49 protein-coding genes, 1 tRNA gene and 1 other annotated feature (2 of these 51 only partly in view) are annotated in these 57671 nt (G+C 52.3%); of the genes, 40 read left to right on the plus strand and 10 right to left on the minus strand.

The features are described 5' to 3' along the window. The 5 genes from AC3WT9_RS20380 to AC3WT9_RS20400 form a co-directional block, all read left to right on the plus strand. A protein-coding gene (locus AC3WT9_RS20380; RefSeq protein WP_341095963.1) for a Ger(x)C family spore germination protein crosses the window boundary here: on the plus strand, nt 1-374 show its 3' end. Its footprint begins 727 nt before the window's first position; 374 of the gene's 1101 nt are visible here — the last part of the coding sequence; its start codon lies off the left edge, out of view; the stop codon is at nt 372-374. A 171-nt stretch (nt 375-545) separates the two neighbouring features. After that, nucleotides 546-1559: an ABC transporter substrate-binding protein gene (locus AC3WT9_RS20385; RefSeq protein WP_341095962.1), complete on the plus strand. Its 1014-nt coding sequence runs from the start codon at nt 546-548 to the stop codon at nt 1557-1559. Then, entirely contained in the window at nt 1540-2316 is a 777-nt protein-coding gene (locus AC3WT9_RS20390) for an ABC transporter ATP-binding protein (protein ID WP_341379694.1), read from the plus strand. Before AC3WT9_RS20385 ends, AC3WT9_RS20390 begins: the two co-directional genes overlap by 20 nt. Then, nucleotides 2310-3062: an ABC transporter permease gene (locus tag AC3WT9_RS20395; protein ID WP_492407898.1), complete on the plus strand. Its 753-nt coding sequence runs from the start codon at nt 2310-2312 to the stop codon at nt 3060-3062. The genes AC3WT9_RS20390 and AC3WT9_RS20395 overlap by 7 nt, the downstream gene beginning before the upstream one ends. 227 nt (nt 3063-3289) lie before the next feature. Further along, nucleotides 3290-5635 carry an S-layer homology domain-containing protein gene (locus tag AC3WT9_RS20400; RefSeq protein ID WP_341379693.1) on the plus strand — a complete coding sequence of 782 codons (2346 nt, stop codon included), beginning with the start codon at nt 3290-3292 and terminating at the stop codon, nt 5633-5635. A 148-nt stretch (nt 5636-5783) separates the two neighbouring features. On the opposite strand, the gene AC3WT9_RS20405 is transcribed toward AC3WT9_RS20400, so the two are convergent. Beyond that, nucleotides 5784-6611 carry a TerC family protein gene (locus tag AC3WT9_RS20405; protein WP_341379692.1) on the minus strand — a complete coding sequence of 276 codons (828 nt, stop codon included), beginning with the start codon at nt 6609-6611 and terminating at the stop codon, nt 5784-5786. Nucleotides 6612-7345: 734 nt separating this feature from the next. On the opposite strand from AC3WT9_RS20405, the gene nifB reads away from it, so the two are divergent. From nifB to AC3WT9_RS20480, 15 genes are all read left to right on the plus strand, one after another. Then, nucleotides 7346-8710, plus strand: coding sequence for a nitrogenase cofactor biosynthesis protein NifB (gene nifB / locus AC3WT9_RS20410; protein WP_341095954.1), 1365 nt, complete (start codon nt 7346-7348; stop codon nt 8708-8710). A gap of 6 nt (nt 8711-8716) precedes the next feature. Beyond that, the gene (nifH, locus tag AC3WT9_RS20415; protein ID WP_341095951.1) at nt 8717-9583 is read left to right on the plus strand and encodes a nitrogenase iron protein; all 867 of its coding nucleotides are present in this window, start codon (nt 8717-8719) and stop codon (nt 9581-9583) included. A gap of 135 nt (nt 9584-9718) precedes the next feature. Next, entirely contained in the window at nt 9719-11176 is a 1458-nt protein-coding gene (gene nifD, locus AC3WT9_RS20420) for a nitrogenase molybdenum-iron protein alpha chain (protein ID WP_492407899.1), read from the plus strand. Continuing rightward, nucleotides 11173-12732, plus strand: a complete 1560-nt coding sequence (nifK, locus tag AC3WT9_RS20425) for a nitrogenase molybdenum-iron protein subunit beta (protein WP_341379690.1) — start codon at nt 11173-11175, stop codon at nt 12730-12732. The genes nifD and nifK overlap by 4 nt, the downstream gene beginning before the upstream one ends. A 70-nt stretch (nt 12733-12802) precedes the next feature. Further along, on the plus strand, nt 12803-14167 hold the full coding sequence (gene nifE, locus AC3WT9_RS20430; protein WP_341095947.1) for a nitrogenase iron-molybdenum cofactor biosynthesis protein NifE: 1365 nt from the start codon (nt 12803-12805) through the stop codon (nt 14165-14167). Next, the gene (gene nifN / locus AC3WT9_RS20435; RefSeq protein WP_341379689.1) at nt 14157-15485 is read left to right on the plus strand and encodes a nitrogenase iron-molybdenum cofactor biosynthesis protein NifN; all 1329 of its coding nucleotides are present in this window, start codon (nt 14157-14159) and stop codon (nt 15483-15485) included. Before nifE ends, nifN begins: the two co-directional genes overlap by 11 nt. Beyond that, complete coding sequence (gene nifX, locus AC3WT9_RS20440) at nt 15460-15864, plus strand: nitrogen fixation protein NifX (RefSeq protein ID WP_341379688.1); 405 nt, start codon at nt 15460-15462, stop codon at nt 15862-15864. Before nifN ends, nifX begins: the two co-directional genes overlap by 26 nt. Further along, nucleotides 15848-16414 carry a DUF269 domain-containing protein gene (locus AC3WT9_RS20445; protein WP_341379687.1) on the plus strand — a complete coding sequence of 189 codons (567 nt, stop codon included), beginning with the start codon at nt 15848-15850 and terminating at the stop codon, nt 16412-16414. The genes nifX and AC3WT9_RS20445 overlap by 17 nt, the downstream gene beginning before the upstream one ends. A gap of 36 nt (nt 16415-16450) precedes the next feature. Continuing rightward, on the plus strand, nt 16451-17203 hold the full coding sequence (locus AC3WT9_RS20450; protein WP_341379686.1) for a HesA/MoeB/ThiF family protein: 753 nt from the start codon (nt 16451-16453) through the stop codon (nt 17201-17203). Then, entirely contained in the window at nt 17200-18342 is a 1143-nt protein-coding gene (locus AC3WT9_RS20455) for a hydroxymethylglutaryl-CoA lyase-like TIM-barrel protein (RefSeq protein WP_341379685.1), read from the plus strand. Before AC3WT9_RS20450 ends, AC3WT9_RS20455 begins: the two co-directional genes overlap by 4 nt. Before the next feature lie 209 nt (nt 18343-18551). Continuing rightward, nucleotides 18552-19325 (plus strand): Cof-type HAD-IIB family hydrolase, encoded by a 774-nt coding sequence (locus tag AC3WT9_RS20460; protein ID WP_341380417.1) that lies wholly within the window; start codon nt 18552-18554, stop codon nt 19323-19325. 504 nt (nt 19326-19829) lie between these two features. After that, nucleotides 19830-21002 carry a BclA C-terminal domain-containing protein gene (locus tag AC3WT9_RS20465; protein WP_492407900.1) on the plus strand — a complete coding sequence of 391 codons (1173 nt, stop codon included), beginning with the start codon at nt 19830-19832 and terminating at the stop codon, nt 21000-21002. A gap of 256 nt (nt 21003-21258) precedes the next feature. After that, nucleotides 21259-22950: a glycoside hydrolase family 13 protein gene (locus AC3WT9_RS20470; RefSeq protein ID WP_341380416.1), complete on the plus strand. Its 1692-nt coding sequence runs from the start codon at nt 21259-21261 to the stop codon at nt 22948-22950. A gap of 140 nt (nt 22951-23090) precedes the next feature. After that, on the plus strand, nt 23091-23825 hold the full coding sequence (locus AC3WT9_RS20475; RefSeq protein ID WP_341095931.1) for a class I SAM-dependent methyltransferase: 735 nt from the start codon (nt 23091-23093) through the stop codon (nt 23823-23825). A gap of 42 nt (nt 23826-23867) precedes the next feature. Next, complete coding sequence (locus AC3WT9_RS20480; RefSeq protein ID WP_341095928.1) at nt 23868-24872, plus strand: MBL fold metallo-hydrolase; 1005 nt, start codon at nt 23868-23870, stop codon at nt 24870-24872. 216 nt (nt 24873-25088) lie between these two features. Here the strand turns inward: AC3WT9_RS20480 and AC3WT9_RS20485 are convergent, their stop codons facing one another. Then, nucleotides 25089-25688, minus strand: coding sequence for a phosphatidylglycerophosphatase A family protein (locus AC3WT9_RS20485; protein ID WP_341095926.1), 600 nt, complete (start codon nt 25686-25688; stop codon nt 25089-25091). 270 nt (nt 25689-25958) lie between these two features. Here AC3WT9_RS20485 and AC3WT9_RS20490 point away from each other — a divergent pair, with 270 nt between their 5' ends. The 16 genes from AC3WT9_RS20490 to AC3WT9_RS20565 all read left to right on the plus strand — a co-directional run bounded on the left by AC3WT9_RS20490 (nt 25959) and on the right by AC3WT9_RS20565 (nt 43576). Then, nucleotides 25959-27083, plus strand: a complete 1125-nt coding sequence (locus tag AC3WT9_RS20490; protein WP_341095923.1) for a GerMN domain-containing protein — start codon at nt 25959-25961, stop codon at nt 27081-27083. A gap of 187 nt (nt 27084-27270) precedes the next feature. Further along, nucleotides 27271-28029 (plus strand): ribonuclease PH, encoded by a 759-nt coding sequence (gene rph / locus AC3WT9_RS20495; protein ID WP_341095921.1) that lies wholly within the window; start codon nt 27271-27273, stop codon nt 28027-28029. 1 nt (nt 28030) lies between these two features. Further along, nucleotides 28031-28663 carry an XTP/dITP diphosphatase gene (locus tag AC3WT9_RS20500; protein ID WP_341379682.1) on the plus strand — a complete coding sequence of 211 codons (633 nt, stop codon included), beginning with the start codon at nt 28031-28033 and terminating at the stop codon, nt 28661-28663. Between the two features lie 337 nt (nt 28664-29000). Beyond that, complete coding sequence (locus AC3WT9_RS20505; RefSeq protein WP_341095918.1) at nt 29001-30329, plus strand: ABC transporter substrate-binding protein; 1329 nt, start codon at nt 29001-29003, stop codon at nt 30327-30329. 73 nt (nt 30330-30402) lie between these two features. Continuing rightward, complete coding sequence (locus tag AC3WT9_RS20510) at nt 30403-31284, plus strand: carbohydrate ABC transporter permease (protein WP_341095916.1); 882 nt, start codon at nt 30403-30405, stop codon at nt 31282-31284. Beyond that, entirely contained in the window at nt 31281-32129 is an 849-nt protein-coding gene (locus AC3WT9_RS20515; RefSeq protein WP_341095915.1) for a carbohydrate ABC transporter permease, read from the plus strand. The genes AC3WT9_RS20510 and AC3WT9_RS20515 overlap by 4 nt, the downstream gene beginning before the upstream one ends. Before the next feature lie 63 nt (nt 32130-32192). Then, nucleotides 32193-33740 (plus strand): DUF4127 family protein, encoded by a 1548-nt coding sequence (locus AC3WT9_RS20520; RefSeq protein ID WP_341379681.1) that lies wholly within the window; start codon nt 32193-32195, stop codon nt 33738-33740. A 33-nt stretch (nt 33741-33773) separates the two neighbouring features. Continuing rightward, nucleotides 33774-34475 (plus strand): N-acetylmannosamine-6-phosphate 2-epimerase, encoded by a 702-nt coding sequence (locus AC3WT9_RS20525; RefSeq protein WP_341380415.1) that lies wholly within the window; start codon nt 33774-33776, stop codon nt 34473-34475. Continuing rightward, nucleotides 34453-35280: a MurR/RpiR family transcriptional regulator gene (locus AC3WT9_RS20530; RefSeq protein WP_341095911.1), complete on the plus strand. Its 828-nt coding sequence runs from the start codon at nt 34453-34455 to the stop codon at nt 35278-35280. The genes AC3WT9_RS20525 and AC3WT9_RS20530 overlap by 23 nt, the downstream gene beginning before the upstream one ends. A gap of 72 nt (nt 35281-35352) precedes the next feature. Then, complete coding sequence (locus AC3WT9_RS20535; protein WP_341095909.1) at nt 35353-36282, plus strand: ROK family protein; 930 nt, start codon at nt 35353-35355, stop codon at nt 36280-36282. After that, a complete protein-coding gene (locus AC3WT9_RS20540) occupies nt 36279-37868 on the plus strand; it encodes an FAD-dependent oxidoreductase (protein ID WP_341379679.1) in 1590 nt (529 codons plus the stop codon). Before AC3WT9_RS20535 ends, AC3WT9_RS20540 begins: the two co-directional genes overlap by 4 nt. Nucleotides 37869-38392: 524 nt before the next feature. Further along, nucleotides 38393-40306 carry a glycosyl hydrolase family 18 protein gene (locus AC3WT9_RS20545; protein ID WP_445935356.1) on the plus strand — a complete coding sequence of 638 codons (1914 nt, stop codon included), beginning with the start codon at nt 38393-38395 and terminating at the stop codon, nt 40304-40306. Nucleotides 40307-40613: 307 nt separating this feature from the next. Continuing rightward, on the plus strand, nt 40614-41048 hold the full coding sequence (locus AC3WT9_RS20550) for an NfeD family protein (protein WP_341095904.1): 435 nt from the start codon (nt 40614-40616) through the stop codon (nt 41046-41048). Beyond that, nucleotides 41048-41983, plus strand: coding sequence for an SPFH domain-containing protein (locus tag AC3WT9_RS20555; protein ID WP_341095903.1), 936 nt, complete (start codon nt 41048-41050; stop codon nt 41981-41983). Before AC3WT9_RS20550 ends, AC3WT9_RS20555 begins: the two co-directional genes overlap by 1 nt. 109 nt (nt 41984-42092) lie before the next feature. After that, the gene (locus AC3WT9_RS20560; protein WP_341095901.1) at nt 42093-42548 is read left to right on the plus strand and encodes a cupin domain-containing protein; all 456 of its coding nucleotides are present in this window, start codon (nt 42093-42095) and stop codon (nt 42546-42548) included. Between the two features lie 191 nt (nt 42549-42739). Continuing rightward, nucleotides 42740-43576, plus strand: coding sequence for an aldo/keto reductase (locus AC3WT9_RS20565; RefSeq protein WP_341095898.1), 837 nt, complete (start codon nt 42740-42742; stop codon nt 43574-43576). A 101-nt stretch (nt 43577-43677) separates the two neighbouring features. On the opposite strand, the gene asnB is transcribed toward AC3WT9_RS20565, so the two are convergent. Further along, complete coding sequence (gene asnB, locus AC3WT9_RS20570; RefSeq protein WP_341095896.1) at nt 43678-45522, minus strand: asparagine synthase (glutamine-hydrolyzing); 1845 nt, start codon at nt 45520-45522, stop codon at nt 43678-43680. Between the two features lie 144 nt (nt 45523-45666). Between asnB and AC3WT9_RS20575 the strand changes: the two genes are divergently transcribed. Together AC3WT9_RS20575 and AC3WT9_RS20580 are read left to right on the plus strand one after the other, a co-directional pair. Then, nucleotides 45667-46017, plus strand: a complete 351-nt coding sequence (locus tag AC3WT9_RS20575) for a hypothetical protein (RefSeq protein WP_341379677.1) — start codon at nt 45667-45669, stop codon at nt 46015-46017. Nucleotides 46018-46297: 280 nt separating this feature from the next. Beyond that, nucleotides 46298-46371: transfer RNA gene (locus AC3WT9_RS20580), tRNA-Arg, on the plus strand. 383 nt (nt 46372-46754) lie between these two features. On the opposite strand, the gene AC3WT9_RS20585 is transcribed toward AC3WT9_RS20580, so the two are convergent. The 3 genes from AC3WT9_RS20585 to AC3WT9_RS20595 all read right to left on the minus strand — a co-directional run bounded on the left by AC3WT9_RS20585 (nt 46755) and on the right by AC3WT9_RS20595 (nt 50475). After that, complete coding sequence (locus AC3WT9_RS20585) at nt 46755-48740, minus strand: arginine--tRNA ligase (protein ID WP_341379675.1); 1986 nt, start codon at nt 48738-48740, stop codon at nt 46755-46757. A gap of 90 nt (nt 48741-48830) precedes the next feature. After that, nucleotides 48831-49050 (minus strand) — a binding site (T-box leader). 53 nt (nt 49051-49103) lie between these two features. Then, nucleotides 49104-49940, minus strand: coding sequence for a YitT family protein (locus tag AC3WT9_RS20590; protein WP_341095876.1), 837 nt, complete (start codon nt 49938-49940; stop codon nt 49104-49106). Nucleotides 49941-50259: 319 nt separating this feature from the next. After that, nucleotides 50260-50475, minus strand: a complete 216-nt coding sequence (locus AC3WT9_RS20595; RefSeq protein ID WP_341095873.1) for a hypothetical protein — start codon at nt 50473-50475, stop codon at nt 50260-50262. Between the two features lie 310 nt (nt 50476-50785). On the opposite strand from AC3WT9_RS20595, the gene AC3WT9_RS20600 reads away from it, so the two are divergent. Then, nucleotides 50786-51151, plus strand: a complete 366-nt coding sequence (locus AC3WT9_RS20600; protein WP_341379673.1) for a hypothetical protein — start codon at nt 50786-50788, stop codon at nt 51149-51151. 86 nt (nt 51152-51237) lie between these two features. Here the strand turns inward: AC3WT9_RS20600 and AC3WT9_RS20605 are convergent, their stop codons facing one another. The 4 genes from AC3WT9_RS20605 to AC3WT9_RS20620 form a co-directional block, all read right to left on the minus strand. Further along, nucleotides 51238-54579, minus strand: a complete 3342-nt coding sequence (locus AC3WT9_RS20605; RefSeq protein ID WP_492407901.1) for a DEAD/DEAH box helicase — start codon at nt 54577-54579, stop codon at nt 51238-51240. A gap of 245 nt (nt 54580-54824) precedes the next feature. Beyond that, a complete protein-coding gene (locus AC3WT9_RS20610) occupies nt 54825-55532 on the minus strand; it encodes a TetR/AcrR family transcriptional regulator (protein ID WP_341095867.1) in 708 nt (235 codons plus the stop codon). Between the two features lie 57 nt (nt 55533-55589). Continuing rightward, nucleotides 55590-56633, minus strand: a complete 1044-nt coding sequence (locus AC3WT9_RS20615) for an ABC transporter permease (RefSeq protein WP_341379670.1) — start codon at nt 56631-56633, stop codon at nt 55590-55592. Next, the gene (locus AC3WT9_RS20620; RefSeq protein ID WP_341095863.1) at nt 56630-57361 is read right to left on the minus strand and encodes an ABC transporter ATP-binding protein; all 732 of its coding nucleotides are present in this window, start codon (nt 57359-57361) and stop codon (nt 56630-56632) included. Before AC3WT9_RS20620 ends, AC3WT9_RS20615 begins: the two co-directional genes overlap by 4 nt. A 203-nt stretch (nt 57362-57564) precedes the next feature. Between AC3WT9_RS20620 and AC3WT9_RS20625 the strand changes: the two genes are divergently transcribed. Continuing rightward, a protein-coding gene (locus AC3WT9_RS20625) for a hypothetical protein (protein WP_341095861.1) crosses the window boundary here: on the plus strand, nt 57565-57671 show its 5' portion. The gene runs 337 nt beyond the window's last position; only the first 107 of its 444 coding nucleotides appear in the window; the start codon lies at nt 57565-57567; its stop codon lies off the right edge, out of view.

Here is a 57671-nt window from a genome sequence, read left to right on the forward strand (position 1 = left end):
TTGTCATGTTCAGCTCCTTGTTAAACAAACGTAAGATCAAAGTGCATCATCTGGGGGACGGGCGTTTTAAGATAGATCTCTCTGCCTCGATCAAGGGTTCGGTGCTTGAATATACCGGCAAGCAGAAGCTAAATGAGGAAAAGGATAGAAAGGAATTGGAGAAGCAGATTTCAGAATATATTACAGCCAAAGCCCAGAAAATGGTCCAGCAAATGCAGCAGTATAACGTGGACAGTCTCGGAATCGGTGTGCACGTCAGAAACAGCTTGTCCTACAAGAAGTGGAAGGCCCTGAATTGGAGAGAGGTATATCCTGAAATTGAGGTGGAGTGCCAGACGAAAGTCACTATTAAAGACTACGGGAAATATTCATAAAAGAGCTTGTCTGCGATTTATTTCAATTTAAAAATATACAAAATAGGACAATGGGTGTAAAATTGCAATTACTTAATGCTTCCCGGGGGAGCATGACGGTTTTTGCATGCCTATATGTGAATTAATGCGCATGGCAAGAGTACTAGAAAAGAGATGGAGGCTACGAGATTCATGGGGAGAAGAAACTGGAAACAAGTAATGATGCTGTTTTTGCTGGTCGCTGCGGTCAGTATGGTTGCCGCTGGCTGCGGAACTTCAAGCAATAATACTGTGTCGAAAAATACAGGAGCCGCTGCAGGGGAAGCAAAGGCGGACACGAATGCACCGGCTGAAGCGGTTACGGTGTCGCTTGGTCTGCTGCCTTCAATTGATGCCATTCCTTTCATCATTGCCCACGAGCAAGGTTTTGACAAGAAACATAACGTCAATCTGGATATCCAGACCTTTAAGAGTGCCAAGGACCGTGACGTGGCCTTCCAAGCTGGCAAGGTGGACGGATTGAGCGCTGATCTGGTGGCGATTTCCATCTACAACGAGGCCGGTCTGGACGTGAAGATTACCAGTACAACAACAGGTGAGTTTGATCTGCTGACCGGGAATGACGAAATCCAGGAAGTGAAGGATCTGAAGGGCAAAACGGTTATTCTGTCCAAGAATACCTCTACCCAATATACCGTTGCCATGATGCTGAAACAGGCAGGTCTGACGGAAGAGGATATTACAGTAACCGAGGTTCCGCAAATTCCGACGCGGCTGGAGCTGCTCAAGAATAAAAAAGCCGACGCGGCTGTTCTGCCTGAGCCATTCGTCACCATGGGCAAAACCTCGGGACTGCGTGTACTTAGCTCGACGGTATCAGCAGGCGTGAATCCGTTCGTGCTGGCGTTCCCGCAAAGTGCGATCGACGCTAAGGGACAAGCCATCCGCGATATGTACACAGCGTATGATGAGGCAGTGGAGTATATGAAATCCCATGACCAAGCGGAATATATTGATCTTATTATCAAAGAAGTAGGCTATCCAGACACACTGAAGGATGAAATTAAAGTCCCTGAGTACCTGCCTGCCTATCAGGTGGATGTGAAGGAAGTTGAGGCGGCATTTGCCTGGGCACGGGAAAAAGGCCTGCTGACCAAAGATATATCGGCTGAAGAAGTGATCTCCGATGTCCAGTTTAAGAAGTAGCGGACTCCGCATTAAAGAGCTTCAAGTTGAATATAAAAACGGTCAACTGGCTCTGGGACAAGTCAATCTGGATTTGCCGCAGCATGGCATTTATACGATAATCGGCCCCTCGGGCAGCGGTAAATCTACACTGCTGCGGGCGATTGCCGGCTTGCTGCCGGGTTATCAGGGCGAGCTGTTGTTCAACGGGAAATCCGTGCATGACAAAGAAACACTGATTGGCCTTGTTCCGCAGAACTACGGTCTGCTGCCCTGGAAGACCGTTCATGACAATATTCAAATGGCGATGAAGATTACCCGGCCTGCGGGCGGCAGCAAGCAAGAACGGGAAACGCAGATTCATCATTGGCTGACGTCGATGGGAATTTCCGAATTGAGTGGCCGTTATCCGCTTTCGCTGAGCGGCGGCCAGCAGCAGAGGGTAGCGATTGCCCGGGCATTTGCCATTCTGCCGACGATCCTGCTGCTGGACGAGCCTTTTTCAGCGCTCGATGTCATTACACGCGAAGCACTGCAGCAGATTTTTCTGGACAATTGGCTGGCTAACCCAACTACGACACTGTTTGTGACCCATGATGTGGAAGAAGCGATTCTGCTGGGCCAGAAAATTATCATCATGCCATCGGTCAAACAGGACACCCCGGAAATTCTCGACAATAGCGCTGTGTTCGGCATGAAGCATGAGGACAAGCGGGACAGTAATGAGTTTTTCGAGCAGACCAAGCAAATCAGAAAGGTAATGCAGGAGAAATGGTGAAAAAACAGCAGCTTCATCACGTGTTGCGTTTGTTGTTAGTATTCCTGTGTATGAATATCATCTGGTATATCGCCTACCTGCTGATGAATCATTCCATTCTGCCCAGCCCCGGATCTGTGTATAACGCGATGTTTCACTTGGGGGCCAGAGAGGTTATGCTGAATGTTGGCTACAGTCTGCTGCGGATCTTTGAAGGTGTTGCACTGGCACTGGTAATCGGTCTGCTGATCGGTCTGCTGATGGGCCGCTCACCGCTTTGGAACAGACTGCTCGATCCGGTCGTTTACCTGACCTATCCCATTCCCAAGATTGCTTTGCTGCCGGTGGTGATGCTGTTCTTCGGTCTTGGTGAAACCTCCAAAGTGCTGATGATTATGCTGATTCTGCTCTTTCAGGTCATCATCTCCGTGCGCGACGGCGTCAAGGCAATTCCTGACAGCACCTACGATGTGCTGACCAGCATCGGTGCAAGTGCGGGGCAGAAGTTCTGGAATGTGACGCTGCCCGGCGCATTGTCGGTCATACTCAGCACGATCCGGATTTCGCTCGGCACTGCGATTTCCGTGCTGTTCTTCACTGAGATTTACGGGACGGAGCATGGCATGGGCTTTTTCATTATGGATGCCTGGCTGCGGTTGGATTATCCGGAGATGTACGCGGGCATTATGCTGTTCAGCCTGGTCGGATTTGTGCTCTTCCTGCTCGTGGATGTACTGGATTATAAGTTTATGAAGTGGCGGAATTAATAGAACGAGGTATGAATATAAAGCTCACCTTTCCTATTATAACGCTATTACCGGCTTTCTTCGGGAAGCCGGTTTTTTTATATCGTTTTATACGCGGGCGGTGATTTTATGCAGTTGCTGTAATTTCCTGTCGCAAATATAATATGGAAAAAATATCTATTTTTCTTTATAATTAGAGGGTGTTTATTCGAAGACGCAAAGCTACAAAACTTTGAGGAGGATGACTTTTGAACAGCAACAGCAATCAGTTTATTCATCAGACCGCAAAAGCGGCATTGATTACTACAGTAGCGCTTGCGCTGCTGCTTCCCGCCGGGTTTGCTTCGGCGGAATCGGGCTTAGTGCCGCCTGCGGCATCAGCCGAGGCAAAGAGTGGCGGAACAGCGGCGAGTTCCGCAAGGGCGGATGCGGCCCTTGCCAAAATTACACAGGATGAGGCCGTTGCCAAACTGCGCGAGCTCTTCCCTGTTCTAAAAAGTGCAAACGTCACCCGTGTTCAGTTAGGCAACAACGATTACTATTCAGCTGGCACCACGCAGATGGCATGGACCATCGAATGGGAATATCAGGTAGACAGCGGGGGCTATGGGTTCTCCAGCATCATTGATGCCGTTACCGGGGATCTGATCAATACATATATTAATGTCCCCCTTGTGGATGATACCGCTTACTATCCTCCCAAGCTCTCGCGGGCGGAGGCTCTGGAGAAAGCACGAAGTTTTATTACCGCGGCAATGCCCTCGCTGAAGAGTGAAAATATTCAGCTGGTAGAATCGAGATTTTCAGATCTGGGCAGTGAAGTGCTTTTTGGTCCCGTCCAATATTCTTTTAATTTCAATATGCTGAGGAACGGGATACTTTCGGTTGCGGATGATTTAATCATCGGTATCAATGGGAACGGGGAGGTAATCAATTTCAACAAAATGTCCGCAGTGCAGGCATTACCGTCTGCCAAGCCGGCTATCTCCAAGGAACAAGCGAAGAAGACTTTCACGGATAACTTTAATGTCGGACTGTACTATACTCCGGTATACAAGAATGGAAACGTAGCAAGCTGGATACTTGGCTGGAAGGTGGAAGAGCAGGCCTTGTATTCGATTGATGCCCATACGGGGAAAAGACTGGACAACGAAGGCAAGGAAGCTTCGTCCATTCCCGTATCCCATGAGACCGTTCCGCTTGGCAAAGAGGTTTTCCAGCCGCTTGCTCCCGGCAAAGAGCTCACTGTGGAGGAAGCGGTCAAACTGGTAGAGAAGGTGGCTGCCCTTCCGAAGGACCGCAAGCTGGTCAGACAAGCGAAGAGCACCGCTTACCAGCGGCTGGATCAGAAGGTCTGGATGCTGACGTGGGGAGCGGATACGGAGGGGATGCAATCGGGAATGCCGCGCCATTCCTACGCGGAAATTAATGCGGTTACAGGCGAGATTACCCAGTTCCAAATGGAACAGTACATGTATGGGGAAGAGGCTAAGCCGCAGCCTGTTCCCGCAGGCAGCAAGAAGCTGACCCCGGCTGAAGCTAAGCAAAAGGCACTTGCGCTGGTCAACCGCATGTACAATAAAGCAAGCAGCAATCTTAAACTGGTTGAACATGGCGGAACATGGAGCGTGAAGCCTGACGGGAAGGGGTACCGTTATGAATTTATAAATTATTATCAGGGCATACCTGTAAGCGGCAATAATATTTCTATTGAACTTGATCTTTACGGTGGACTTCAAGCCTATACTGCCGGCGGCAGTTTAGATTATTCGAAGCTCACAGAAGTGCCGGCTCCGGCAATCTCTAAGGCGGAAGCGCTGCAAAGCTATCTTGGCCAGTATGACATGCAGCTGCAGTTTGTTCGTTTAGGCGGATATTCCGGTAATGGCGGCATTGGTGATTCGACAGTGAAGCTGGTATATGCCCCGCTCACGGCTGACAACGGTGAGATGAGTAAGGTGCTGGATGCCAATTCCGGGAAATGGGTTTCGCTCTACGAGCGTAACGGACGGACAGCAACTGCTGGTGAAGCTGTAGACCTGAAAGGGCACCCGGCCGAAAAACAACTGACCGAGCTGCTGAAATACAAAGTGCTTACTCTGGATGAAGGCGGCAAAGTAAATCCAGACCAGGAAATATCAACTGGGGATTGGTGGACGCTGATTGCAGACGCATCGACAACCTATTACAAGGGCTATTCGGGTGCGGAGAGCAAAACGGTGGCAGGTGTGAGTCCCGAAAGTCCATATTACGATACCATAAACTATGCCGTAAACCGTGGATGGATCAGCAGAGATACCGTGGTCCGGCCGGAGAGCAAGCTTAGCCGCGAAGAGTTGGCTGTCCAACTGTCTTTTTTTCTGAAGTATGGTAAGCTTTCCAGCTTCCTGGCGAATGATGCCGTCGTAAGCAGCTTCAGCGACAGCGCAGCTATCAACTATAAAGGTGCTGTGGCGCTTGCTGTGAAGCTTGGACTGCTGGAGGGCGAGAATGGAAAGTTCGACCCGCAGCGGATTGTAACCAAGGCGCAGGCTGCCATTGTTATCATGAAAATGGTGGAACTGCAGGGCAAGCTTGATCAGCCTATCGTATAATAGAACAGTTAAAAAAGAACGGAAAAAAGACCGGACCGGCAGGCACAGCTTACAGCTGCGGCCTTCCGGTCCGGTCTTTTCCTTCTATTCTTGCTGAAACGGTACCGTCCTTAAAAAAGACGGCAAAACCGTTTCCGCTTGGTAAAGCTTATTTACCAAGCTGTTTATCCACTTCTTTAACCGGATTTTCTCCAACGTTCTCTTCAACTTTATGGCTGCTCATGAACCATCCCGTAACGGCAATGAGAACCAGCACTACATAGAAGGTAGCTTTCCACCAGGTGCTGTGGGCGAAGTCCTCAGACAGGACACCCAGCGTCGGGTGAGCCAAGGTAATCACTGCAAGCTTGATTCCTACCCAGCCGACGATGAAGAAGGCTGCAACTTCAAGCCCTGGACGGGAATGCAGCAACTTAACGAAGAAGGAAGCCGCGAAACGCATAATAATCAGTCCGATAAATCCGCCGGCGAAGATGACGAGGAACTGTCCGCCGTCAAGGCCGCCGATGTGACCCATGCCGCTCGGTGGAAGTGCTACCGCAAGGGCAACTGCTGCGAGGATGGAATCGACGGCAAAAGCGATGTCAGCCACTTCTACCTTCAGAACTGTAAACCAAAAGCTGGATTTCTTCTTATTGACAGCGCCCGGAGAGCCGCTCTCATTAGCTTCTTCAGTGACCGGCTTCTTGAACAGCACTTTTCGGAAAATATGATTTCCCGCTATAAATAATAAGTAGAGTGCGCCGATGGCTTGTACCTGCCAGATGTCGACGAGATAAGAGATGATAAAAAGTGAACCAAACCGGAAGACAAACGCCCCTGCCAATCCATAAAAGAGGGCTTTTTTACGTTCCTCATCGGGAAGGTGTTTTACCATAATTGCCAGGACAAGTGCGTTGTCTGCGGCGAGTAGTCCTTCCAGTGCTACAAGAACGAGCAATACCCAGCCATATTCCAAAAATAATCCCCAATCCATTGCTGTTTCCCCCTCATTTGGATGAACATATTTAAGAAAACCCTGCAACACCAATAGTCTAACCAAATTTATATAAAAAAGACCTTTACCAAACAGATTAGCCTTTGGAATAAAGGTAACCTGATTGGTAAAGGTCTCGCTAACAATAGTTCATTGCCAATAAAGCCGGAGAATATCCTCATATTCTCGTATTGACGACTTTATTTAACAGCTACTCCCCTTTACGGGATATATTAAATTTTATTAGTTTTGGTTGCAGGATTGATCTAAAAGTATCATATATGAGCCGAAGGCTATTGTCAATGCCTCCTGAAAATTAGTATCAATGAAAAATGGCAGGGATGGAAACGGAAACATGATACATAAATGTTATGTAAGTTTACATGTGGTATGACGAAACTGCAAACACAAGGAATAATAAGGCTATTTTAGCTTAAACATAATTGACGGTATGGAGGTTTGAAAATATTATGAGAGTAATCAAAGCGATTGAGTGAGTTTGAAGTTATGAAATGTAACATACTAATCCCGTTCATGCTTAAAGTCTTCTAAGTGTAAAGATTTCAGGATGTTAAGCTCCGTTAAACAAAGCATATGCTTCCGAAGCGAGTTTTACTCGAAGTCAAATCAAGGAAGTAATGCTCGTAAAACAAAGCATATGCTTCCGAAGCGAGTTTCACTCGAAGTCAAATCAAGGAAGTAATGCTCGTAAAACTTTTAGGAGGTGGGAAATAATGCAGCCGTCGTGTATATCAAATGAAGCAGAGGAGGAGATTAGCCGCCACCCTTGCTACAGCGAGGAAGCCCACCGGTTTTATGCCAGAATGCACATCCCGGTTGCTCCCGCCTGCAACATCCAGTGCAATTACTGCAACCGCAAGTTCGACTGTGTGAATGAGAGCAGGCCGGGTGTGGTCAGTGAGGTACTGTCGCCGGAGCAGGCGGAACGCAAGGTAAAAGGGGTTGCAGCGCAGCTTATGCAGCTCTCGGTGGTTGGTGTGGCCGGACCTGGAGATCCGCTGGCAAATCCGGAACAGACCTTCGATACGTTTGCCCGGGTCAAAAGACATGTGCCTGATGTGTCCTTATGCCTTAGCACGAATGGACTTACCCTTTACCGGCATGTGGATGAGATTATCGAGCTGGGCATCCGCCATGTCACGATCACCATCAACGCCATTGATCCGGATGTCGGCCGCGAAATCTATCCTTGGGTATTCGATGAGGGAGTGCGGTACGAAGGGAGAGAAGCGGCGGAGCTGCTGATCAGCCGCCAGCTTCAAGGTCTTGAAATGCTGGCGAAGCTCGGAATTCTGGTAAAGGTCAACTCCATTATGATTCCGGGGGTCAATGATCATCATCTGCCTGCAGTGTCCAAAAGAGTAAAAGAGCTTGGGGCCACACTGCATAATGTAACTCCGCTGATTATCGCGCCGGGCAGCCAGTATGAAGCGGACGGACGCAAAGCGCCCCGTCCCAAGGAATTGCACAATCTGCAGGAGCTGCTTGGGCGTGACGGCATGAAGGTTATGCGCCACTGCCGGCAATGCCGGGCCGATGCTATTGGACTGCTGGGCCAGGACCGCAACCAGGACTTTCCCCTGGAGGCGATGGAGGACGATCCGGCAATCAATGAAGCAGCCAGGACGCAGTTCCAACATGATCTGGATGCCAAAATCCGCGAACGCGTCAAAATGAGGCGGGCAAGACTCATGCAGGAGAATGCTCTCAAGATTAGAGTCGCTGTAGCTACTAGAGGCGGTGACAAGGTCAATCAGCATTTTGGGCATGCGACCGAATTCCTGGTGTACGATACCGACGGAGCGGAGGTACAGCTGCTCGGTGTCCGCAAGATCCAAGCGTACTGCCATGGCAAAGCAGATTGCAACGGCGATAAAGCCGCCACGCTGCAGGAAATCATCTCCATTCTTAGTGACTGCCGCATTCTTCTCTGCTCCGGTATCGGCGAAGGCCCACGGGCCAGCCTGAACAAAGCCGGAGTATTGCCTCTCGTCCGCAAAGGTGGAATACAGGAAGCTATTCTCGAAAGCGTCAAGTACAGCTCTTATTTTGAAAATATAAACATTTCGAAGGGATGATGGAAAATGAGACAAATCGCTTTCTATGGTAAAGGCGGTATCGGTAAATCGACAACTTCACAAAACACCCTGGCTCAGCTGGCTACAAAATTCGGACAAAAAATTATGATCGTCGGCTGCGACCCCAAAGCCGACTCCACCCGCCTTATCTTGAATACCAAAGCCCAACAAACCGTGCTTCATCTGGCGGCTGAGCTTGGCTCCGTAGAGGATCTGGAACTGGATGATGTACTGCAAACCGGCTTCGGCGACATCATTAATGTTGAGTGCGGTGGACCTGAACCGGGTGTAGGCTGCGCGGGACGCGGGATTATAACGGCAATCAACTTCCTGGAGCAGGAAGGCGCTTATTCCGATCTGGATTTCGTATCCTATGACGTACTGGGCGACGTTGTCTGCGGCGGCTTCGCAATGCCGATCCGCGAAAACAAGGCGCAGGAGATTTACATCGTCTGTTCCGGGGAGATGATGGCGATGTACGCTGCCAACAACATCGCACGCGGTATCTTGAAATATGCCACCAGCGGCGGTGTGAGATTGGGCGGCCTGATCTGCAACAGCCGCAACACGGACCGTGAAGACGAGCTCATTATGGAGCTTGCCCGCCGCCTGAATACGCAAATGATTCACTTTGTGCCGCGTGATAATGTCGTTCAGCATGCTGAGCTGCGCAGAATGACCGTTGCCCAATATAATCCGGAGCATGCTCAAGCCAAGGAATATGAAATCCTGGCGGAGAAGATTCTGAACAATAAAATGCTGACGATTCCGACCCCGATTACGATGGAAGAGCTGGAGGAACTGCTGATGGAATTCGGCATCATCGAAGACGAAGAAGCCGCCATCCAGAAGCTGCAGGCTTCCGGCCAATAAGCCGCAGGCGGTGTTTACACGAAATCCGGTGAACGGGAGTGGAGAGACGGCTGATTCACCGGAATCGCTCATTGTGGCACGAGAAGCCACGCAGGCGGCTAAGGCTTCCTGCACTACGAAAAGGAGGGTCAGCAAATGGGACTGGATATCGAGGCGAATAAAAAGCTGGTTGAAGATGTGCTGGAAGCCTACCCCAAAAAAGCGAAGAAAGACCGGGAAAAGCATTTTCAGATCAATACGGAAGAAGCGAAAACCTGCGGTACATGTGCGCTGAAGTCCAATATTAAATCCCGTCCCGGCGTCATGACGCCGCGCGGATGCTCTTATGCAGGATCTAAAGGCGTGGTATGGGGACCGATCAAGGATATGGTTCATATCAGCCATGGTCCTATCGGGTGCGGCCAATACAGCTGGGGTACCCGCCGCAACTATGCCAGCGGGACGCTTGGAATTGACAACTTTACCGCCATGCAGATTACAAGCGATTTCCAGGAGACGGATATCGTCTTCGGCGGAGATAAGAAGCTAGAAGTGATTATGCGTGAGATTACCGAGATGTTTCCGCTCGCCAAGGGGATTTCTGTTCAATCCGAGTGTCCGGTCGGTCTGATCGGCGATGATATTGAAGCAGTATCCAAAAAAATGGCCAAAGAGCTGGAGATGCCGATCGTTCCGGTGCGCTGCGAAGGGTTCCGGGGTGTGAGCCAGTCGCTGGGCCATCATATTGCCAACGATGCAATCCGTGACTTCGTGCTCGGCAAAGCTGAACTGGCTGAAACCGGCCCTTACGATGTCAATATTATCGGCGATTATAATATCGGCGGTGATGCCTGGGCTTCCCGTATCCTGCTGGAAGAAATGGGTCTTCGCGTCATTGCCCAGTGGTCCGGCGACGGTACCTTGAATGAGCTGGAAATCGCCCATAAGGCGAAGCTGAACCTGATTCACTGCCACCGCTCCATGAACTACATGGTTGAGCATATGGAGAAGGCCTACGGTATTCCTTGGATGGAATACAACTTCTTTGGACCTTCCAAAACGTATGAGAGCCTGCGCGCCATCGCCGCTTTGTTTGACGAGACGATCCAGGAGAATTGCGAGAAGATGATCGCGAAGCATAAACCGGAAATGGATGCGATTATTCATAAATTCAGACCGCGGCTGGAAAATAAAAAAGTGCTCCTGATGATCGGCGGTTTGCGTTCCCGCCATACGATCGGCGCTTATGAGGATCTCGGCATGGACATCGTGGCTTCCGGCTATGAATTTGCCCATAAAGATGATTACGAGAAGACCTTTCCGATGATGAAGGAAGGCACGATCATCATCGATGATCCAACGGCGTATGAACTCGAAGAGCTCGCACAGAAAATGAATGTTGACCTTGTGGGCTCGGGGGTTAAGGAGAAATATGTATACCACAAGATGGGGGTTCCGTTCCGCCAGATGCACTCCTGGGATTACAGCGGTCCGTATCATGGCTTCGACGGCTTCAAGATTTTTGCCAAAGACATGGATATGACCGTGAACAGCCCGGTGTGGAATCTGATTAGCAAGAAGGAAAAAGTCCAGGCAGAGGGGGCGAGCATATGAGCAAAGACAGACTGGAGATTCCGGATTATAACTCTTTGTTCTCGGAAGACCGCTTCGTGCAGCAGCGGGAGAATAAAAGGCAGTTCGAAGCGCCCTGCAGCGAGCAGGAAACGGCTGAAGCACTCGCTTACTCTCAATCTGCGGAGTATATGGAGAAGAACTTTAACCGTAAAGCGGTTGTCATCAATCCGCATAAAGCCTGCCAGCCGCTTGGCTCGATCATGGCCGCGCTCGGCTTTGAGAAGACCCTGCCCTTCATTCACGGTTCGCAGGGGTGCAATTCTTATTTCCGCAGCCATCTAAGCCGTCATTTCAAAGAGCCTACCCCTGCTGTTTCTTCTTCCATGACCGAGGATGCGGCTGTATTTGGCGGCATGAGCAATCTGATTGACGGTCTGGAGAACAGTATTGCTCTCTACAAACCGGAGATGGTTGCGCTTTGTACGACCTGTATGGCCGAGGTTATCGGCGACGACCTGTCCTCCTTCATCGGCAATGCCCGTCAAAAGGGTGTGATTTCGGAAGACTTCCCGGTTGCTTTCTGCAACACGCCAAGCTTTGTCGGATCACACATCACCGGGTATGATTCGATGCTGAAAGGAATCCTCAGCTATCTGTATGACCGCTCAGGCATTCAGGCTGCTCCGGGAAGCGGCGAAGAAACGGGGGAAAAGCTGAATGTTATGCTCGGCTTCGAGCCTTACACCGGCAACTTTGCGGAAATCCGTAAAATTCTGAATGCCTTTGATACCAAATATACGTTCCTTGGCGATCACAGCGGCAACTATGACTCTCCGGCTACGGGAGAATACGAATATTATTACGGTGGAACGAAGCTTGAAGATGTTCCTCTGGCCGCTAACGCGCTCGCTACGCTGTCGCTCCAGAAATACACGCTCAAAAAGACGCAGGATTATATCGGCGGAACCTGGAAGCAGCCGATTGCTGCGATGTCCACACCGCTAGGCATTACAGGAACCGACAAGCTGCTGGATACCATTAGTGAGCTGACGGGTCTTCCAGTTCCTGCATCGCTTACTGAAGAACGCGGCCGGGTAGTGGATGCCCTTACGGACAGCCACCCTTACATTCACGGCAAGCGGGTGGCACTGGCCGGCGATCCCGACCTGCTCATCGGACTCATCGGGTTCTGTCTGGAAACCGGTATGGAGCCTGTGCATATCGTCTGCTCGAATGGGGATGTGGACTTCAATGATGTGAAATTCAAGGAGGAAGCCGAGGCGCTGCTGGCCTCCAGTCCGTACGGCACGGAAGCCACCGTTTATATCGGCAAAGACCTGTGGCATATGCGTTCACTGCTGCTGAACGATCCGGTGGATCTGGCGGTCGGCAGCTCGCATCTGAAGTTCGCAGCCAAGGATGCGAATGTGCCGCTGATCCGGGTGGGGTTCCCAATCTTTGACCGTCATCACATGCACCGTTATCCGATTCTTGGATACCAAGGTGCACTGAATTTGCTCAGTCTGATCGTTAATACTGTTCTGGATGAGCTTGACCGCAACCATTCCGGGTTCAACTTTGATCTGGTACGTTAAGAGGAAACACACATAGATGCAGGATTGCCTGTAGTAAGCATCCACCTTTAACGAAGGAGATGAAGAGCCGATGGACCCTGTGCGAAAAGACGAATTTGATTCCGAGGCTTGCGGGAGCCTCTCCCCCAAATCGAAGCCTTGTCCGCGGCCCAAACCGGGTGAAGCGGCCGGAGGCTGCTCCTTCGACGGAGCCCAAATCACATTGCTGCCGATTATGGATGCCGCGCATCTTGTCCATGGTCCGATTGCCTGTGCCGGGAACAGCTGGGAGAGCAGAGGGGCGTTGTCCAGCGGGCCTTCTCTGTCCCAGTATGGCTTTGCTACGGATCTTAATGATTCCGATATTATTTTTGGCGGGGAAAAGAAACTGAAGGAAAGTATCGACTATATTGCCGGGCGCTTTGCGCCTCCGGCAATATTTGTATATTCAACCTGTGTGACGGCTCTGATCGGCGAAGATATGGATGCTGTATGCAAGGAGGCAGGAGAACGGCTGCATATCCCTGTTATTCCCGTGAACAGCCCGGGTTTTGTCGGCAGTAAGAATCTGGGCAACCGGCTGGCAGGTGATGCTCTGCTTCAGTATGTGATCGGAACAGGGGAACCGGAGCCGGACACTCCGCTCGGCGTCAATTTGATCGGTGAATATAATATTGCCGGTGAAATGTGGGATATCGAGAAGCTGATGAACAGTGCCGGAATCGCCGTAACCTCGCGTATTACAGGAGATGCCAGATATAAGGAGATTACCTGGGCGCACCGTGCCAAGGTGAATATGGTGGTCTGCAGCCGCGCGCTGCTCGGTCTTGCCAAAGAGATGGAGTCGAGATATGGCATCCCTTATTTTGAGGGCTCTTTCTACGGGGCCAAGGAAACGACGTATTCCCTGCGCCAAATGGCGTATCTGATGAATGACCGTGAAATGGAGCGCCGGGTTGACCGGTTGACCGAGCGTGAAGAAAGCCGGCTGGCTATGGATTTGCGTCCGTACCGCAAGCTGCTGAAAGGAAAAAAGGCGGTGCTGTACACCGGCGGCGTTAAAAGCTGGTCCGTGATTTCCGCACTTAAAGAACTGGGTGTTCAGGTGGTTGGAGTCGGCACGAACAAAAGCACAGAGGATGATGTGCGGCGTATTGCCGACCGGGTGGGCGATGACACCGAATATATTCCGGAAGGCGGTGCGGGCCGGATTCTCAAAACTGTACGGGAACGTAAAGCTGATATCATGATCGCCGGCGGGCGCAATATGTATGTGGCGATGAAAGAGCAAATTCCTTTTATTGATATCAACCAGGAGAGGCACAAGGCTTACGCCGGGTATGAGGGGCTGCTGCGGCTGGCCAAGGAGCTGACATATTCCCTGGCGAATCCAATCTGGAAGCTGGCGTCCAGTCCTGCTCCCTGGGATAAGGAGGCTCCGCCCTATGACCGTTAACCGGAGAAAAAAGCCCGCCTCGGTCAATCCGATCAAGATTGGCCAATCGCTGGGGGCTGTTCTGGCCCTTCAAGGCTGCTACCGCGCCATGCCGCTGATCCACGGCTCCCAAGGCTGTTCCGCTTTTCCCAAAGCACTGCTTACCCGGCATTTCCGCGAGCCAATCGCCGTACAGACCTCGGCGCTGCAGGAAATGGATGTTATTTTCGATGCTAACCGCAATTTGGAGGAGGCGCTCAATCTTGTGCTGAGTAAGCACCGGCCCGATATTATCGGCATTGTGGGAACGGAATTGACCGATGTGGCCGGAGTGGACTACCAAAGCCTGCTCAAGATGTATAAGCGGGAACGCAATATGCGCGGCGGGCTGGCGTTCTCCGTCGTGCTGCCCGACTTTCGGGGCTCATTGGAGTCCGGGTTCAGCACTACAGTGGAGGCGATGATCGACGAGATGATCCAGCAGGTTGGACACCGGGGTTCGAGGAATGTGAATACCCGCCAGATTACGCTGCTTCCGGGTTCCTTTCTGACACCTGCAGATGTGATGGAGCTGAAGGAAATGATCTCCTCCTTCGGATTTGACGTCATTGCTGTACCGGATATATCCACCTCGCTGTCCGGTCATCTCCTGACCGGGTTTTCCGCGCTGACCCGAGGCGGTGTGCCGCTGGATTCCATGCTGCAGAGCCTGCAGTCCGGCCTGACGATTGCCGTCGGAGCCAGCATGGAACGTCCGGCCAGAAGGCTGCACAATGCACTGGGCACACCCTACAAGGTATTTAATGGAGCCATGGGGCTCAAGGCAACAGATGATCTGCTGCATTTCCTGCATCAGATCAGCGGCGAGCCGGTGCCGCTCCGTTATTGCTGGCAGCGGGAGAACCTGCTTGACAGTATGCTGGATGCGCATTTCCAATTTGCCGGAATGTCGGTGGTGGCCGCACTTGAGCCGGATCATCTGTATTCCGTCTCAAGCTGGCTTGAGGAACTGGGTATGGAACAAAAGGCGCTGATTGCATCCTATGAAACTCCGGTTGTTGCAGGTATGGAGCGGGAGGTATGGGTAGGTGATCTGGATGATGCCGAGGTGCTCGGAAAAGACGCGGATTTATGGATCAGCAATTCGCATGGGATCGCAGGAGCAGAACGTATTGAAGCTGCATTTCTGGCGGCTGGGTTTCCGGTCTGGAGCGAGCTTGGGGCGTATATGTCCGTTTCGGCCGGCTACAGGGGCGCTATGGAATGGAGTAATAAAGCCGGGAATTTGTTGATGCGAAGGGAGGCTGAGCGCCGTGAAGGTAGCGTTCGCCACAGATGACGGAAACCGTGTAAATGCCCATTTCGGGCAAAGCCCAATGTTCGCTGTTTACAATGTGACCAAAAATGGCGGAGAGCTCTTGGAGCTGCGCAAGCTCCCCGCTTTGCTCAATGAAGATGAAGCGGGCAGGATCGACAGCCGCCTGGAGGCGATAGGTGATTGTACCCTGATCTTCATTATGCAGATCGGGGCCTCCGCAGCGGCGAGGGTCACCCGCCGCAAGATTATGCCGGTGAAGGTACCCTTTGGCAGTCCGATTGATGAGCAGGTGAAACGGCTGGTGGAAATGCTTCAGGGCAAACCGCCCATGTGGCTGGCTAAGGTGCTGCGGGCGGAAGAAGAAGGCGAAGGGGAGGGAGCAGATGGAACCCATGGCTAAGACGAACATTAGTCTGTCGGGAGAAGCGGCTCAAGAAGGCGCGGCAGTACAACGCCGCAGCCGCTCCAGCCGCAAGCCGCTGGATCCGGATACGGCGGATGCTTTTGTCCGGCGTTTATGCCATCTGCTGGATACGGAAGACTTCTTTGGCAAATACGCTTCCTTTACGCCGCAGGCAAAGATCGCCAAGCAGTTTCTGGCCTCCGCCGAGGATAAAAGCAAGTCGGAATTCAACTGTGCTGTATCTCCGGAAGTGCGGCATCAGGTGCCGCTCGTCTTTCAGGCTATCGCCGGTGTGGTGGAAGAAAAAAGCGGCGTTATCGTACAGAGCACCGCCGAGATTAATGGAGAAGGCTTCGGGCGCGGGCTGCTGTACACCGGCCGCGTGATCCTCGTTCTCAAAAGCCTGCGGGCCGGGTTCCCCTTTCCGTTCACGGCGGAAGAGAAGCTGATCCGCTACGGGGTGGAGTGTGTGGAGGAAGGGCTGGCTTATTTGCATAAATATAAGGAAATTACGGCCCTGCACGGTTTGCTTAGCCTGGAGGGCTAGCCAGTAAATGAATATCAGTCACAGGGGGAGACAGGGATGGAGCAGCTTGCCGGAGGTTTGGAGCTGGAACGGTATGCCCGGCAGCTGAAGCTGCTTGGAGAAAGCGGACAGCAGGCGCTGAAGGAAGCGACGGTTATGGTGGCTGGAATCGGCGGACTTGGAGGAACGGCCGCACTGTATTTGGCAGCGGCTGGCGTCGGCAAGCTTATTTTGGCCCATGAGGGAATCATCCTTGCACCGGATCTCAACCGGCAGATTCTTATGGACAGCGATCACCTGGGCATGGAACGGATAAGCACAGCGAAAGCGCAGCTGAAGCGGCTGAATCCACATGTGGAGATCGAAGGGCATAATTCCAAAATTGAATATGAAATTGCCAAACCCTGGGTAGAGAGCGCCGATATTGTGATTGACGCCCGCTATGATTTTCCGGAGAGATATGCGTTGAACCGCATTTGTGTGGATACCGGGACGCCTATGGTGGAAGCTGCGATGTACGGCTTTGAAATTTCGCTTACCACTGTTGTTCCCGGGGAAACGCCTTGCCTGGAATGCCTATATCCAGATCTGCAGCCGCAGTGGGAACCGTTCGGGTTTCCAGTTTTGGGAGCTACGTCCGGAATTGCGGGTTGTTTGGCAGCACTGGAAGCCGTAAAATGGATTACAAGGGTAGGGACAACTTATGCGGGCGTAATGCATCGCTTCAGCTCACTCGACTTCGCCTGTTACAGCGTTGGGCTTACCCGTAATCCGAATTGCGCTTGCTGCGGAGAAGGAGGTAAACCGTGAAAAGTCTCAAGCTATGTGACACGACACTTAGGGATGGTGAACAGGCGGCTGGAGTTTCATTCACGAGGGCGGAAAAGCTGGAAATCGCAAAGTTGCTGTCGGAGTGCGGAGTAGAGCAAGCGGAGGTAGGTATTCCTGCCATGGGCAAGCGGGAGCAGGAGGATATTGCGGCAATCGCCGAACTGGGGCTTCCCATGAAGCTTATGACCTGGAACCGCTCGGTCCTTGGCGATATCGACAAGGCGCGCAGTACCGGAGTGAACTGGAGCCATGTGTCCATTCCGGTCTCAGAGATTCAGCTTCAGGGCAAGCTTGGGCTGACGCCGGCTGAAGGGCTGAACAAGCTGCTTCGTGCGGCGGAGCATGGGCTCAGGCTGGGGATGACGGTGTCGGTAGGGATGGAGGACTCCTCCAGAGCGAATATGGAATTCCTGGTTGAATTGGTGAACAGCCTGTATAAAGAAGGAATCCGCTGGTTCCGTTATGCGGATACGGTATCTGCCCATTATCCCGGGCAGATGACGGAGCGGGTAAGCACGCTGCTGGGGGCGGTTCCCGCAGATGTGGAGCTGGAAGTGCACTGCCACAATGACTTCGGGCTGGCATGCGCCAACACACTTAGCGGCATTGCCGCAGGTGCGGTTTGGGCCAGCACCACCGTAGCCGGCATTGGCGAACGTACGGGCAACGCGGCCATGGAGGAAGTCGCCATGGCCTGGCGGCATTTGTACGGCGGGGAGAGCGGTGTACGGATGGAGCTGCTCAAGGGTTTGGCGGATAAGGTTATTGCCGCCTCCGGGCGCAGTGTCGGCGATGCGAAGCCGATTGTGGGGCAGCTGGCATTTACGCATGAGTCAGGAATCCATGTGGACGGGCTGATGAAGGAGAAAAGTACGTATCAGACCTTTGATCCTGCAGAGGTGGGGCGGACGCACCGCTTCGTGCTGGGCAAGCATTCTGGAAGCAATGGTGTAGTCCATGTGCTGGAACAGAGAGGACTTGAGGTGAACGCCGACACGGCGGGGCGTTTGCTGGAACGGGTCCGCGTATACGCGGAAGCCAGAAAAGACACTGTTCCGGAGTATTTGCTGATGCAGTGGCTGATGGAGGAACAGCAGCGGGCCCAGAATGCGGTTTGAGCACCTGGAGTAAGTGATGAAGCAAGCAGCATTCCGCTTCCTTGGTGGAGGCGGAACACTGCTTGCTTTTTTTGGCGAGTATTCTTGTTCAGAACGCTCTGTGCCGTGAAAAAAGCTGTGTTTATTGTTGAAAACTTGCATAGCTTACTGTAAGCAACTACAATCTGAGCAGGATGGATTCATAGAGAATGCAAGAAGAATGGAGAGTCATGACAACAAAGACGATTTTTTTTGATATTGACGGTACGATTTATGATGAGGAGAAGCAGGTGCCTGCTTCCACAAAGAAAGCCATCGCTGAGCTTAAGCGGCTGGGCCATCATGTGGCCATCGCGACAGGGAGGGCCTCCTACATGTTTGAGGATCTGCGGGAAGAGCTGGGGATCCATTCGTATGTTTCGCTTAACGGACAATATGTTGTTTTTGAGGGGGAAGTGATTTACCGCAATCCGCTGGATACGGCTGCCTTGAAGGAGCTTACGCTGTTCGCCGAGAAGCAGGATCACCCGGTAGCCTATATTGATGCCCTTGACATGAAGGTGAATGTTGCGGAGCATGAGTATATTCAGACAAGCTTAGGATCGTTGAATTTGGCCTTTCCGACGCATGATGCGGAGTATTTTCTGCTGAATGAAATTTATCAGGCGCTGATCTTTTGCCCGAAGGAGAGCCAGGAGATGTACGCGGAAGCCTACCCCGGCTTCAAATTTATCCGTTGGCATCCGCTCTGTATGGATGTTCTGCCGGGCAACGGCTCGAAGGCTAACGGCATTGCCCAAATGATGAAGCATCTCGGAGTGAAGAAGGAAGATATTTATGCTTTTGGCGATGGCCTCAACGATGTAGAGATGCTGCAATTTGTCGGTCATGGCATCGCGATGGGCAATGCGGAGGATGAGGTTAAGGCCGTGGCTCCTTATGTCACCAAGCATGTCAGTGAGAACGGAATTTATGAAGGATTAAAGATGGTTGGTTTGCTGTAGGTTAGGGAATTTTGCGGGTAGAAGGAATAATACAGATCTCGTTTGAAACTAAAGGACTTTCATTGCGGAATCTGCAATAGAATAGTCCTTTTTTGCTGTCGCCGAGCGTTCAATTCTATTAGCTGAAGACGGAGGTAACAAGGCTAAAAACTTATTTTCCGTCTGTATAGGTGAAATCGGTTTGTCCATCTAGTACAAATACCTAGTAAACGCAAAAATATATAATTGCCTACGAGACGGATGTCTATGCCCTTCAATAGGTGAATGGAGTAGTATACATAAAGTCTATTGGAGGTGTTGAAGATGGGTCGCTCTGAGCATAGGAGTAAGGAGCGGGGATGCAAGAAACCGGATATGGCTTGCCCCTTGCCAAGAAAAAAACATCGAAAAACAAAATGTGCAGTACACCGAAAATGCCACTGTAAGGAAATCATCGTCAAAAAGCAAATTGTTCGCGTTAATATTCCCTTGGGGGCATTAGGTGCCGCTGGAGCCGCTGGAGCATTGGGAGCGGCAGGAGCTGTAGAAGCATTAGGTGCAGCAGGTGCGGCCGGAGCTGCGGGAGCACTCGGCGCCGCCGGCGCAGCAGGGGCAGTGGGAGCCACAGGTGTAGCTGGAGCACTCGGTGCTGTAGGCGCCGCTGGAGCGCTCGCAGCCGCCGGAGCCGCCGGAGCACTCGGGGCAGCGGGAGCGACTGGAGCATTAGGCGCTGCCGGAGCCGCCGGACTTTTGGGCGCCGCCGGAGCTGCTGGCGCTTTAGGTGCAGTTGGCGCGACAGGAGCGCTCGGTGCTGCCGGAGTAGCGGGAGCGTTGGGCGCTGCGGGAGCGGCCGGAGCTTTAGGTGCAGTTGGCGCGACAGGAGCGCTTGGAGCTGCCGGAGTAGCGGGAGCCTTGGGAGCCGCTGGAGCGGCAGGAGCCTTGGGGGCCGCCGGTGCCCTTGGCCCGGCGGGAGCAGCCGGGTTGGTAGGCCTCCCGGGACCCGCCGGACCGGCAGGACCGGCAGGGCCAACGGGTCCCGTAGGTGCTGCCGGAGTAGCAGGACCACCCGGACCTGTAGGACCAGGCGGACCCGCAGGAGCGCCCGGACCCGTAGGGCCAGGCGGAGCCCCGGGACCTGTAGGTCCAACGGGAGCCGCAGGCGCAGTGGGACCCGCCGGAGTGGCCGGACCGGCAGGACCTGCTGGACCAGCGGGTGCCACCGGAGCGACAGGAGCGGCCGGCGCAGCGGGCCCAGCAGGAGCAACGGGTGCAACGGGTGCCGCAGGCGGTATAGCCCAGTTCGGGTATGTGTATAACCTCGGAGCGCAGGTTGTGCCGATCGAGGCGGATGTTTCTTTTGATACCAACGGGTTCCTTACACCTGGAATAACACATGCTCCGGGAACGACTACAATCTCGGTTGCGAATGCAGGTATTTATGAAGTTAATTTTTCAGTATCAGGTGTAGAACCAAATCAATTTGCCTTATTCGTAAACGGCGCGCTCGTTCCGGGCACTGTGTACGGCTCAGGTGCGGGCACGCAGCAGAACACGGGGCAGGCCATATTCGCCCTTTCTTCCGGCGATGTATTAACCCTGAGAAATCACAGCTCGTCCGCAGCAGTCACGCTGCAGACGTTGGCTGGAGGCACGCAAGCCAACGTGAATGCATCTATTGTGATTAAGCAATTGAGTTAGGATTTCATAAACCGTATATCCGGACGATACAGTTCGATAAAAGGGTGGGAAGACTTCCGGAAGGAGCTTTTCACCTTTTTTAATTCACATAACAGTAGAGGTTTGCGGACAGAGACCTGCGTTTTACAGTGGAAGTTGTTATCGTCTTCCTCCAGTGTGGTTAAGATATATTAATATGTCCGGACGAAGCCCCGCCGGTTTCGCCGGAGATCAGGATCTTAAACTACAGGAATTGAAGGAAGCGGAGGGAACCGGAGTGAACCCTAAATGGTGGAAAGAAAGCGTCGTGTACCAGATTTATCCGATCAGTTTCATGGACAGCAACGGTGACGGCATAGGCGATCTGCGCGGGATTATTTCCAAGCTCGATTACCTGCAGAATCTGGGTGTCGATGTCATCTGGGTGTGTCCGATCTATAAATCACCAAACCATGACAATGGCTATGATATTAGTGATTACTGCGACATTATGAAGGAATTCGGGACGATGGATGATTTTGACCGGCTGCTCAGTGAGATGCATTCGCGCGGCATGAAGCTGATGATGGATCTGGTGCTGAATCATACCTCCCATCAGCATTCGTGGTTTATTGAATCGCGAAGCTCGAAGGATAATCCCAAACGGGATTTTTATATATGGAGAAAAGGCAAAAACGGCGGTCCGCCAAACAACTGGGAATCGTATTTCAGCGGTACGGTCTGGGAGCTGGATCCGGTGACGGACGAGTATTATCTCCATCTGTATTCCAAATATCAGCCGGATCTGAACTGGGAAAATCCCGTGGTAATCGACAAGCTGCATGAAATGGTGCAGTGGTGGCTGAAAAAAGGGGTCGACGGGTTCCGGTTTGACGCGATCGCCCACATCGTGAAGGCGGAGGGTTACCCTGATGCGCATAATCCGGGCGGAACGCCGACGGTGCGCGCCTATGATATGTTCTCTAACCTGTCGGATGTGCACACGCTGCTGCAGAATCTGCACGATCGGGTGCTCTACTTCTACGATATTATGACGGTTGGTGAAACCTCGGGCCTTGGGCCGGAGCAGGCGCTGGATTATGTCGGTGACGGACGCCGGGAGCTGAACATGACCTTTCAGTTTGAACATATGAATCTGGATGCCGCCTCGCCAGGGGGAGGGAAGTGGGACGTGGTTCCCTGGCGCCTGACGGAGCTCAAAAAAATCATCAGCAACTGGCAGACCGTCCTGCATGACCGGGGCTGGAACGCCAATTATTTATGCAATCATGACCAGCCGCGTTCGGTATCGAGGTTTGGCGACGATCTCTACTATCGTGTTCCTTCGGCCAAAATGCTGGCCACCTTTATTCATATGCTGGAGGGTACGCCTTACATTTATCAGGGCGAAGAAATCGGCATGACGAATGTGGCTTTTGAATCAATCGACGAATACCGGGATGTGGAGACACTCAATTATTATGAGGAAAAGCGTTCAAACGGCGTACCTGAAGCCGACATTATGGCCGCCATACACAAAAAAAGCCGGGACAATGCCCGCACGCCGATGCAGTGGGATGATGAAGAAGAAGGGGGCTTCACCACCGGTGTGCCTTGGATCAGAGTGAACTCCAATTTCAAGGAGATAAATGCGGCTAGTGCAGTCAAAGACCCTGATTCGATTTTTAACTACTATAAAAAGCTGATTGAGCTGCGGAAAAATCATCAGGTGATCGTTTATGGTGAATATGGACTGTTGCTGGAGGAGCATCCGGAGATTTATGTCTATACCCGTACGCTGGAGGAGCAGCGGCTGCTGGTGATTTTGAATTTTTATGGCCAGGAGCCGGTGTTCGAGCTTCCGGGTGAATTCCAGCCGGAGAAGCTGGAGCTGCTGATCTCCAATTATGCCCCTTCCAAAGAGGAAGATCTAAGAAACCTGAAGCTTCGTCCTTATGAGGCAAGGGTATATCTGCAGCGTCAACGTTGAAATAGCAGAGAGTTGCCATGGCGCGGGAAGTATGGCGAAATGGCGACTCTTTTTTGAGTTTGCCGGCAAAAGGGGTTACAATGGCGGTACATTAGCATAAATAGAGAGGTTTTTGCAGGTGCTGAGGGAGGAGAGAAATCATGAGTGAGTGGTATGAAGAGAGCTTTGGAGAAGACTATTTAATTGTCTACAGACACAGGGACTTCGGAGGGGCACGCCGCGAAGTGGAAAAGATGATCGACTGGCTTGCGCTTCCCCATGGCGCCAAAGTGCTGGATCTCTGCTGCGGGATGGGGCGTCATTCGCTGGCACTCTCGGAGGCCGGGTACGAGGTTACCGGTGTAGATTTATCCGAGGCGTTGCTGAGGGAGGCGCGTTCCCAGAAGGGGGCCGGATCGGTGACCTGGATACGCTCCGATATGCGGAAGCTGCCGCTGGATGGCGGTTTTGACGCAGTGGTTAACCTGTTTACTTCCTTCGGTTATTTTGAGGAGGATGAGGAACAGGTGAAGGTGCTGCGGGAAATTCACCGGATGCTTAAGCCGGGCGGCAAGTTTATTATAGATTTCCTTAACCCTGCTTATGTGATCCGCCATCTTGTACCACATTCCGTTCGTGAGGATGGAGACAATCTCATAGATGAGTCACGCCGGATCGAAAACGGTTATGTGATGAAAGACATCATTCTTACCTCCAAAACAGATCAGACGCCCCGCGGCTACCATGAACGGGTAAAGCTCTATTCGCTGGAACAGTTCAGCAAGATGATCGCAGCCGCAGAACTGCGCCTCGAAGCTGTGCATGGCTGCTACGATGAAAGCGACTATGATGCAGAAAGCTCAACCCGGATGATCTTCCGGGGGACCCGGACTTAGATGGTTTCGGGAAGAAGACTTAGAGGAGGCGGCGAAGATTCCATGCGAAAGCCGGAAATCAAGATAAGGGACAGCGGCATTATCCAGATTTCGGTGCCGATGGCCCCGCCGCTGCGCCAGGTGAACAGCTATCTATTGCCAGACCGGGACGGCAACCTTACGGTGATCGACCCCGGCCCGCATACGCTTGAGGCGGAGCTGGCTTGGCAGGAGGTTATGCAGGAGCTGGGTTTCTCTTGGGACAAGGTGCGCAGTGTTGTCGTCACACACCATCATCCTGACCATTACGGACTGGCCGGCTGGATGCAAGCCCGCAGCGGCAGCAAGGTGTGGATATCGGAACGGGCTCATGCGGAAGCCCGGATGACCTGGGGAGCAGAGGCCACTCTGAACGAGACGCTGCCGCTCCAGTTCCTCCGGCATGGGATGCCGGAGTCTTTGATTCAGGGGATCAGGGAGCATCTGGAGGGCTTCCTTCCCGAGGTAACCCCGCAGCCGGAGGTTACTTATATAAATGCTGCCACCCCTTTTCCGATGGGGGACCGTGAGTGGCAGCCGCTGGTTACCGGCGGGCATGCGCCGGGACATGTGTCGTTTTATCACGGCGGCAGCGGGCTTATGCTCTGCGGCGATGCTGTGCTGCCGCAAATCTCGCCCAATGTCAGCCTGCAGCCCGGCAGTGATCCGCAGCCGCTGCTGACGTTCATGGAGGGGCTGCGCGCGCTGCACAGCTACCCGGTGGCGATGGCGTTCCCGGGGCACCGGGAACCGTTCGCCGGCTTTGCGGAGCGGCTTGACAGCCTGCTCCGCCATCACGAGGAGCGGCTGGATGCCACAGCCGCCCTGCTGGCGGACGGCCCGCTGAGCGGATTCGCCGTCTGCGAGGCTATGTTCCGCAGCCGTGTAACCAGCGCGCATCAGCTGCGCTTTGCCATGGGCGAGACGCTGGCGCATCTCGCCGAGCTGGTGCGCCGGGAGCGGGCGGCAGTCATAGAGCCGGCTCCCGGGACGGGCGGCAGCACGTTGTTCGCTGCTCTGAACCCGTAGAGCCGCTTCAAGCTCAAGCGGCGGCGGGATATTGCCGCGCTCGCGGAGTGAAGAGGGCGGGGCTGACGGGAATAAGCAAGCAATAGCGCAACAAAGCAAATAGAGAGCAATACTTAAAGCCATGACACAGAGTGAGCGCGATATTTCCGCTGCACTGTGGCATGGCTTATTATAGTTGCTGCTGTTCCCAAGGGATCTTGAATTAATCCCTGATCCTTACTCCGGCAAATCGCTGCCAGCCGCTGGTTTCTTGGCGGCTTCTTCAACATCCTCGGGTGCATGGGGCAGGCCAAGCTCCTGTTCGCGTTCGGCTTGTTTCCGGTGGGCGATACGGCTGCTGGCAGCAGCGGCTACAGCACCTACGATGTCATCCAAGAACGTATGGATTTCTCCGGTCGTTTTGTCATTGAGCCGTTCGAGCACGCCGGGCTTCAGTTTATCTACGTAACCATAATTGGTGAAGCCGATGCTTCCGTACACATTCACGATGGAAAAAGCGAGGATTTCATCGACGCCGTACAATCCTTCATCGTTCTCAATCATGTCCTGCAGCGGGGTAAGCAGCTTGCCTTCCTCTGCCAGTACATCCAGCTGGATGCCGGTCAGCACCGCATTCTGCACTTCACGTTTGCTCAGTACCATCTCAACGTTATGGACGCATTCCTCCATCGTCAGATTCGGATAATAGTTTTTTTGCAGGAGCATGACCAGCTCCGCAATTTCCGTAACGGTCACTCCGCGTTTTTGCATCCAGACTTTAGTTGCTTCCGCAACGGCCTTGCTGTTGAGACTGTAAGGGATTTTTGCATCAGCCATCATCTGTCACCTCATAGTAAGTAGTAGTTTTATTGCCTGTTATCATTTCTTTTTCTGTCCTTCGTAAAAATCTGAAGGTAGTGAGATTGTACAGATTCTGGCAGTCAATGTCCAGCAGGTGCACCATTTCTGTGAAGTGGAAGTATAGTGATTTCCCTGACAATTACTTTCCGGCCAATAATTTAGGATAAGCTGTTGTTATTTTTTGGACAGAGGGCTCGTATACATAGCAGTACAATCTGGTATTAACCTTGAAAGGGGTAATTATTGATGAAACATATGAAGCAAATCCGCAATCTTTCGGCGGTTTGTCTGCTGACGGTTCCACTTGCACTGTCCGGCTGCGGTCTGTTTGGCTCAGAGTCGGCAGCGGTTGATCCGCCGCCGGGAGAAGTGGAGGCGCAAATGCTGGAGGTCAGCGGAACCACCGAGCTGGATTCCGGGGTATTCGCACCGGTTGCCGCGGAAGAAAAAGAAGCTGTAGCTGATAAGGATGCCGAAGCAGCCGCACCGGCAGAGACCGGGGAGCGGACAACCGTCTTTCTCGAAGATGGCAACGGATTGCTTGCCCCTGTATCGCTTAGCCTGCCGAAAGGCGAGAGCTCTGCCATGCTGAAGGATTCGCTCACGGCACTGGTCAGCAAGGGAGCCTACGCCTCGTCTTTGCCGGAAGGTTTTCAGGGTGTGCTTCCTGCCGGTACGGAAGTAAAGAGTGTATCCGTGGATAAAGATAAGCTGGCCGTTGTAGAGTTCAACTCAACCTTTAACGACTACGATCCGCTGGAGGAGCGCAAAATTCTCGAAGCAATTACCTGGACATTAACCGGCCAGGAGGGCATTAAGGGCGTGCAGCTCTGGGTTGAAGGCAAGAAATTGACGGAAATGCCGCTGCTCGGCATCCCGCTGGACCGCGCGCTGACACGCAGCATGGGCATTAATCTGCCGAAGCATGGAACACCGCTGATGAATTCCAGCGCAGTTACGGTTTATTTTTCCGCTGCAACCCCTGATGGCGTTCATCAGTATTATGTGCCCGTGACCCGGTTTGTACCCGCCGGAGAAGAGCCGCTGAAAGCAGCCTTGAACGAACTGATTGCCGGACCGGAATCCGGAAACGGCCTGGAGATGGTAATGACCCAGGAAACCGTGCTCGACTCGGTGAAAGCGGGGCAGAATGGTGTGGTTACAGTCTCTTTGACCGACGATATGTTTGCGGACAGCAAAAATGTTCCTAATGAATTTCTGGAATCCGTAGTGCTGACAGTCGCGCAAAATGCCGAGGATGCTCCCGTCCAGATTCGCCTGAACGGCAAGGAGACCGTCACCGGAAGCAATAATGTTGATTACGGCAAGCCGGTTTCCGCTCCGGAATATGTGAACGAGCTGCCGTTATAAAATGCGTCCGGCTGGCTGAAAAGATGCTTTTGTGTCTACTCTTTGGTAGAATAAAGTTTGCCAAGCAGAAACGGATAACGTCCTTAACCGGGGTGTTATCCGTTTCTGCGGAAATCAACGATTTGAAGTGATTTCCGGCAGGAAGCACACAAACTTTAGCTACCCAAAGATGCAGGAGGCAGAAAACATGAGATCAAACGGACGTAACGACGACGGGCTCCGGCCGCTGACAATAACAACCCAAACGAATAAATATGCGGAGGGTTCCGTAATCATTGAGATGGGGGACACCAAAGTTATCTGTACGGCAACAGTGGACGAGAAGGTCCCGCCATTTCTTAAAGGACAGGGTAAGGGATGGGTGACCGCCGAATATTCCATGCTTCCACGGGCCACGCAGACACGCAACCAGCGTGAAGCGGCGCGCGGCAAGCTTACCGGGCGGACGATGGAAATTCAGCGTCTGATTGGCCGGGCGCTGCGTTCTGTTGTTAATTTGCAGGCGCTCGGCGAGCGCAGCATTACGCTGGACTGCGATGTCATTCAAGCGGACGGAGGCACACGGACGGCTTCGATTACGGGTGCTTTTGTAGCCATGGCCTTTGCGATCAACAAAATTGCGCTCCAGCACAAGCTGAGCGTATTCCCGATTACGGACTATCTGGCGGCAATCAGCGTCGGTGTGGTTGGCGACAAAACGCTGCTGGATTTGAACTATGAAGAGGATTCCAAAGCCAAGGTCGATATGAATGTGGTTATGACGGGCGGAGGCGCATTTGTGGAGGTGCAGGGCACCGGGGAAGAGCGGCCGTTCACCCGCCAGGAGCTGGACCAGCTGCTGGGCCTGGGCGAGAAGGGGATTTACGAGCTGATCGCTGTGCAAAAAGAAGTGCTTGGCCCCATCGCCCTCAAAATACCGTCCGGCCTGCCAGGCCAAGAGGTGTAGTATGAAGACCGCCAGCGGAATTCTGATTGTTGCGACGAAAAATAAAGGCAAGGTGCGCGAATTCCAGCATGCTTTTGCCCCGCTTGGGCTGGAGGTCAAAAGTATGTTCGATTATCCCGCTCTGCCTGATGTAGTGGAAGACGGGGTTACTTTTGCCGAAAATGCGCTGAAAAAGGCAAAAGCCGTAGGCGATGCCTTGGGACTGCCCGTTCTGGCGGATGATTCCGGTCTTTGTGTGGATGCCATTGACGGCAGGCCGGGGGTCTACTCGGCACGTTATGCGGGTGAAGGCGCAGAGGACGGTGAGAATAACCTTAAGCTGCTGAACGAGCTGGAAGAACTGAAGCAGGGGGAGGATACCGGCCAGCCGCTGCTCAGCACGGCCCGGTTCGTCTGCGCGTTGTCGCTGTACGATCCTGCAAATGGACAAGAGCTTACCGCTGAAGGCAGGGTAGAGGGCTGGATTACCTCTGAGCCTGCCGGGGGCGGGGGGTTCGGCTATGATCCGCTCTTTTATCTGCCGGAATTTGAGAAAACAATGGCAGAGCTGACGCTGGAAGAGAAACAGCAGATCAGCCACCGGGGGATGGCGCTGCGGCTGCTGACCGAGAAGCTTACGGCTTCCCGCCAGTAAGAGCCAGCAGGACAAATTATTGCTGATTCGAAACATTGCGGCAGGTAAATTGACATGCGGTGAAAAATGTCGCAAGAATAAATTTCTCCTATACGTTAAGTGAAACCAACCTGTCTGCGAATTTTGCAGACAGGTTGGTTTATTATTACCCTGATATATCTATATTTGAAACCGTTTACACCAAAAAGAAAGATTATTTCTTTTTTATTTATTTTTATGAAAAAATACTTCATTATTTCTCTTTTATCTGCTATACTCCTAATAAAGAGAGGGCTGAGTGAGAAAAGGTAACATGATTGAGGCTCTCGTCTTATACCACTATCAAGGGGGATTTTGTGTGAGAACAAACAGATCAGGCTTTATTCTGTCACTGCTAGTCGTGATGGCGCTGTCTATGCTGCTGGCCGGCTGTGGAGGGAATGGGAATGCTCCTGCTCCAACCACATCTGCGAATGGGGCAGAACCTTCTGCTGAACAGACCGATACTCCCAAATCGGAGCCTGTCACATTGGAATTTTGGACGATTGCCCTTCAGCCCACCTTCAATGATTATTTCAATGATCTGATTGCGAAATACGAGGAAAGTCACCCCGGTGTAACGATTGAATGGAAAGACTATCCTTACGATGCCATCTCACAACGGCTGCTGACGAGCACAGCCAGCGGCAAAAGCCCCGATGTAGTTAATCTGAACACAGAATTCGCGAGCCAGCTGGGAAGCAAAGGTGCTTTGCTGAATCTTGCGGATCATCTTACAGCGGAAGAAGCAGGTTCTTATTTTGAAGGGATCTACAACTCTACCGTGTTTGACGGCAAGGCCTATGCACTTCCGTGGTATACAGGCACTGAAGTTCTGTTCATGAATAAAAAGCTTGTGGAAAAAGCCGGTCTGGATCCGTCCAATCCGCCGCAAACCCGGGATGAGCTGATTGAATGGGCCCGTCAGGTTCATCAAAAGACCGGAGCCGCCGGATATGCGCAGCAGCTCGTATCCAAGCTGTTTCCGATCGATGGAATCTCCATTCTGAATGAAGACAAGACAGCCGCAGCCTTCAATACGCCGGAAGCTGAGGCCATGATCTCACAAATGCGCGATCTAATGAAAGAAGGCGTGGTCCTGAAGGAAGATGCGGATTTCACAAAGCAAATCCAGTATTTCTCCGGTGAACAGGTAGCCTTCCAGTTGTCGGGCCCGACCTTTATCAACTTTATCAAAACCTCGGCGCCGGAAGTCTATGCGAACACGATTGCGGTTCAACTGCCTACAGGCAAAGCCAACCTCCGGCTCTCTAATACCATGGATCTGGTTGTGCCGCAAAAGTCGAAGAATCCGCAGCAGGCTGTTGAATTTGCGGCTTTCGTGACCAATGCGGACAATCAGACCGCCTTCTCCAAGGTTGCTAATACGTTGCCATCATCCAAAGCTTCCATTACGGATCCATTCTTCACCCAATCTGACGGCACGCTTGAAGCGGAAGCCAAGGTTGTCTCATCGCAAAGTTTGGATAAGGCTACCGATTATATGGTCGGTGTTCCAAGCGCCTCCGATATCAACTCCGCGCTTGCCCGCGGACTGCAGGAAATATTGCTCAACGGGGCAGATATCAAAAAAACGCTGGATGCAGTGGAAAAAGAAGTGAACGGAATCATTAAACAGGGTTCGTAAACCGCTTAGCGATGCGGGGAGGCGCTGTCCTCCCCTTTATATGCTGCAGTACAGAGGGAGGGAGGAATATCGAATGAAGAGATGGGTACGTTCGGAATCTTTCAGCGCTTGGGCGTTTATGACGCCGGGCCTTGTGTTTCTCGCCATTTTTACATTTTGGCCGATCCTTTACGGAATTCCGCTTGCATTAACCGATTATTCGGTCATTGCCGAAACTCGTTATGTAGGCTTTGAGAATTTCACCAGAGCCTTTCAGGATCACAATTTTACCGTCTCGTTATGGAATTCGCTGGTGTATGTCCTTATTGTTCCGGTTATTCAGGTCATCTCCATTCTGATGGCTATTCTCGTAAACAGCCGTCTTCCGGGTGTGAAGATGTTCAGGGCGGCTTATTATATTCCGGTTGTGACTTCGATGGTTGCAGTTGCGCTCATCTGGAGCTGGCTGCTGGGAAACAATGGTGTGGTTAACTATCTGCTGATCCAAGCTGGAATCATCGACGGGCAGGTCTCGTGGCTGTCAAGCAGCAGCACAGCATTGTATGTCCTGATGTTCATCACCATGTGGAAGGGTCTCGGTTATTACATGATGCTGTATCTGGCAGGTCTTCAGGGTATTCCCTCAGATTTGTATGAAGCGGCCAGAGTGGATGGGGCGGGTCCCCTGAGGCTCGTTTTGAATGTGACGATTCCTTTGCTGAGACCTCATATCCTGTTCTGTACGCTGATCTCGATTATGGGGGCGGTCCGGGTATTCGATGAGGTATACATTCTGACCAAAGGCGGGCCGGGAACCTCGACGCTGACCTCCAGCGTGTATATTTTTCAAAAGGGACTGGAGCAGTTCAACTTCGGATATGCATCCGCGCTTGGTCTGATAGTCAGCGTTATTATAGGGGCGCTTAGCATTCTGGTGTTCCGCTTTAACCGGAAAGGCGGGGTGAATTCATATTGAACACAACGAGCAGATCATTCAAACAGCTGAAAAATGGAGTCCGTTATTCCGTCATTTACCTTCTGCTAATTTTGCTGGCCCTGTTCATGATGGGTCCTTTCCTCTGGCTGCTCAGTGTGTCACTGATGCCCGGCAGAAATGTGTTCTCCAGCCCGCCGGCCATTCTGCCGACGTTCATTGACTTTGATAACTACGTGCAGGTCTGGCAGTTCATGTCCTTTCCGCGCTATATTACGAATACGGTCATTATTGCTGTGCTTGGGGTGGTGTTTAATGTTCTGCTGGCCAGTACGACGGCGTATCCGCTGGCAGTCTTTCATTTCAAAGGCCGGAATTTCGTCTTCACCCTGTTGATCGCAACCATGATTATTCCCTCCTCCACGGCAATGATTGTGCATTATCTGACCATTCAGGCTTTTCACTTAGGCAATTCCTATCTGGGGGTTGTGCTTCCAGCTGCTGTGTCGGTATTCAATATTTTTCTGATGCGCCAGACCTTTCTGGGCATACCGTCGGATATTAGGGATTCAGGGAAAATGGACGGCGCTTCAGAGCTCCGCATCTTCTGGCAGCTCGTTCTGCCGCTGGTCAAACCGGGGATTGCCGTCATTGTGCTGCTGGAAGTCATGGCGTTCTGGAATAACTTCCTGTGGCCTATTGTCATCCTGGATGATCCGGAGAAATATCCGCTGGCTGCCGCGCTTACGTACCTGAACGGCCAGTTTTCGTATAACTTCGGCTGGATTGCCGCAGGGACGATGATATCGGTCATTCCTATTATTGTCGTCTTTCTATTTACCCAGAAATATTATATGGAAGGTATCGCAGGTGCGATCAAAGGCTAAGAACGGATACCGGCTGACCCTGCAAGGGAATCAATGATCAGATAGAAAGGATGGCGGGTAAGAATGGCGAATTCATACACAATCGCATTTGTGCCGCTGGATGAGCGGCCCTGCAATTACGAGTTCCCTTCTCTGTTGGCTAGGGGAACAGATTTTGAGGTGCAGCGTCCCCCGATGCAGCTGATGGGACTGAAGAAGCGCCCCGGAGATGCGGACGGATTATGGAGATGGTTTGAAGAGGCCTGCTCCCAGGCGGATGGTGCTGTGGTCGCTTTAGATACATTGCTGTACGGAGGGATTATCCCCTCCAGACTGCATAGCTTGCAGCTGGAGGAGCTTGCCGCAAGGCTTGATAAGCTGCGGGATCTCAAACGGCTGCACCCGAAGCTGGTCATTTATGCCTTTCAGCTTATTATGCGTTGCCCGCAGTATTCCCTGTCCGATGAAGAGCCGGATTATTATGCCGATTGGGGCCGGGAAATTTTCCGTAAAGGTTTTATTGGCCACCGCAAGGAGCTCGGCAACGCATCAGGAGAGGAACTGCAGGAGCTTGCGGAGATTGAGGCCCGGCTTCCGCAGAAAATACTGGATGATTACCTCGCACGGCGCAGCATTAATATTGAAGCGAATAAACTGGTGCTGGAGCTGGTGAAGGAAGGTATTATCGAGTTCCTGATTTTCCCGCAGGATGACTCGGCACCCTTCGGGCATACAGCCAAAGATCAGCAGAAGGTCCGCGCGCGGATTACGGAGCTTGATTTGGAGCTTAGAGCCTATATGTACCCCGGTGCAGACGAGGTGGGCTGCACGCTGCTGGCACGGATGATTAATAAAACTACAGGAACAGTGCCGCTCATTTATCCGAGGCTGTCTTCGGTGCAGGGAGCATTCGTCACCCCGTTGTTCGAAGACCGCTTTTTCTATGAGACGCTGAAGTACCAGATTACCGCCGCTGGAGGCCTGATTGTTTCCAGTGCCCAAGAGGCGGATCTTGTGCTGCTGCTGAATACGCCGGGAGAGACCATGATGGAAGCGGTATCGCAGCACCAGTCTTTTTTCAGCTATGATGTGTACCGGAACCTGATGGAGCTTGTGGAATACGGCAATTATATAATGAAACAGAAAGGCAAGCCCGTTGCCGTTGCCGATGTTGGCTATGCCAATGGCGGTGACCAGAAGCTGGTCAAAATGCTGCGGGAAAAGGGAATGCTGTTTGAACTCGCAGGTTATGCCGCCTGGAATACAAGCTCCAACACGCTGGGGACGGTCATTTCACAGGCTATGATCTATCTGCATTACGGGCGCACAAAAGAGCATTTGGACTTCCTTGGTCTCCGGTATGCGGAGGATGTATGCTATTGCTCAGTCGTCCGCGGGGAGCTTAGCGAGGGTCCAATCCAGGAGCTGGGCTGCGGCAAATATCTGCTCGACGGGCAGCGGGGAAAGGTCTCGGCTCTGGTTGAACAGCGGCTGGGCCAGGAGTTGGCGTCAAGAATCGATGGTCCCGGGGGAAAGGTAGAGATTACAGACTGCTACATGCCTTGGAACCGGATGTTTGAGGTAGGGCTCTCCGTTCGATTTGTGCCAGCCGGGGAATCCAAGAAACAATAGACTACTAGAGAGAGGGTGGGGACCCTGAATACGATATTGCAGAAGCTACGTCATGGACTAATTGTATCCTGTCAGGCGCTTCCGGGTGAACCGCTGCATGGTGCTGAAATCATGGCACGCATGGCAGCTGCTGCTGAGGAAGGAGGGGCTGTAGGCATCCGGGCAAACGGCTCCGCAGACATCCGGGCGATCAAAAGCGCCGTCTCGCTACCGGTTATCGGTATTATCAAGAGGGATTATCCGGGTTCGGAAGTATATATCACACCAACACTAAAAGAAATTGACGAACTGCTGGAGGCCGGGGCCGATATGATCGCCTTTGATGCAACAAGGCAGAAGCGGCCGGAAGACAGCACCTTGGAGCAAATCGTCGCTTTTCTGCACCGGAGCGGCACGGCTTCGATGGCCGACATTTCGATTCTTGAGGAGGCTCTCCATGCAGAAGCCCTGGGGGTCAGCTGCGTCTCGACCACACTCTCGGGCTACACGCCGTATTCCCTGCAGCAGGAAGGGCCTAACTTTGAACTGCTGCAAAGCGCAGTTGATTGTTTGTCCATCCCGGTTATTGCGGAAGGCAGAATGAATGAACCCGCCCAGGTGCAGCAGGCCCTGGAGCTTGGAGCTTATGCCGTAGTTGTGGGTTCAGCCATTACAAGACCCCAGCTGATCACCGGGCGATTTATGGCAGCAATTAGAAAGGTGGCTGTTAACGATGGAAATGACGGATCGGATTAATACGTATTATCCTTCCATGACCAAATCAGAACAGAAGGTAGCCCGTTGTGTGCTTGAGCATCCGGATAATCTCATCTATTTTTCGGTTACGGAGCTTGCGGATTTTGCCGGCACCGGTGAAACCACGGTCATGCGCTTCTGCCGCAAAATCGGATTTAAGGGTTACCAGGACTTCAAGCTTATGCTTGCCCAAGGGCTGCCAAAGCAGCAAGCCTTGTCTGGCCGTGAAGGCAGAGACGGGGATTATCCGACGCATCTTTATGAAGCTATGGTTGATGTCCTCCAATCCAGCCTGAGCATGCTGGACCGTGGACAGCTTGAAGAATCCGTTAATCAAATTGATGCGGCGCGCCATGTGCAGTTTTTTGGGGTAGGCTCATCGGCGATTACCGCACTGGATGCCAAAAATCGCTTTCTGCGTATCGGCAGACGGGTTGAGGCTATAGCGGACAGCCACATCCAGTCGATGATGGCAGTAACGATGGGCAAAGGGGATATCGCCTTCGGCATCAGCGTTTCCGGAAGCACTCTGGATACCAATGATATGTTAATGAAGGCGAAGCAGAACGGGGCGAAGATCATTGCCATGACCAACTACGCCAAGTCCCCCATCGCGTCTATTGCTGATATCGTTCTTCTCACTGCCGGTAAAGAGTCGCCTCTGGAAGGCGGGTCCATCGGTGCGAAGATCTCTCAGCTATTCATTATCGATCTGATCTGTGAGGGACTGGAACGCAGGCATACAGATGAGACAAAGAACATGAAGGAACGAACGGCAAGAGCTGTCATTGACCGTATTTATTGAGGGTGCAGCCGCAGCCTTAATACATCTGGCTCTGCATCGAAAGATAACGGAGCTAAAGGGAGGGACGCGAGGATGAGACGGGTCATCGGTGTGGATATCGGAGGGACAGCCGTTAAAGGGCTGGTACTCGACGAGATCGGAAACGTATGGGCGGAAGCCAGTCGCGATACGGAAGCATGGCAGGGCCGGGAGGCAATACTGTGCAAGCTGAATGCGGTGGTCTGCGAACTGCTCGAGGCCTGCACGGTTCAGGCCATCGGGCTTGCTTCGGCGGGCAGAGTAAATACCGACACGGGTGAAGTGGTGTACGCCACCGATAATTTACCCGGATGGCAGGGGCTTCAGCTTGCCGGTTGGGCGGAGGCTACCTTCAAATTGCCTGCAGCCGCCGATAATGATGCGAACGCCGCACTGCTGGGCGAGGCCTGGCAGGGAGCCGGCCGCGGACGGCACAATCTGGTCATGCTCACGCTGGGTACCGGAGTAGGCGGAGCGCTGATGATTCAGGGCTTGCTTAACCGGGGAAAGCGCTGGAGCGGCGGAGAATTCGGGCACAGTGTCCTGTTTCCCGGCGGCCGGCTCTGTAATTGCGGCCGCCGGGGCTGTGTAGAGCAATACGTCTCGGGTTCCGCGTTGCTGCGGCTCGGAAATGAGCTGACAGGCCGGGCGTATGACCATGGAGCGGAGCTTATGAGCGACGCACGGCGGGGTAATCGGGATGCGCTGCAGGTTCTTGAACATTACACCTCCGATCTGGCGGTTGTCTTGGACAATATTGGGGCTACGCTCGATCCGGAGCTAATCGTGATTGGCGGCGGGGTTATTCATGACCGGGACGTCTGGTGGCCGCTGCTAAAAAACAGGCTGCAAGGCGAGGGACTTTCCGGCATCCTTGCAGCGGCGGAGCTTGGGAACCGGGCAGGCTGCTTCGGGGCAGCCAAGCTTGCATTGGATTGCTTCCGGCAGCTGCCGGACGGATATGAGAAGGAGGATACCGCATGACATTCAGACAAGTGAAACAAAGTGATGTGATCATCATCGGCGGGGGGCTTGGAGGAACTGCCGCGGCTCTCGCCGCAGCCAAGGCAGGGTTGCGCGTCATTCTAACCGAGGAAACGGATTGGCTGGGGGGACAGCTGACCTCGCAGGCGGTTCCGCCGGATGAGCACCGCTGGATCGAGAACTCCGGCAGCACGGCTACCTACCGGGAGTTCCGCAACAGGGTGCGGGAGTATTACAGACGGAATTATCCGCTTACGGAGTCTGCCAGAAACAATCCGCTGCTCAATCCGGGGAACGGCTGGGTCAGCCGGCTTGCCCATGAGCCGAAGGTTGCACTAAGCGTCCTGCACGAAATGCTGGCTCCTTATGTACATTCGGGACGAATTGAAGTGCTTTATTATACGGTTCCGGTTCATGCCGAGACGGCAGGCGATGAGGTCACGGCGGTGACGGTCTTACATACCGTGAAAGGAACCGAGATCAAGCTTAAAGGGGCGTATTATCTGGATGCGACGGAATGCGGCGATCTGCTGCCGCTTGCGGGGGTGGAGTATCGAAGCGGCGCTGAATCACGCCATGAGACAGGGGAACCGCATGCGCTGGATGAAGCGGACCCGCTCGATATGCAGTCGATTACCCATGTCGCTGCCGTCGATTATGTACCAGGCGGCGATTTTACGATAGAACGTCCTGAGGATTATGACTTCTGGCTTCAATATGTGCCTTCCTTTTCAATGTATCCCATTCTCAGCTGGTACGCCTCCGATGCCAGTGATACGACGAAGCTGAAGCAATTCACCATGTTTCCCAATGACGAGGGAATTGTCTCGCTGTGGGATTACCGGAGGATTGTCGATCCTGCGGTCTGGAGCCTGCCGCTCAATGACGGTGAAGTCACTCTGCTGAACTGGGCGCTGAACGATTATTATGCCGGTCCGCTGATCGGAGTGCCTCCCGGGGAACGGGAACGGCATTTGAAAGGAGCCAGACAGCTGACGTTGTCACTTGTCTATTGGCTTCAGACGGAGGCGCCGCGGCTGGATGGCGGGAAGGGGTATCCGGGGGTGAGGCTGCGGGGAGACGTACTTGGGACAGAGGACGGGCTTGCGAAGGCTCCCTACATCCGTGAAGCAAGAAGAATCCGTGGGCTCTACACGGTGACTGAGCTGGATGTGAGCAAGGAGCTGCGCGGTGAAGCGGGACCTATGCGCTATGAGGACAGTGTGGGCGTTGGGAGCTATCATCTGGATCTTCATCCCACGACCGTATCCCAGCGCACGTTCTACATCCCCAATCATCCGTATGAAATTCCGCTGGGCTCAATGATCCCTATTCGTGTCACAAACCTGCTTCCGGCCTGCAAAAATATCTCAATGACCCAGATCGCAAACGGCTGCTACCGCCTTCATCCAACCGAATGGAATATTGGTGAAGCTGCGGGACTTCTGGCCTCTTACGCCATTACAAATAAAGTTCTGCCGCGTGAGGTTCATGGATCGGATGACCATCGCAAGGCTTACCAGCAGCTCTTAATAGACCATGGCGTCCAGCTTCACTGGAGTGATGCAGAGCTGGAAATGCAGTAGGTGACAGGATAATCGCATCTGGTGGCAAAGGATACCATCACCTCTTGAACTGTCGGAGTGTAAGGGACCACCTTTGTCACCGGAATTCTAAACCTTCCTCAAATTGGGGACAGAGGCACAGTTATTACTGCCGAAAAAACTGGAAATTAGATGATATTCCCCCCTGACTATGGAAATTTCCCCCTAGCTTAATCTTGTGCTTTATATGACAATAAGATTGCCTTCATCCTTCTTATGTTATGAATCCTCCTATTCCATGTACACCATCCCTCCCAACTATTTTGTAGGCATAAGCATTGCCCGGACAACATTACCGGGATTGCAGCCCATGAACAGCAATACAAGATTAAGAGCACAGATTATTTTTTCTTGCGCTTTTTTGTGTGCTTAATCTATCATCCTGATCTCATGAATCTGATAGAGACACTGGATGAAGGTGAATCCGAACCAGGAGGTGACTTTGGGGAGCTTTGCCTGTAAAGAGGACTGCAGGTTACGGCATTGAACCGAGGAGGTAAATGAAAATGAGGTCGACAAACAGATTTCGTAAAACCTTTGCGCTTAGCATGGCCGTTGCTCTTGTGATTGCACTCTTTTCAACGATAGGCACCAGTGTTAAAACTGCAAATGCGGCTGCGGGCTATAAGCTAATTGGTTATTATGCTTCCTGGGCTGCCTATGGGCGAGCCTACAACGTGACGGATATCGATCCCAGTAAAATGAATGTAATCAACTATGCGTTTGCCGATATATGCTGGAACGGGGTTCACGGAAATCCTGACCCGAGCGGACCCAATCCGGTTACCTGGACCTGCCAAAATGAGCAAGGCCAAACGATCAGTGTTCCGAATGGAACGATTGTGCTGGGTGATCCCTGGATTGATGCCCAGAAAAGCTTTGGGGATGACAAGTGGGATGATCCGATTAAAGGCAACCTGAAGCAGCTATGGAAACTTAAAGAAAAGAACCCGAATCTTAAAACGGTGATATCCGTCGGCGGCTGGACCTGGTCGAACCGGTTCTCGGATGTTGCCGCTACGGCAGCGACCCGTGAAGTATTCGCAAATTCCGCAGTTGATTTCATCCGCAAATATCGAATGGATGGTGTTGATCTGGACTGGGAATATCCGGTCAGCGGAGGCCTTGCAGGCAACAGCTACCGTCCGGAGGATAAGCAGAATTACGTGCTGCTGCTGCAGAAAATCCGTGAAAAGCTGAATGCGGCCGGAACCGCTGACGGTAAAACCTATCTGCTGACCATTGCCTCTGGTGCAAGCCCTGCCTACGTTCAGAATAACAACCTTAGCGGCATTGCTGCTGTTGTCGACTGGATCAACATTATGACCTATGACTTCAACGGCAGCTGGAACACGACTACAGGACACAATGCCCCGCTCTACTATGACCCGGCAGCAGCCTCATCAGGTCTGGCCGATCCGGCGAATTACAATATCGACAAGGCTGTCACAAGCTATCTCGCAAGCGGAGTCCCGGCGAATAAGCTCGTCCTGGGCATGCCGTTTTACGGACGCGGCTGGGGTGGTGCACCGAGTACAGGAAACGGACAATATCAGGTTTCGGCAGGTACTTCGTCCACAGGCACATGGGAAAAGGGAAACTATGATTTCTACGATCTCGAAGCTAACTATATTAACAAAAACGGCTATACCCGCTACTGGAACAACACCTCAAAGGTTCCATATCTCTACAATCCGTCTACACAAACCTTTATCAGCTATGATGACGCCGAGTCCATCGGCTATAAGACCAGCTATGTCAAAACCAAAGGCCTGGCAGGAGCGATGTTCTGGGAGACCAGCGGCGACCGCAACAAAACACTGCAAAACAAGCTGAACACCGATCTGGGCGGCGGAGTGGTGCCGACGCCAACACCGACTGCAACGCCAACAGCTACAGTGAAACCGACATCAACGCCTACTGCTACACCTACAGCGACACCTACAGCTACAGTGAAACCAACAGCAACGCCTACTGCTACTGTTACCCCGACACCAACTGCAACACCGGGGCAATGTACGGCGGCGGCATGGAACGCGGTAACCATCTACACCAAGGGCCAGCAGGCTTCCTATGGAGGTGTGCTGTATGAAGCCCAGTGGTGGACACAGGGGGAACGCCCTGACCAGAGCGGCGCATTCGGGGCCTGGAAAGTGATCGGCACCTGCGGCAACACTACGCCGGCGCCATCGGCTACGGTGAGTCCGACAGCAACGCCAGTACCAACGGCAACACCCGTGCCAACAGCTACAGTAAGCCCGACGGCAACGCCCGGGGGATCTGCCTGGGCAGCAGGAGTGGCCTATACAGCAGGCGACAAGGTAAGCTACAGCGGCAAAACGTACATCTGCCTGCAGTCGCATACCTCGCTGCAAGGTTGGGAACCGGCGGTAACGCAGGCTCTATGGGAGCTGATTTAGCACTATATTCCATCTGAACAGCAAAAAAGCTTGCGGAGAAGGCTGCGCCTCGATCTGCAAGCTTTTTTTATTATGTCATAACCAACAGCAGAATTACTTCACCGGATCGAATCTCCTGCATATGTCTCCTCACAGCCTCCGTTGTTCTTCAGCCTTTATGAAGAAGCTGATTGTGGTGCTCATAACCTTCCATAGGCTGAAATATAATGAAAAAGCATGGCTGTGTCCCAGCCCTGATAAAACTAATGCAACGCTATGCCGTTTTTTTCGTTATAGTAGTATATAGCGGAAGGTGGTGGATTCACCGATGGAAGCTTGGATAGTTTGGTTGATTACAGCCGGCGTTCTGTTTGTGATTGAAATGTTCGCGCTTACTTTTTATCTTCTCTGGTTAAGCATAGGTGCTCTGGCGGCTGGTCTGCTCTCACTTGTGTTTCCTGAGGCGATTTTGCTGCAGGTGGTCGTCGGTTCATTGGTTGCCCTCGTCCTGACCTTTTTCACCAAACCGCTGGTCGCGAGATTCCGCAACTCACGGGGATTTAAGGATACAGGGACAGAGATTGTCGGAAGACAAGGCATTGTCGTTGAGCCGATTGTGCCGGGACAATACGGGCAGGTCAAAGTGGGCGGTGACACCTGGAGTGCAACCTCGGTTCAAGCTCTGGGCAAAGACCAGGCAGTCCGTGTCATCCGAAGAGGCAACACGATTATCGAAGTAGAACGATGGGGGGATAAGTACTAATGGAATGGGCAATTATCGGTATTGTTATTGCTGTCGTCGTTGTTTTTATCGCGCTTACGATCAAAATCGTACCGCAGCAGCGGGTAGGGGTTGTGGAGCGTCTCGGTAAATTCCACCGGCTGCTTACACCGGGTCTGAATATTCTGATTCCGATTATTGATCAGGTGCGGACCTACCATGATTTGCGGATTCAACAGGCCAATGTGCCGCCGCAAACCGTAATCACCAAGGATAACGTGCAGGTGCAGATCGACACGATCATTTTCTATCAGGTGGTTGGTCCGGAAGAAGCGACTTATGGAATTTCCGATTATGTATATGGTGTGCGCAACATTTCCACAGCTACGATGCGGCAGATTATCGGGAAGCTGGAGCTGGATGAAACATTGTCGGGCCGGGAAAAAATCTCATCGGATATCCGCCTGGCTCTGGATGAAGCGACTGAAAAGTGGGGCGTGCGGATCGAGCGTGTGGAAGTTATTGATATCAAGCCGCCGCTGGACATCCAGGAAGCGATGGATAAGCAGATGAAGGCAGAACGCAGCAAGCGGGCGATTGTGCTGGAGGCGGAAGCTGCCAAACAGGATATGATCCTGCGTGCTGAAGGGGATAAGCAGAGCAAGATTCTGAAAGCGGAAGGCGATAAGGAAGCGCGTATCCGTCAAGCGGAAGGGTTCCGCCAGGCGCAGGAGCTGGAAGCACTGGGCCAGGCCAAAGCGATTCAGGCGGTCGCCGAAGCCGAGAAGACGCGGATCGCACTGATCGCCAGCGCAGGGCTGGATGAGCGTGTGCTGGCGTATCAATCTTTTGAAGCGTTAGGCGAAATCGCTAAGGGACCGGCCAACAAGGTGTTCCTGCCGACCAGCGCCGTTGAAACGCTGGGCAGTCTCGGGGCTATCGCCGAGGTGTTCAAGGCGAGCAAGGAGAGCAAATAAACGGAAGCGGATTAGACAATTGCGGCACATTCCGTTAAAGTAAAAGCAAAACTTAAGCGTAAGCTTACGAAGCCAGTTTTGCATCGCAAAACTTTAAGGAGACGATACTGTGACGCAAAAAGAAATTTCTCCGCTGGTCGAAGCGCTGGGGCTGCAGCCTCACGTTGAAGGCGGATGGTACAAAAGACTTTGGAAATCATCCTTTGATATCCCGCAAGAAACACTGGGAAGCAGCTATTCGGGCTCCAGAGCCTCAGCTTCTTCGATTTATTTTCTGCTCCATCCGGGCGAAACCTCGGAATGGCACACGGTGCTTTCCTCCGAAATCTGGCTGTGGCATTCCGGCAGCCCGATTGTGTTAAGCCTTGGAGGAAGCGGTGATAAGCCGGAGGATGTTACCGAGGTTATCCTGGGTCTCGACATCGCCTCCGGCCAGCAGCCGCAGGTGGTTATTCCGGCGGGAGTATGGCAGGCGGCCCGGGTGCTCGGCGACGAGCCGGTGCTGGTCTCCTGCATCGTATCCCCGGAATTTCATTTTGACGATTTCAAGCTGATCGGCAAATAAGCAATTTTAAAAATAAGTGCAGACTGTGAAATCAGACTGCACTTATTTTTTGTTCTAATTTACCGGCGCAGAGTGGCATTTTGGACCTGCGGGAGCAATCTGCTATACTGATTTTGGCCATTGGCTGATTATGCGGCCTCTTTTAAGGTTAAGGAAGTTAAATCAATATCATTAGGCTTGGAGGGTTAACGATGAGTGAATTGAACGGACCGTTTTCGGGTGGACCTACATTAAATGACGGAGTCACTATGCCGTGGCTGGGACTGGGCGTATGGCAGACCAAAGATGGTGAGGAAGTTATCAACGCGGTGAAAGCAGCAGTGGAAACAGGCTATCGCAGCATTGATACGGCAGCTGGATACAATAATGAAGAAGGCGTCGGACAAGCCATTCGTGAATGCGGAGTGCCCCGGGAGGAACTGTTCATTACGACCAAGCTGCGCAATCCCGACCAAGGCTATGAATCCGCATTACAAGCGTTTGAAGTCAGCCGCCGCAAGCTGGGGCTGGATGTAATTGATCTGTATCTGATTCACTGGCCAGTCGCCGGCAAGTACCGGGAGAGCTGGAAGGCGCTTATTCATCTGCAAAAGGAAGGTTTCGTGAAATCCATCGGGGTGAGCAACTTCCAGATCCATCATCTGCAGGATATTATCGACGATACAGGTGTGGTGCCTGTGGTCGATCAAGTGGAGTTCCATCCCCTCTTGACCCAGCGCGAGCTGCTGAAATATACACGCCAGCATGACATTCAGCTGGAGGCCTGGAGCCCGCTGATGCAGGGCAATCTGGATGTGCCGCTGCTTAAAGAGCTGGCCGGCAAATATGGCAGAACTGTCGCCCAAATTGTCCTGCGCTGGGATCTGCAGCAGGGTGTCATTACCATTCCCAAATCGGTTCATGCCGAGCGGATCACAGAGAACGCCGGATTTTTCGACTTCACGCTTAGCGACGATGATGTTAAGGCGATTGAGAACCTGAACCAGAACCACAGGTTCGGTCCGGACCCGGATAATTTTAATTTCTGAGCAAGCCTCTAACAATAGGGAACTACAAACAGCAAGCCTCCGGATGGGGGCTTGCTGTTTGCAGTTATTGGCTGTGTGCGGAGAGCAGAGAGCTTAGCGATTTACCCGATAGATACGTTATACTTGCGCAGCCACAGGTTAACCTGGGCGAGATAAGCGAACAGCTGCGGGCCGGACATCAGCTGGCCGAACCAGGGCAGATTGCTGGAGGATTCGGGAGAGGCAGCGATTTCTCGGATCTTGGCTGCATCAATCAACGGCAGGATGGGCGAAGTGGAATCATCCAGAATGCCCAGCATCTGAGTCCGGACGGCATTTAAATAGGCCGGATTATGGGTTTTGGGGTAAGGACTTTTTTTACGGTAGAGTACATCATCCGGCAGGATGCCTTCGAGTGCTTTGCGCAAAATGCCTTTTTCCCGGTTGCCCACGGTTTTAATTTCCCAAGGGATGTTGAATACATACTGGACCAGCCGGTGGTCGCAATACGGCACGCGGACCTCCAGTCCTGCACCCATACTCATCCGGTCCTTACGGTCCAGCAGTGTCGGCATGAAACGTGTGATGTTAAGATAGGACATTACACGCATCTGCGCCTGCTTGCCGGTCTCGCCGTCAAGCTTCGGCACCTCCGCAACCGCATCGCTGTATCTGTCACCTAAATATTCCAGTGGACGTATCCATTCCCCCACTTCCGGCGACAATAGAGCTGCACGCATTTTGGGGGCTACCGACCAGGGGAACGTGCCGGAAGAGAGCATCTCGTCCCGGTGGAACCAGGGATACCCGCCAAAAATCTCGTCCGCCGCCTCGCCGGAAATGGCCACAGTCGCGTTCTTTTTAATCTCACGGCAAAATAGATACAGCGAAGAATCCACGTCCGTCATCCCCGGCAAATCGCGGGATTCCAGGGCATTGTCCAGCGCCGTTACCAGCTCCGGTGTGTCAAAGGCTACATAATGGTGATTCGTGTTTAACTCATCAACCATCCGCTTAATCCACGGACCGTCTGCGCCGGGCTGAAAGGTGTGGCTTTTGAAATGCTTGTCGTTGTCGACATAATCGACGGAATAGGTATCCACCCGGCCTTGGCCGGTGCGGTTGTAATAATCCACAGCAAGCGCGGTCAGTGCGCTGGAATCGAGCCCCCCGGACAGCAGGGAGCAGACCGGAACGTCGGAGACAAGCTGCCGCTCCAGTGTATCCTGCAGCAATTCACGTACTCTGGCGGCTGTTTCTTCTTCATTTTCCGTGTGATGATTGCTTTCCAATTTCCAATAAGCATAGCTGCGCAGGCCTTCCCGGCTATAAATCATGGCATGACCTGGACGAAGCTCGAATATATCTTTGTATACCCCATGTCCCGGAGTGCGGGCCGGACCGATGATGAAGATTTCCGCCAGTCCTTCCGGTCCAACCTTCGGCTGTACCTTGGGGTGCTGGAGCAGAGCTTTGGGTTCGGAGCCGAAGACAAAAACATCGTCCACCCGGCTATAGAACAGGGGTTTCACACCCAGGCGGTCGCGTGCCAAAAATACCTGGTCCCGCAGACCGTCCCAGACGGCAAATGCAAAGATTCCGTTCAGCTTCCCGGTGCAGTCCGGTCCCCACTCCATATAGGCGTGCAGCAGAACTTCGGTGTCGCACTCGGTGAGAAAATGGTGTCCCCGCTGTTTCAGTTCCTTTTTGAGCTCGGGGGCGTTATATAATTCGCCGTTGTACACAATAGCGTACACCTTATCGTCATGGCGGGCGATCATAGGCTGTGCGCCGTTCTCGGGATCGATAACGCTTAGTCTGCGGTGACCGAAGGCACAAGGCCCTGAAATCCAGGTTCCGGCCGCATCCGGCCCGCGGTTGGCCAAGGTTTCAGTCATTTTTACGAGCAGTTGCGAGTGCTGTGTGAGGTCGCCGCGCCACTGGATAAATCCGGTTATTCCGCACATGATGGTTCATCCTCTCTTTTGTGCGATTGTTGTCCTTTCTTTTTTGCCAAGTAATACAGATATATGCCGAAGGAAGGGATAAAATGTATGTCCTTATCCGAACACTAAGGGAGAGGGAAATTTGCCAGGAGGGATGGATGACAAGTGTATTATATTAAAGACGCCAAAATCCGCAGAATGACCGAATATGACGGCGCACCTTGTGCAGAAGTGGGCGTATTGCCGGGAGCTGTAGGCGATTCCGCACTTTTGGTGTACATTGTTGAAGACCAGCGCGAGGAAGGTTATGAAATTGTGCGCATTCTGACGAATGACGCGAATACTTCGACCGATTGGTTTGATAACAATTTGCATGACGCTTTTCAGGATGTGACGGCCAGTGCTTTTACTGGCAGCATCATTATGAGCCCCGAGGATGAACGCTCCAAATTCCAGCGCGAACTGCTTATCTTCGGCGACTTGAAAAAGCAGCTGGAACGGCATTTCCACAAGTGACTCCTATAATCCGGCGATTGGATGCGGCAAAGCTGCCGCAGTCTGCCCCGGGGGTAGAACGGATTGGGGTGAGCGGCTGACCGCCGCTGATTCTGCCCCGGGGACAGAAATGCTGTGGGAGGGTGACTGGTGAGGATAGGCTGATCTGCTGTGCTGCCGTTGCTGTTTCGCCGCATTTTAGTAAATTATATTGCTGCAGCCTTGAAAAAAAATCTGAATGCGGTATAATAGAGAACGTTGCGTGAATACATATGCTTTAGGAATTAATTACTTCACTTTTGTCCCGGTAGCTCAGTTGGATAGAGCATGCGCCTTCTAAGCGCACGGTCGGGGGTTCGAATCCCTTCCGGGACGTCACACAAAACAGCCTTCCTTCGGGAAGGCTGTTTGTGCGTCTGGGGGGAGAGAAGCCTCTGGGGGCGTTGGCGCATCCACCGCAGTTGTGAACAACTGAAGTTTAGTTGTATTTTGTGCAGCTAAAAGTACTCATAATCGGGAGCGAAGTAACTTAATTGCACTCTATACATTTATATTTGTCCATATCCCTCCTAATGATGAATTGGGAGGTTTTTAGCTGTACCGAATACAACTAAATCCCGAGAGGAGTGATTTTCTTGGATTTTAGCTGTACACAATGCAATTAAGCTTAAATCTCAGTGAATGAAGGGATAGCCGTGCTTATTGCATAGACTGGCTTGCTCCTGATAAACCCGCTCTACAGTCTGCCACCTCCTCCGTTACATCCGCTCCGGCTTCGGCAGGCCAAGCACCTCAAGCACTTCGCCGAGCGTTTCCTGGAATGTTGAAGTAAGCCAGAGGCGGAAGCGGATGGTGGGTTGCTCCCCTTTGAGAATCGGGCAGGCGGAATAAAAGTTATTGAACAGCGAGGCCAGAGTATGCGCGTAGTTACAGATTGTATTTGGCGTCAGCTCGATGCTCGCGCTGTATAAGGTGTCTTGCCAGATGCTGAGATGTCTCAGCAGGGCAAGCTCCGCTTTGTCCAGTGGGGCCGGGAAATCCGGCACCGCAGCTGGTTCTGATACCGCATCCGCCGCCCCATCCGCCGCCGCATCGACTGCCCCATCCGCCGCCAGTACCGCTCTTGCCGCAGTATTTACCGCCATCATTGGACCTGCCGCTGCTCCCAATACGGCGCCTGCTTCCATTCCAGCGGCTTTACTGAGCACACTGCCCGCACGCGCATAGGTATACATCAGGTATACGCCGGTATTGCCGGAAATCTCGGTCGCCTGCTTGAAATCAAACACAATCTCCGTCCCCAGATTGAAACGCAGCAAGTAGTAACGGATTGCCGCTGTGGCGATCAGCCGGCTGGACAGGCCGTTTTTGTCGGAGCGGGTGGCTTCAATGGTGTTCTCCATAAGCTGGACCAGCTCGGTGACCTTGATGCCGATGCCCTGACGGCCGGACATGGCGTAAGAGGTTTTACCGTCCGAGGTATCGATCCCCAGTTCAGCGGCGGAAGCCGGACTAAGAGAAACCACGCCATAGCTTACATGATGAAGCTTCTCGGCTTGCCCGGCATATCCCAATACCTCTAAAGCCTGCTTCACCAACGCCTGCGGATACTCCTGTCTGTAATCAATGACGTTAACCACCATATCGGCCTCTCCAAAAGGCAGCTGCTGTCCACTTGGGCCCGTCGTCCAAACGCCTGCATTAAACTCGCTGTAGGAGAAGTTTTTGTCCAGCAGTCCGAATTTCCAGAGATGATAGGCGATGTCCTTGGCGGTGTAGGTTAAAATCCCGTTCGAGCGCACCAGCACCTTATCTTTCTGATGTTCCTCTGAATCCGCGCCTGTGCCGTCTGTTGCCGATTGCTTCAGAATCCAGCATCCCGCCAGCTTGCCCTCGGTTTCCTGAACAAAAACGGCCGTCTGTTCCAGCAGCGCAGAAGCGGAGGACCAAAATCCCTCTTTTAAAATACTGCTCTCCCACACCAGCAAATCGTAGGTGATGCCGAAGTTTTTCATTTCCTCAACATGCTCTCTCACAATCCGTTCAGCCACAAGGCTGCCGAGCCAAGCGGTATTGCCGTTCCCTTCTTCCAGTGCGTGGAGAATCTCCGTCCGTTTATGGACCGTCTCAGGATGCAACGCGTACTCCTTATTGATTCCGGCGTAGATATCCCAGCAATAATCACCGAAGCGGACATGATTACCCTGGAGTGGCACATTCATTAGCCCAACCACCGTATCTGCCAGCTGATTGCCAAGGTCATCCACATAGTTGTGAACTTCCACGTTGTAACCTGTTTTTTTCAAAATCCTAACCAGCGCATCTCCAATACAGGAGTTTCTCAGATGGCCGATATGCATTGATTTGTTTGGGTTAACAGAAGTATGCTCAATGATCACCTTATTCCCGTTCCCTGGCGGCAGCTCAAAGCTGTGGTTTGCCCACTCCTGCCAATTCACGTACATGTTGATGAAGCCCGGAGCCGCAACCTCGATTCGCTGCAGCAATCCCTTGATCGCTTCCTGTTGCCCAAGCTCCGCTGTGATCAGCTCGGCAATAGCCATTGGGGCCTTGCGCAGGACTTTGGCCAGCTGCATGGCAATATTGCTGGAGTAGTCGCCGAAATCCGGATTAGCGGGCTGTTCAAGAGCGATGGTTAAATGTTCTGGTGCGGCAGCGGTCATGCTGCTGAATACCTGCTGGACGCTTTGTTCCAAGCTTGTTTTAATAAGTTGGCTTAACACGGGATGAACCTCCTTTAAAATTCCTGAAGCAGATTTGCGTTACATGTGTACTTAGCGGGCTAAAAAACATCAAAAAAAGCCCCCGTCTCTAAAAGAGACGAGGGCTTTAGCGCTCGCGGTACCACTCTCGTTGCTAAACACCTTGGTTTAGCCACCTTACAGGTTAACGGTCTTCAGCCGGGGCTTCCTACTATCAGTTCAGAAGTCCATCTCCCGGGTGCGCTTCATTAACTGGCCTGTACCGGCTCTCACTCTTCCGGCTCGCTGGGGACTAGGGTCAGGCAACTACTTTCCCGTTCATCGATTGTATATTGATTTTTATCAGTATAGCGAATTTATGGAATAAATCAATAGCCGATTGGCTTATTTAGAAATATCAATGAATCCTTCGCCAAACACGTCGCGCACATCGTGGATCGTGACAAAAGCATTTTTGTCCTCAGCCCGTACGATTTTTTTGAGCATGGAAACTTCCTGCTTACTAATTACGATGTAAAGGACTTCCTTTTCTTCGCCGGTGTAATAGCCGTATCCCCGGAGCACCGTTACTCCGCGGTCCATAATCTCCGTAACCCGTACGGCAATGCTATCATAGCGTGCCGAGATGATGGTCACTGCTTTTTTAGGATTCAAGCCCTCGATAATGAACTCCATAGCTTTGGTTCCGATATAGAGGATGACGAACGTAAACATCATCTTTTCGATACCAATGACGAAGGCGGACAGTCCGGCAACGATAAGATCAAAGAACAGCAAGGCATAGCTGATATTCCAATCCCAATATTTATTGGCAAGACGAGCCAGAATTGTTGTACCTGCAGTCGTGCCGCCGACCCGGATGATCAGTCCAATCCCGACCCCCGCAAACAGACCCGCGAAAATAGCGTTAATCACTGGCTCATCCGAAGCGATCTGCCAGTTCTTGGTCAAGTACAGGAACAGGGAGTTAAAGGCAACGGCGATAATGGTGTAGCCCGTCGTTTTTTTATCCAGGAGTTTGTAGCCGATGATCAGCAAAATCCCGTTCAAGATGATGCCGACCAGCGCAGGTGACCATTTCAGCAAATAATACAGAATGATCGATATCCCTGTCACGCCACCCTCACCAAAGTCATTGGGAATCACAAATAAATTGACTGCCAGCGCAAAAATAAATGCCCCGAGAAGCAGCATAACCATATCATGTACTCTTTTGTTCATACGATATACCTCCATGATTTTAAAGCTCACACAAAAAAGCGATTAAAGGAAAAAATCATCCTTTAATCGCTTTGTAGCAAACATAGGTTGCGCAGCTCTTTTGATCCTTTAATCATAACAAGCCTTATAGGGGATGTAAATGATTTAATTCAGGAAAGGAGTCCCTTTTCAATCGGAAGTAGGCGCAGCGGTAAGGTCCTTAATATCCGTTGAACCAAAGATAAGCAGCACAATCACTATGACCAGCAGGATACCCCCGGCAAATTCTTCACCGTCAAAATTGTCCATACGTGCTTGGCCTCCCTTTGTATTCATCCACTCAAGAGTTGTCTGATTTTTTCTTCAAAGCGGCCATGATCTCGTTCAAGGTCAGGCTGCTGTTGTCGTCGAGAAAGCTGACCAGTTTATCTACGTTGCTGTCGCTCAAATTGCCGAGTGATTTATACTTGCCAACCAGGCTGACAAGAAGCGAAGCGTCCGTGAACATTTGGACAGAGTCTACTTTTAACTTGCCTGTTAAAAGAAGTGCAGCCACTGCATACTCCAGCCCCTTTGGACTTTGCGTTTTTGGGTTTGCCGGTTGTTTTTTTATGCTCGTTTTCTTTCCTTTTCCAGGAGGGGGCATGGACTCCCTTCTTCCTTATGCATTCTTTCAGAACAGCGGCCACTAGTGGGCGAACTCTCTTTTGTACACTTTATGCACTGCTGCAGGATTTGGTGAATGGAGCCTGTCTTTTGTCCACACCGTCAGGGTAGCAAACGAATATTAATATATTGTGCGATCAATTAACACTACCGCTAGAATCAGAGTTTGATATTCACAAATGAGTGGATTGAAAGGAGGAATGAGACGGATGACCACATTATCTACTGGACCTATTGAGAATAATCCTGTTCTTGGAGTAAGACCGGCGCAGCTTGTAACTGTAAAGATTGTGAATCGGGCTGCTGCAGAGGTACTGGTTATTAATATTCTAGGTTACTTCCTGGACACTACAAGAACTTTATATGTGAGTGAAGTCGTCGAAATCGCACCTGACGAGGTGGTGACCAGAGACTACTTTGCTAATCTGGATGCTTTCGAATTTCTCTTTACAGGCGATGACCTAGGAGAAAAAGCAGGGATTTCAGTATGGGGCAAACAAGCTGACGGTCAATTGGTGGATGCCCATCGTGTTGTAACGCATGAGATATTGAATGACGAGTTGTAATATCTGCACAGCAAACAGGGACATCCCAGCCTTAGGCTGTGAAAGTCCCTGTTTGCTGTGCAAGGAGATAAGCATGCATGGCCAATTTATGAAAGCATGAGGATTTCACGGATATCCTGCTCGCTTAAGGCAGACATGGCCTCCTGGCCCGGTTGGATGACTTCGTCGATCAGGTTCTTTTTCTTCTGCTGAAGCTCGTACATCTTATCCTCAACAGTCCCCTGTGCTACGAGGCGGATCACCTGCACCACCTTCTTTTGCCCGATCCGGTGGGCCCGGTCGGCAGCTTGCTGCTCGACAGCGGGATTCCACCAGAGATCGTAGAGAATGACCGTGTCCGCTCCCGTCAGGTTCAGTCCGGTGCCACCCGCTTTTAGTGAAATCAGGAAAAGATCGCGTTCACCCTCATTGAACCTGTTGCAGAGCTCCACCCGCTGGGCTGAAGGCGTCTGGCCATCGAGATAGAAATGCTGCACACCCAGCAGGCCCAGTTCACGGCCGATCAGGCCGAGCATTTCGGTGAACTGGGAGAAAATCAGCATCCGTTTGCCGGAGCTGCGGCATTCTTCAATAATCTCCAGCAGCTGTTCGAATTTCGCCGAGCCGCCGGTATAGCCTGCAATGAACAGCGCGGGGTGGCAGCAGAGCTGGCGCAGCCGGGTCAGCCCGGCAAGCACCTTGATTCTGCCGTTGCCAAACCCGTCGTTGTCCAAATGCTTGAGCGCTTCCTTGCGCAGTCTGGCGAGATAAGCGACATACAGTTTTTTCTGCTCAGGCAACAGCTCCGAGGCCTGCAGAGTTTCGATTTTGTCCGGCAGCTCTTTCAGTACATCGCTTTTTAGGCGGCGCAGCAGAAAAGGCCGTGCCCGCCTCGCAACCGTCTCCCGGGGCAGGTCATGAAAGGCCTTTTTGCCCGGAAACAGTCCGGGAAACACCACTCCGAAGATCGACCATAGATCCTCCAGAGCATTTTCTACCGGCGTTCCGGTAAGCGCGAAGCGGTAGCGTGCCTGCAATATTTTGACCGCCTGAGCTGTCTGGGTCGCATGGTTCTTGATAACCTGTGCCTCATCCAGAAACAGGGTGTGAAAGGAATGCTTGGCGTACTCTTCAATATCACGGCGCAGCAGCGGATAGGAGGTGATGATTACATCGTTTCCTGCGGTGTTCTTCAGTATCCGTCGGCGTTCGGTTAAGTTCCCGTCGGCTATGGCTGCTTTGATCTCCGGGGCGAACTTCTTCAGCTCATTCTGCCAGTTGTAGAGCAGGGAGGCCGGAGCGATGATCAGCGCAGGGAGGCCTCCCTGCCGGATATCCTTAAGCTCTGAGAGCAGGAAGGCGATGCTCTGCAGCGTTTTGCCAAGACCCATATCATCGGCCAGGATACCGCCGAACCGGTAGTGGGCCAGCGTCTTCAGCCACTGGAAACCATATTGCTGATAATCCCGGAGTACGGAAACAAGGCTGTCCGGCACAGGGAAATCAAGATTTTCGGGATTCCGCATGTTGGCCAGAAGCCGGCGCAGGGAGCGTCCCATGGTGACGGAGTCCCCCGCGCTATCGCCATTCAGATGCAGGCCGCGGGCCAGGGGGAGGGAGAACTGCGGGCTTTTGAGCTCATCCTGCCGGATGCCGATTTCGTTCATAAAGGTGATGATTTCTAAGAATTCCGCACTCTCCAGCGGCAGCAGCGCCCCATCCGGCAGCCGGTAATAGCGGCGTTTCTCCTGCAGCGATTTCAGCACCAGTACAATTTCCGTTTCGGGGATTCCTTCCACGGCAAATTTGAAGTCCAGCCAGTCGGTTTTTTCGTTCCAGCTTAAGGTTACCTTCGGCAGGGCTGTTCCGGTGAGCAGTCTTCCCTTGACAGCAGTAGTGGCATATACCTCAAGCAACGGCTCCAGCAGCGGCACGGTATGATAGAGAAAATCAAATTCGCCGTCCTCATCGCTCATAATATAGCCGCTTTCCGTTTGGGTAAAAGAAGCATGATCCATCAGCGCAAGAATCCGCCCTTCGGCTTCCCCGTCCCGCATCAGAATCACCTCATTGCCCCGTTCGCGTGCTTTCTCATCGAGCGGATTAATCACAATATTGCCGTATTGAAACTCAAGGCCTGCCAGCAGCCGGTCTCTTATCCGGTCAAGATAAAGTCTGGCTTGAAGCTGTGCCTGGATGATGCGGCCTTGGATAGCCTCGGCAATATGCACATGGCCCAGCTTTTTCAGCCCGGGAATCACCTTATCCATAAAAGGCTCCATTTGCTCCGGGGCAATGGCAATTTCATCTTTGCGGGAGGACGCCAGCATTTTCTTAAGCTCGGAGATACGCTGGCATTCCTGAACCGGCAGCTTCAGTAGCCTGCCTTCAGACAAGATAAGCCCGTAATCCTCCATGACTGTAAGCTGTGCCAGTCCCCGGATATCTAGCCGATAGCTGTTATCCGGGGTTTGATCGAATTGAAAGCTCAGCGGAGGGGGAGCTTTTGTGATCTGAAGCCCTTCAGTGCGTATTCCCCCTTGCTGCAAATGGGCAGAGGATACTGCTGTTAGTGCAGGCTGAACTTGCTCCCAGAAAAAAGGCGGAACCGGCAGCAGCCGTTCCCCTCCAGGGCCACCCGAATAATGCGTATGTGGACTGACAGCTTCGCGGTACATCTTTTCATTTAAAAGGACTTCGATCAGCTTCAGAATCACCGCATTGTCTTCTTTATTGAAGCTGTGCAAGGATGGGTCATAGATAAAATGCTTGGTGAACTCAAAGGATTCTCCGCGGTGGATACGCTCGAGAAAAGCTCTGATTTTCTGCACAATATAAAGCCGTTCTAGTCCGATCTTCAGTTCAATTCCAAGCTTATGAGTGCCATCGGTGTACAGAACCGGCTTGCAGATGAACTCAACCTGAAGCGGGGTTCTGATATCGCTATAGGTTCCGGTGCCGCTTGGACGCTTCCGGGAACTGCCGAACATATCCAGCATGCTGGTCACCAGTTTTCGGTCACCCGTATGTTCCCCTGTATCAAAGGCTGCAGGTTCAGGATTACGCGGAGTAAGTCTGCCGCTCTCTCCGGTGTAGCCTCCGTGAAGGTGGAGACTGGGGCCGGCCATACTTCTGGAGAGTTCTGTGTCCATTTCCTGACGGAGTATATTCACGAGAACAGCTGCAATATGCTTGCAAAAAGCTCCGCCGTGGTGGTATGCAGGGCAGGTGCATTCCCCATTCACGTCACCGTCACTGTCTATAGCAAGCACCACTTCGTAGCTTTCGAGGCCTTGAACCTCAGCCCGGTATTTTGAATATTCCAGCTCAACATTGTTCTCTGCATAGGTCAGCGTGACCTTATCCGCTTCATAATAAACCGTTCCCTGCTCCAAAGCAGTACCGCCGCATAGCAGCCTGATTACCCGTTCCGGCACATAGAAACCCACAGCCCTAATCACTTCCTTTTGTCTTGTCCATAAGTCCGAATTTGCTATAGTACCCATAATAACAGAACAGGCGTACGCCTTCAAAACCATTTACCGGAATCCCTGAGCTGATGCTGCGGTGCGGGATCACTCTAAGCGTTTGCACTGTACAAAAAGGCCATCTCCAAACCGCATTTCTGTGGTTTGGAGATGGCCTTCTATTGAAAGGTTTCAGTGTAGCTTTCCGGCTTCCTCAAAAGACCGGCCTAACTTCCCTTCGCTTCTGGGCGTACTGCTGGTCCGCTGATACCGTACAGCATGAAAGCCAAAGTCTGCTCAATTTCCTCTTCATCATTCCAATCGCTATCTGGCAGGAACAGCAGACGGGCCAGCAGATATCCGATTACAGAAGAGACCGTAAACCGGATAATTGCGGGTGTGGGCATGTCGATAATTTCGCCCTTTTCCTTGAAATGCTCGGTAATGGCAGTTACCCGCTCCAGTACCTGGCCGAGAACATTCTCGGCGAACTGTTCCCTTAATGCGGGCTGAAAGGGGATTTCCTGAATAAGAATTTTCAGAATCTTAAAGTTCTTGCGGGCGAATTCCAGCCGGTTGACCATAAAAGCCCGCAGAAATGCCTCATAGCTCTCGGGAGGACCATCCAGCACGCCGTCGAAATTACGCATGACAAAGGGCGCGATCATGCGGCTCATCGTCGGCCCGACAATGGAGAGCAGCAGATCCTTTTTGGTCTTGTAATAACGGAAGATCGTGCCCTCCGCCACCCCCGCCTTCTGGGCAATTTCACTGGTAGCCGCAGCCGAATATCCTTTATCCGAAAATATTTCAATCGCCGCCTCCAGAATGGCGAGCTGCTTCGGCGTCATTTTTTCTTCCTGACCGATGGCCAGCAGCTCCTCAATCCACTGCTCCCCCTCATGCTGCTGCTCCGCAGCATTGTCCGTCTCCATTCTTTTGCCCTCCAAACCTCGTATTTTCCGTTTATATTACCATAGCCCCATGTGATATTACATTTTGCGGTGTTTGCGCAGGGCCAGCACATTCAGCAGCATGAACATCAGAGAGAAACCGATCAGAACAAAGACATCCAGGGCGATGTCACTCCAGCCTTTGCCGCGGATCATGATGTCCATCAGTGCCTCCGAGCCGTAATAGATCGGTGTCGCCAGCCCGATCCGCTGCAGCCACACCGGGAGTGTATCCATCGGGAACAGCCCGCTTAAGAAAATCTGCGGCACGATGATTAGCGGAATGAACTGCATCATCTGCAGCTCATTGGCAGCAAAAGCCGAGAGCAGTGTACCCAGCGTCAGCGCTGTCATCGACAGCAGCAGTGTCACAAGCAGGACATAACCGAAGCTGCCAGCCATCATAATTCCCAGCACCTGAATGGAGAACCAGGAGATCAGCAGCGCCTGGAATATGGTAAAAATTCCGAAACCGCACACGTAGCCAATAACGACTTCCCAGCGTTTCAGCGGGGTGGAGAGCAGACGTTCCAGGGTTCCGGTAGTCCGTTCGCGCAGCAAGGAAACGCCGGCAATCAGAAAGACGAAGAAGAAGACAAAAACGCCGATCATAATCGGACCGAAGCGGTCGATTGTACTCATATCTTCAGCGCCGTACAGATAGCTGATCTGCGGCTTCAGCTGACCTTGTTCCTGGCCGGGTATAACAGGCTGCAGGCTCTGGACCGCTTCCTGTAAGGCCATCAGTGCCGCACGATTTGCCGTGGGGTTGCTGCCTTCCAGCACAACTTCGGGAGCAGCGCCGCTTACTGTGACAAGCGCATCGATCTTGCCCTCCTTCAAAGCTTCGTTGCCCAGCTCTGCCGTGGCGTATTCGACAACAGCAGTGCTTTGCTTCTCAAACGCCGCAGAGATGGCTTGGGTATTTCCGTACACACCAAACTTCGGTTCATAGTCGTCGCCGTTAAACACCAGACTCATTAAGCTGAGAACCAGCAGGGGGGCAATAAACATCAGTGCCATCGTTCTTTTGTCATGAATAAACTGCTGGAGAATTCGCAGGGTGATCGCCCGGATTCTCATCGGCGGACACCTCCATAATATAGAAAAGCTTCTTCAAGAGAAGCAGAACCGGTAGCGTTCAGCAGACCTGCAGGTGTATCCACCGCCAGCAGTTCACCATCACGGATCATGGCCAGACGGTCGCATTTCTCGGCTTCATCCATCACATGGGTAGTGAGTACAATGGTAGTTCCTTTGCGGTTCAACGCCTTCAGTTCCTTCCAGATGGACTGGCGCAGTACGGGATCAATGCCAACCGTGGGCTCATCAAGAAGCAGAAGCGGAGGCTCATGCAATAAAGCGATTGCCAGTGACAGACGGCGTTTCATCCCCCCGGAATACTGATCGACTCTTTTGCGCAGATGATCCTGCAGATTGACCAGCTCCAAGACATCCCTGATCCGGCGGGTGCGGTTTCCGCCTTTCAGTCCATAGAGAGCGGCGAAGAATTCCAGATTCTCTTTTGCGCTCAGCTCCGTATACAAGGCGTCAGACTGAGCCATATACCCGATTTGCTGCAGCGTGGCAAGCTTAGGCATGGGTATCCCCAATACACGCACTTCGCCCGAGGTTGCTTCATCAATCCCGGTCAAGAGCTTCACCAGCGTAGTTTTGCCGGAGCCGGAAGGGCCCAGAATGCCGAAGGTTTCCGCCTCTGCAACCTGCAGGGAAATATCCTTTAACACTTCCTTGCTGCCAAACGTCCGGCAGACGTGGTTTACGGAAACAACAGAAGTTCCCAGATTCATAACTATCTCCTCAATTCTCATAATAATGAGTGAGTACTCACTCATTATATTAATGCAATCAGCTGCCGATGTAAATCTTTTTTCTGCGGATAGTTAAATATTTTAAATTTTAGAATAGTGGTTTTCACAAGAACGAATCAGGGTAATTATGGGTATTAGCTAAAGCCCGATAACTCTATTTCATACAGGAGGAGGTTTATTTGATGTTCAACAAGAAGTTCGTTTTTCCCATGCTGGCGCTGTTTACTGCAGCGGGTCTCAGCGGTTGCAGCAGCTCCGGTCCGGGAACAGGCAGTGAGCATTTTCGCAC

This window comes from Paenibacillus sp. EB106-06-01-XG199 (genome assembly GCF_058791575.1).

Excerpts from the sequence above, each read along its gene's own strand:
- AC3WT9_RS20540 (WP_341379679.1), top strand. The coding sequence starts at position 36,279 with ATGACATTCAGACAAGTGAAACAAAGTGATGTGATCATCATCGGCGGG.
- AC3WT9_RS20395 (WP_492407898.1), top strand. The coding sequence starts at position 2,310 with ATGGTGAAAAAACAGCAGCTTCATCACGTGTTGCGTTTGTTGTTAGTA.
- AC3WT9_RS20385 (WP_341095962.1), top strand. The coding sequence starts at position 546 with ATGGGGAGAAGAAACTGGAAACAAGTAATGATGCTGTTTTTGCTGGTC.
- AC3WT9_RS20500 (WP_341379682.1), top strand. The coding sequence starts at position 28,031 with ATGAAGACCGCCAGCGGAATTCTGATTGTTGCGACGAAAAATAAAGGC.
- nifD (WP_492407899.1), top strand. The coding sequence starts at position 9,719 with ATGGGACTGGATATCGAGGCGAATAAAAAGCTGGTTGAAGATGTGCTG.
- AC3WT9_RS20600 (WP_341379673.1), top strand. The coding sequence starts at position 50,786 with ATGAGACGGATGACCACATTATCTACTGGACCTATTGAGAATAATCCT.
- AC3WT9_RS20510 (WP_341095916.1), top strand. The coding sequence starts at position 30,403 with ATGAAGAGATGGGTACGTTCGGAATCTTTCAGCGCTTGGGCGTTTATG.
- AC3WT9_RS20535 (WP_341095909.1), top strand. The coding sequence starts at position 35,353 with ATGAGACGGGTCATCGGTGTGGATATCGGAGGGACAGCCGTTAAAGGG.
- nifE (WP_341095947.1), top strand. The coding sequence starts at position 12,803 with ATGGACCCTGTGCGAAAAGACGAATTTGATTCCGAGGCTTGCGGGAGC.
- AC3WT9_RS20550 (WP_341095904.1), top strand. The coding sequence starts at position 40,614 with ATGGAAGCTTGGATAGTTTGGTTGATTACAGCCGGCGTTCTGTTTGTG.
- AC3WT9_RS20615 (WP_341379670.1), bottom strand. The coding sequence starts at position 56,633 with ATGAGAATCCGGGCGATCACCCTGCGAATTCTCCAGCAGTTTATTCAT.
- AC3WT9_RS20555 (WP_341095903.1), top strand. The coding sequence starts at position 41,048 with ATGGAATGGGCAATTATCGGTATTGTTATTGCTGTCGTCGTTGTTTTT.
- nifN (WP_341379689.1), top strand. The coding sequence starts at position 14,157 with ATGACCGTTAACCGGAGAAAAAAGCCCGCCTCGGTCAATCCGATCAAG.
- AC3WT9_RS20485 (WP_341095926.1), bottom strand. The coding sequence starts at position 25,688 with ATGGCTGATGCAAAAATCCCTTACAGTCTCAACAGCAAGGCCGTTGCG.
- AC3WT9_RS20610 (WP_341095867.1), bottom strand. The coding sequence starts at position 55,532 with ATGGAGACGGACAATGCTGCGGAGCAGCAGCATGAGGGGGAGCAGTGG.
- AC3WT9_RS20620 (WP_341095863.1), bottom strand. The coding sequence starts at position 57,361 with ATGAATCTGGGAACTTCTGTTGTTTCCGTAAACCACGTCTGCCGGACG.
- AC3WT9_RS20390 (WP_341379694.1), top strand. The coding sequence starts at position 1,540 with ATGTCCAGTTTAAGAAGTAGCGGACTCCGCATTAAAGAGCTTCAAGTT.
- AC3WT9_RS20590 (WP_341095876.1), bottom strand. The coding sequence starts at position 49,940 with ATGAACAAAAGAGTACATGATATGGTTATGCTGCTTCTCGGGGCATTT.
- nifK (WP_341379690.1), top strand. The coding sequence starts at position 11,173 with ATGAGCAAAGACAGACTGGAGATTCCGGATTATAACTCTTTGTTCTCG.
- AC3WT9_RS20530 (WP_341095911.1), top strand. The coding sequence starts at position 34,453 with ATGGAAATGACGGATCGGATTAATACGTATTATCCTTCCATGACCAAA.
- AC3WT9_RS20445 (WP_341379687.1), top strand. The coding sequence starts at position 15,848 with ATGGAACCCATGGCTAAGACGAACATTAGTCTGTCGGGAGAAGCGGCT.
- rph (WP_341095921.1), top strand. The coding sequence starts at position 27,271 with ATGAGATCAAACGGACGTAACGACGACGGGCTCCGGCCGCTGACAATA.
- AC3WT9_RS20450 (WP_341379686.1), top strand. The coding sequence starts at position 16,451 with ATGGAGCAGCTTGCCGGAGGTTTGGAGCTGGAACGGTATGCCCGGCAG.
- asnB (WP_341095896.1), bottom strand. The coding sequence starts at position 45,522 with ATGTGCGGAATAACCGGATTTATCCAGTGGCGCGGCGACCTCACACAG.
- AC3WT9_RS20405 (WP_341379692.1), bottom strand. The coding sequence starts at position 6,611 with ATGGATTGGGGATTATTTTTGGAATATGGCTGGGTATTGCTCGTTCTT.
- AC3WT9_RS20460 (WP_341380417.1), top strand. The coding sequence starts at position 18,552 with ATGACAACAAAGACGATTTTTTTTGATATTGACGGTACGATTTATGAT.
- AC3WT9_RS20490 (WP_341095923.1), top strand. The coding sequence starts at position 25,959 with ATGAAACATATGAAGCAAATCCGCAATCTTTCGGCGGTTTGTCTGCTG.
- nifB (WP_341095954.1), top strand. The coding sequence starts at position 7,346 with ATGCAGCCGTCGTGTATATCAAATGAAGCAGAGGAGGAGATTAGCCGC.
- AC3WT9_RS20480 (WP_341095928.1), top strand. The coding sequence starts at position 23,868 with ATGCGAAAGCCGGAAATCAAGATAAGGGACAGCGGCATTATCCAGATT.
- nifH (WP_341095951.1), top strand. The coding sequence starts at position 8,717 with ATGAGACAAATCGCTTTCTATGGTAAAGGCGGTATCGGTAAATCGACA.
- AC3WT9_RS20520 (WP_341379681.1), top strand. The coding sequence starts at position 32,193 with ATGGCGAATTCATACACAATCGCATTTGTGCCGCTGGATGAGCGGCCC.
- AC3WT9_RS20475 (WP_341095931.1), top strand. The coding sequence starts at position 23,091 with ATGAGTGAGTGGTATGAAGAGAGCTTTGGAGAAGACTATTTAATTGTC.
- AC3WT9_RS20545 (WP_445935356.1), top strand. The coding sequence starts at position 38,393 with ATGAGGTCGACAAACAGATTTCGTAAAACCTTTGCGCTTAGCATGGCC.
- AC3WT9_RS20565 (WP_341095898.1), top strand. The coding sequence starts at position 42,740 with ATGAGTGAATTGAACGGACCGTTTTCGGGTGGACCTACATTAAATGAC.